The sequence below is a fragment of the Micromonospora sp. NPDC000442 genome (assembly GCF_042898635.1).
Classification (GTDB): Bacteria; Actinomycetota; Actinomycetes; order Mycobacteriales; family Micromonosporaceae; genus Micromonospora.
The window spans coordinates 1-57,671 of sequence record NZ_JBIAYZ010000026.1; the positions used below are offsets into that span (position 1 = coordinate 1).

Here is a 57,671-nt window from a genome sequence, read left to right on the forward strand (position 1 = left end):
ACCATCGACCCCTGCAACCTGCAACTGCTCTACCAAGGCCGCTCCCCCAACTCCGGCGGCGACTACGGCCTCCTGCCCTACCGCCCAGGAGTACTAACCCTGCAACGCTGACGGCGTGCAGATCCGGCTCGAAGGTGCCTGATCGCCGCGGATGAGGTCGCTCGCCGAATCGGATGAGCGACGGCACGCCCCGCGAGCGATCGGGTGAAGCCGGAACGGGCGGGCTCGGTGCAGACCGAGCCCGCCCGGTCGGTTTGTCGGTGCCGTTTGCCGCAGCCATGGCGGGGAACTCCCGCGAGTGCGGCGGCGGTGACCGTCGCCGGCAGGAGGGGATGCCGACGATGAGGAACCACCCGTCCACCGCACCAACCCTGAGTGCCGTGGACGCCCCAGCGCGCCTGACCCTCGGTGTGGAGGAGGAGTTCCTGCTGCTGGACCCGGAAACGGGGGAAAGCCTGCCGGTCGCCGACCGGGTGCTGACGGCCCTGCTCGGTACCGCCCGGAAGCAGAGTCGGCAGGAGTTTCGGCACAGCATGGTGGAGATGGTCACCCCGGTCTGCGCCGACCTCGCCGATCTCCGGGCGCACCTGATCACCTTGCGACGTGCCGCCGCGGAGGCGGCACGGTCGGCGGGCGCGCAGTTGGTCGCGGTGGGAGCCACTCCGGTGCACGAGTCGCACCGGACGGTGCCGGATGAACCTCGCTACCATGCCATGTCCCGCCGCTTCGGTCCGGTCGCACACGATCCGGCCGTATGTGGCTGCCACGTGCACGTCGGGCTGCCGGACCGGGAACTGGCGGTGCAGGTCAGCAACCACCTGCGCCCGTGGCTGCCGGTGGTGCAGGCGCTCACCGCCAACTCACCGCTGCACGACGGCGCGGACACCGGCCACGCGAGCTGGCGTTCGATGCAACTGGAGCGTTGGCCGAGCATCGGACCCACCCCGTACTTCGCCTCGGTCGCCGACTACGAGGCGACCGTGGCGGAACTGGTCGACGCGGGAATCATGCTCGATGCGGCGATGGTCTACTGGTACGCCCGCCCGTCGGCCAGCTATCCCACGGTGGAGATCCGGGTGGGGGACGTCTGCCCGGGGGTGGACGACACGGTGCTGGTCGCGGCTCTGGTGCGAGCCTTGGTCGCCACCATGGTCGACCAGGTGCGTGCTGGCACTCCGGTGCCCCGACTGCGTAGTTGTCTGCTCGCGGCGGCCCACTGGCGGGCTGCTCATGAGGGGTTGGACGGCCGGCTGATCGATCTGCGTGGCGGCGGTGCGCGTCCGGCGTGGGATCTCGTGGAGGAGTTGGTCACCACGGTGACGCCCGCGCTGATCCGGCACGGGGACCTGTCGTACGTCCTGAAGCAGCTGACCCGGCTGCGCCGCGACGGTACCGGCGCGACCCGGCAGCGGCGGGTCATCGCGCGCACCGGTGGGGATGTGCGAGCGGTCCTCGACCACCTCGCCGCCGAGACCACCGCCGGCTGAACCGGCCGGCACGCTCAGCGGATGTCGTGGGTCTGTAGCCAGAGTTCGAGCAGGCCCAGCTGCCACAGCTTGTTGCTGCCCGCAGCGGCCTGCGCCTGTTCGGGATCGGCGAGCAGCGTGTCCACGTACGCCTGCCGGAACAGTCCGCGCTCGCGCGCTGCCGGCGCCCGCAGCGCCGCCACCACGAGGTCGCGGACCGGGCCGTCGACGTTGCGCAGCGCGGGCACCGGAAAGTAGCCCTTCGGCCGGTCGATCACCTCGGCGGGCAGCACCTCGCGGGCGACCTCCTTGAGCACGCCCTTGCCACCATGGGCGATCTTGTGTTGCGGCGGGCAGGCTGCGGCGAGGGCGACCAGATCCTGGTCGAGAAAAGGGGTACGCACCTCCAACCCCCACGCCATGCTCATGCTGTCCACCCGTTTGACCGGGTCGTCGGGAAGCATCAGGTGGGTGTCCAGGCGCAGCACCGCGTCCAGGGCGGTGTCCGCGCCCGGGGCGTTCAGCTCCGCGACCACCAGATCCCGGCTGGCATCGACATCGAGGGCGTGGGCCGGGCCGACCACCCGCATCAGCTCGGCGTGGTCGCGGTCGAAGAAGGCGGCGGTGAAGGTCTGCGCCGCCTCGGCACGAGGCACCTGGGTCAGGGGCTGGTGGTAGCCGTATCCGGCGAACACCTCGTCGGCGCCCTGCCCGGACTGCGCCACCTTGACGTGGGCCGCGACCTGCTCGGAGAGCAGGTGGAAGGCGACCACGTCGTGGCTGCCCATCGGCTCGGTCATCGCCTCGACCGTCCGGCGGACGGCCGGCACCAGGTCGTCGTTGGAGAGCTGGATGCGGACATGGTCGGTGTCGTACGCCCGGGCGACCAGATCGGAGTAGTGGAACTCGTCGCCGGCCTCGCCGTGCCGGCTGTCGAAGCCGATGCTGAAGGTGCGGAGGTGCTGCTGACCGGCCTCGGCGAGCAGAGCCACGATGAGACTTGAGTCGAGCCCGCCGGAGAGCAGCACGCCGACCGGCACGTCGGCGACGAGCCGTCGTCGTACGGCGGTGCGCAGCGCGTCACCGATCGCGGCCCGCCAGTCCCGGGCGTCCCAGCCCGCGTGGGCCGGATCCCGGACGTAGCCGGGTCGCCAGTAGACGCGATCGCGGCTACGCCCGTCGGACTCGACGACCCGCACGGTCGCCGGTGGCAGCTTCCGGACACCGCGCAGGATGGTGCGGGGCGCCGGCACGATCGAGTGCCATGACAGGTAGTGGTGCAGCGCCACCGGGTCCACGCTGGTGTCCACGTCGCCCGCCCTGAGCAGCGCCGGCAGCGTCGAGGCGAACCGCAGCCGGCCCGGCGTCCCGGCGAGGTAGAGAGGCTTGATGCCAAGTCGGTCCCGGGCCAGCACGAGCCGACGCCGGGTGCGGTCGACCAGGCCCACGGCGAACATGCCGACCAGATGGTCGACGAAGTCCTCGCCCCACTGTGCGTACGCCACCAGGATCACCTCGGTGTCACTGGTCGAGTGGAAGGTGTGCCCGGCGGCGCGTAGCTCCTCGCGCAGCTCGGGGTAGTTGTAGACGCAGCCGTTGAAGACCAGGGCGAGGCCGAGGTCCTCGCGCACCATGGGCTGGCCGCCCGCGTCGGACAGGTCGATGACGGTCAGCCGGCGGTGCCCGAGAGTCACCCAGCCATCACTCCACAGGCCCTCACCGTCCGGGCCCCGGGACCGCATCGCGTCGGTCATCCGGGTCACCGCGTCGGCGTCGGGCGTGGTGCCGTCGAACCGCGCTTCACCGCTGATGCCGCACATCACGCTCCGATGTCATGCCTCGTCCTCACGTCTGTCCGGGCGCGCACGGGTGGCACCCGACCGGGAACCTCCTACGACTGGTGGCCATGGTTGCCGCTCCAACGACCACCGTCGGCGGGGACGTCGGCGCGGATGGAGGTGCCGTTGCCATCCAGGTCGTTGTCGAGTACCCGGCAGTCGGCACAGTTGCCGCGGTCGGTGACCCAGATCCCGTGGGTCTGGGTGGCCGAGCCGCTGTCGCGGATCAGGTTGCCGCGGATCGTGACCGAGTCGGCGGTGGCGTTGACGGTGATGCCGGCCCGGGCGGCGGGGGCTGCGGGCAACTCGTACGGCGTCCCCGGCGGCGGGGTGTCGGCGCTCCAATTGCTGGCGTCGTCGGGTCGGATCGGGGCGAGGGTGAGGGTGGTGGCGTCGTTGGCGGCCACGACGGCGTACCGGTGGCCGACGCGGAGCACCTTGCCGCGGTGACCGTCGGCCGGCCAGTCCGCGCTCTGGTCGATCACGGTGTTCCGGGTGTAGCGGACGGACTCGCCGCCGCCGGAGGCAGCGGGCGTGCACTGGCTGCCGTTGTTGCGGATCCGGTTGTTGATGATGACGGCGTCGCGAAGTGGTCGGTCGAAGCGGATACCGTCGCGGCTGTTGCCCCAGATGTCGTTGCTCTCGATCACGATCTCCTCGGCGGCGGCCCGGTCTCCGTCCCCGAGGTCCTGGTGGTGGTAGCCGTGTCGGCCGTTTCCGGTGATCCGGTTACCGCGCACCGTGTAGGGGCCGACGGTGTTGCCGATGTTCACCCCGTCGCGGAGGTTGCCGTCGATGACGCAGTTGGTGAGCAGGCCGCCCTTGCCGGGTACGCCGGTGGTGCCCTTCGCCGACACCTGGAAGCCGGCCTCCAGGTTTCCTGTCATCGTGCACCCGGTGACGATGAGTCCGTCGGCACCCCAGTCGGAGATGCCGAACCGGTTGCTCTCCGCGTGGCAGTTGGCGATTCTCATGCCCCTCGGCTGGAGACGATCGGGGTAGTGCATCTCCAGGAAGATGCCGATTGTCGCGTTGCCGACCGCGACACAGTTGGTGAACCGGGTGGCGCCCGGTCCTGCGCCCATCAGAGAAACCCCGCTGCGCCAGACGGTGCCGGCGTCGCGGATCGCGTACACCCCGGGCGGGCAGTAGATCACTCGCGCCCGTCCGTCGGCGGCGAACGCGTCGCCGAGCTGGTCCACCAGTGCGGCCAGCGCCGGCTGGTCGTTGGTCGTGCCGTCACCGGTCAGCCCGTGTTCCCGAGCATCGCAGAGCAGTGGTGATCCGGCCACGGCGTACGGCCGCACACCCGAGGCGGTGACGGTCACCTGACCTGACACAGGACATCACCCTCCCCGTGACGGCAGGTCGACCGGTCCTCCGTCCCTCGCCCGACCATCGGGCGTTGTGGGACGCCGGCCTGCCTCGACGGTACGTGGCCGATGTTCCCGGCGAGGACGGATTGCGGAAGGGACCTGGAGGGTTCCCCCGTCAGACGGATCAGGCCTGGCGGGTGGCGGCGAGGCGGGCGGTGTCAGGGCTCCGCGGGCGGGCGGGTGGTGGGGAAGCGTCGCCGGACCGGTGGTCGCGGACGCGCAGCGTGTGGGGGGTGGCGCTGGTCGGCGCCACCCCCCACACGGAGGTTGTTACCGGGCGGTGCAGGAGAGGGTGGGTGTGCCGTTGGTGCCGTTCCAGGAACCGTTGAATCCGAAGGTGGCGCTGCTGTTGGCGCTCAACGAACCGTTGTGGCCGACGTTCGAGGCGGTCACCGAGGAGCCGCTCGATGTGATCGACGCGTTCCAGGAGTTGGTGATGCTCTGGCCGTTGGGCCAGGTCCAGCTCACCGTCCATCCGGAGATGGCGGCGTTGCCGGCGCGGACGGTGACCTCGCCGCCGAAGCCACCGGGCCACTCGCTGGTCGTGCGGTAGGTGGCGGTGCAGGCGCCGTTACCGGTCGGCGGCGGCGTGGTGGGCGGCGGGGTCGTGGGCGGCGGCGTGGTGGGCGGCGGCGTGGTGGGCGGCGGCGTGGTCGGCGGCGGGTTGCTGCCTCCACCGAAGGTCACGTCGCTGCAGATGTAGTACGGCTGGTCGAGGTGGGACGCCTGCCAGATCGTGTAGACGACGTGCCGGCCGGTGCGGTTGCCCGCGTTGACCTGCGCCTCGTAGAGCCCGGTGGTGGGGTACGAGCCGGTGCGGAGCACCAGTTCCAGGCTGTTCCAGGTGAGGGGCTGCGTGGTCGGATCGAAGCCCTGCTTGGTGATGTAGATGAGCATGTAGTCGGCACCGTGCCGGGCACCGTCGGTAAGCGTCAGGGTGAAGTTGTTGGGCATCGGCTTGGCGGTCCAGGCGCCGACCGTGTCGAGCGAGGCGTACAGCCCACCCTGGGTACGGCCGCCGCTGCACAGCTGCCCGTCGGGGATGACGGCCTGGTGGTTGCCGCCGACGTTCTCGCGGTACAGGCCGTTCCAGTTCCACATGGTGTTCGGGTTGGCCTGGAATGCCTGCCAGCACATCGGGTCGCTCTGGGCCATGGCGGGGTTGAGGTGGTCACCACCCCAGCGCTCATAGCAGCCGTAGTTGCGCGACGGTGGGTTCGTGACCGACCCGTGCGCCGAGGCCGGGCCGGGCTGATTGATCACGACCATGGTGAACGCGGCGACGAGGACGGAGGCCGCGCCGAGTCCTAGTCGACGTGCTGTTCGTGCGAGTTTCATTGATGCTCCAGTTGATCCGCCGACGCCGGTGTCACTCGCCGGGGCGCCCAACCCCGGGAGGAATGCGTCGATCGACATGACGATCTCAAGAGGGCAGGCGTGTGACACGCTGCCTGCGATGGCTTGGCGGCTCCCAACCGCGATAGTACTCATCGTATCCACTCGTGTGAATCTTTTCCGGAAGGGGTCGGTGGGTCAGCCGTTGAGCGCGTCCTGGCAGGCCCGGGCGAGCCGGCGCTGGCTGGTCAGCCGTCGCCACAACCCGAGCGGCGGCGCGAGGGCGGTACGCGCCGGTGCCGCCGTCACGGCCAGGACGCCGTCGGTCAGCTCCCCCCGGGTCGTCCATGGCGTCCACCGTTCGAGGTCGGGTGCGGAGAAGTCGTGTCCCAGCAGCACCGCCGGGCCGTTGGCGGGTGGCCGTCCCGCGAGGCTCCGCACCCGGACCGCCCCGCGTCCCTCGTCGTCGGGCCGCATCACCGAGTCCAGGTACAGCTGCTGATCGTCGCGGGCCACCGCGAGCACCTCGCCGGCCCCGCCGACGCGGGCACCGACCGTGGTCGCCGTGACGACGTCCAGCACCACGATCAGTCGGGGCAGGTACCACCAGTGCTCCCGGCGCAGCAGCGGCGAGTCGATCAGCGCGCGTGCCGGCGGGTACTTGCGTAGTTCCTGGTCGAGCAACTGTTCCGCGAACAGCGTGCCGTCGCGATCCTCGGTCAGCCGGGGCCGGCCGGTCACCGCGACCGGCCGCCAGCCACGTCCGGTGAGCCGGTCGTCGGAGACGACAAGCGCCGCGACCGGCGCGGCGGCCAGCCGTCGGGCGAGGGCGACCTCGGCGTACGGGAAGGCGACGGCGGGTCGGTCGTCGAGCAGCAGCGGCGTGACCGGCCGGGCCTGTGGTCGGCCGTCCCGGTCGAGCCAGGCCAGCTCGCCGACGGTGGTGGCCTGGATCGCGCGACGAACATCAGCACCCACGTCCATGTGATCCGAGCCGTTCGGTTGACCTTGGAATGTGATCCCCGTTACATTACCGGCAGGTTTCGGGATCTGCACACGAGCGCCCGCCCCCGCGGGCCGCAAGGAGGCAGCCGTATGCCCGCCATCGTCGTCGTCATCGCGGTCATGGCGATGTTCGCCCTCGGCTACCGGTACTACTCGCGTTACCTCGCCGACCGGGTGTACGGGCTGGACCCGGCCTACGTCACCCCGGCGCACCGGTTCGCGGACGGGGTGGACTTCGTACCCACCAACAAGCATGTGCTCTTCGGCCACCACTTCACCTCGATCGCCGGAGCCGCCCCGATCGTCGGTCCGGCGATCGCGGTGTTCTGGGGGTGGGGACCGGCGTTGGCCTGGGTGGTGCTCGGCACCATCTTCGCGGCCGGCGTACACGACTTCGGGTCGCTCGCGGTCTCGGTACGACACCGGGCGCGCAACATCGGCACCCTCGCCGCGGACGTGATCAGCAAGCGGGCCCGGACGCTCTTCCTGCTGATCATCTTCTTCCTGCTCACGCTTGTGAACGCGGTCTTCGCGGTGGTGATCGGCAACCTGCTCGTGGCTTACCCGGGCGCGGTCATCCCGATCTTCGTGGAGATTCCCCTGGCCATCGCGATCGGCCAGTACATCTACCGCACCCGCAGCGCCGCGCTCGTACCGTCGATCATCGGCGTGATCGCCCTCTATTTCCTGATCTGGGTGGGCAACCTCTACCCGATCGAGATCACCGGGCTGGCCGACGCGCTCGGGTTCGACCAGCCGCGCAATCTGTGGGTGATCATCCTCTTCGCGTACACCTTCATCGCCTCACGCCTGCCGGTGTGGCTGCTGTTGCAGCCTCGCGACTACATCAACTCCCACCAGCTGTTCATCGCGATCGCCATCATCTTCGCCGGCGTGCTGGTCGGGATGGACCGGATCGTGGCACCGATGTTCAACGACGTGCCGGCCGGCTCACCGAGCATCTTCCCGTTCCTGTTCATCACCGTCGCCTGCGGTGCGATATCCGGGTTCCACTCGCTGGTGGCCTCCGGCACCACCTCCAAACAGCTCGACAAGGAGACCGACGCCCGGTACGTCGGCTACGCCGGGGCGATCGGCGAGGGCAGCCTCGCCCTCGGGTCGATCATCGCGGTCACGGCCGGGGTCGCCGCCACGCGCGCCGAGTGGGAGGGGTTGTACGCCAGCTACGCCGAGGCCTCGGGCGGTGCCACCCGCAACTTCGTCAACGGCATCGCCAGCTTCGCCACCAACCTCGGCATCGAGTTCCAACTCGCGACCGTCTTCGCGGCAGTGGTGGTGATCTCGTTCGCGGCCACCACCATGGACACCGGCGTCCGGTTGCAGCGCTACATCGTGCAGGAGATCGCCGAACTGGTCGGGTGGCGGCGGCTGTCGCGTCACCTGACCCTGGCCGGGTTGCTGGCGATCGCCGCACCGCTCACGCTCGCCCTGCTGCCGGGCGGCGGGGACGCCGGCTACACCTTCGGGGTGCTGTGGCGGCTCTTCGGTACCACCAACCAGCTCACCGCCGGGCTGGCGCTGGCCGTCATCGCGGTCTGGGTGCTGCGCCGTCGGCGCAACCCGGTGGCGGTGATCGTGCCGCTGGTCTTCCTGCTGATCATGACGACCTGGGCCCTGATCGTGCAGTTGCGCGAGTTCGTCGAGGCCGACGAGTGGGTGCTGGCGCCGCTGGACGCCATCATCTTCGTCCTGGCGCTCTGGCTGATCGTGGAGGCGGTGCTGGCACTGCGTCGCGCCAGTGGCCAGCCCGCCGAGGCGGACACGGATCCCGGGCCCGGCCCGGACAGCGACGGTGCGGGCGCCATCGAGTCCGAGCCGGCCGACCAGTCGCAGCGGGCGGTCGGCGCCGAGTCGGCGGCCGGTGCCGGTGCCACCGACGATCGTCGCTGATGGCCCGGCACCGGGTTCTGCTGATCCGACCGTGGGACGCCGCCGGGGCCGGCTCCGGCTGCTGCACCGGCGCGGCCGGCATCTGCGTCGAGGGTCGGCACGAGGATCCCGCACTGGCTCGGCAACGGGCCGACCAGCGGCCGTTGGGCGAGGTCTACCAGGTGGTACGCGCCGGTCTGCCAGCCGAGATCGCGGTGGAGATCGTCGACCCACGTAACACGCTGTTCCTGTTGCCGGCGATCGTGCGCGACGGTCGCCGGCACCGGCGACCCTGGCGGAACCTGCTGCGAGACCTGGTCCGGGGTACCGGATATGCGGCGATCATCGTGGACGGCCGGGTGGTCAGCGAGTCCGGCCTACCCCCGGCGAATCAGGCCCTGCACATCGTCCGCCGGGCGCTCGCCTCGTCGGCCGCCGTCAGCTGCCGCAACAGCCGGCGGCCCGGTCGGTAGCCGGCTCGTCGGCCGACCAGGTTCAGCGGTGCGGTGAGCAGCCTACGATCGCGCCCGGTGACGAGAATCCCATCCGGCGCCGACCGGCATCCCGCCACCCGCAGCCTCATCGACGCCACGGGGTGGCTGCCGGTCGTCGTCAGGCGGCTGCGGCGGTGAGATCCAGGTGACCAGCACCACCGAAATGATCATCAAGAGGAACCACGACGTCAGCTTCGTCAGTGACACCGGATGCCAACCGTCCACCTGGCTCGGGTACAGCCACGCGTTCGACCAGGTGGCGATGTTCTCCGCGAGCCAGATGAAGAAGGCGACGAGGACGAAGGCCAGCAGCAGCGGCATGCGCCACCGTGCCCGGAATATGCGGAAGTGCATGACACAGCGACCGAACACGATTGCGACAACCGCGACGAGCAGCCATCGCACGTCCGGCAGGTAGTGGTTGCCGAAGAAGTTGAGGTAGATGGCGATCGCCGCCACGGCCGTCAACCAGCGTGGCGGATAGCGCGTGAAGCGCAGGTCGAACAGCCGGTTCACCCGGACCAGGTAGGAGCCGACCGCGGCGTACATGAAGCCGCTGAACAGGGGCACCCCGCCGAGCCGGAGCACGCCGTCGGGCTCGTACGTCCAGGAGCCGACGTGCGTCTTGAACAGCTCCATCACCGTGCCGACGAGGTGGAACAGGACGATCACCCGTAGTTCGCGCAGAGTCTCCAGCCGCCCGGCGACCATGGCGACCTGGATGGCGACGGCGGCGACGGTGAGGACATCGTTGCGGGCGAACCCGGCGTCGTCCGGGTACCAGAGGTGCGCCGCGCAGATGATCGCCAGCATGGCGGCACCGAACACACACGCCCAGGCCTGCTTGAGCCCGAAGACCACGAACTCGGTCAACCAGCCGGCCGGCCCGTGACGCGGCAGCCGGGCCAGCCCCGCCCGGAAGCGGGCGTCGATCGCGCGTTCGGCCGTGGTGAGCGTGGCCCGTCCGTCGGGGGTGTGCTGCATCGCTCCCAGGTTAGTAGCCGCCGGACGGCGCGGACATTCTGCCCGTGGGCTGGGCGCCCGCGCGCTGACCTCGCTGTTCAGCGCCACTGGCCACCCGCGCGGTCGACGCCAGCGATCGTGACCGACGGCGCGGCCGAGATGGCGTCCGAGAGCGACCGAACGTGCCTGACGGCGAATCCGCGCGGAAGATGAAACCCTTCGGTTGTCCGGAAGCTGGGTTCGCCGTTCGTCATGTCGGTGGAACCACTCCTGACGATTCGACAGAAAGGCACTGACGTGAAGTACATGATGCTGGTCTGCACCGATCCGGAGCCGGACCCGGAGCCGACCAACCACCCCGACGTCGAGGTGTGGGTGGCGGAGAACGACGCGGCCGGCCGACGCCTCCAGGGCGCCCGGCTGGCACCGGCGTCGGCCGCCACCACGGTGCGGGTGCGCGATGGCCAGCTGCTGCTCTCCGACGGGCCGTTCGCCGAGGTCAAGGAAATGATCGTCGGCTTCGACCTGCTGGAGTGCGCCGATCTGGACGAGGCGATCGAGGTGGCCCGGGCACATCCGATGGCCTGGGCCGGGCGGATCGAACTCCGGCCGTTCGACGATTCCGAGCAGTGACGGATCCGGCCGCCGAGATCGCGGTGCCGCGGACGTCGACCGACGACGACGGCGCGGCGGCGCAGCGGCGCGCCGGGAACGGGGGTACGGCGGCCGGTCGGGCCGCGGCGGCGCAAGCCGTCGCGGCCACTGCCGTCGAGGCGTATCCCCGGATCGTGGCGGCCCTGATCCGGATCACCGGTGACTGGACGCTGGCCGAGGACTGCACCCAGGAGGCCCTGGCTCGGGCGCTGGACCGCTGGCCGGTGGACGGGGTGCCGGTCAACCCGGCGGGCTGGCTGATGGCGGTCGCCCGCAACCGGCTCCTCGACGTGGTGCGGCGGGCCTCGGTCGAGCGACGCAAGCTGCGTGACGTGGCGGTGCTGGCGCTCACGGCCGCCACCGCGGAACCGGTACCGGACGAGGAGGTGGTGGACGACCGACTGCGGCTCATCTTCACCTGCTGCCATCCGGCCCTCGCGCCGCAGGCACGGGTCGCGTTGACCCTCCGGACGATCTGCGCGGTGCCCACCGCCGACATCGCCCGGGCCTTCCTGGTCAGCGAGTCCACCATGACCCGGCGGCTCACCCGGGCCAAGGCGAGGATCGCCGACGCGGGTATCCCGTACCAGGTGCCGCGCGGCGACGCCCTGACCGAGCGGCTGCCCGGGGTGCTGGGCGTGCTCTACCTGCTGTTCACCCAGGGCTACGACGCGGACGGCGAGCCGGCCTTCGCCGAGGAGGCGATCCGGTTGGCCCGGCTGCTGGTCCGGCTCATGCCCGAGCATCAGGAGGCGACGGCGTTGCTGGCGCTGTGCCTGTTGCAGCACTCCCGCCGTACCGCCCGGCGGGACACCGACGGCAACCTGATCCCACTCGATCGTCAGGACCGGTCCCGGTGGGACCATGCGGCGATCACCGAGGCCGACCGCCTGCTCGCCGGCCTCACCGAGTCCGGCCCGTACGCGTGGCAGGCCCGAATCGCGGCGTGCCACGCCACCGCGCCCAGCGCCGACGCCACCGACTGGCGTCGGATCGCCGACTGCTATGACCAACTCGCCCAGGTGCAACCCACCCCGGTGGTCGCCCTGAACCGGGCCGTCGCGCACGGGTACGCGTACGGGCCGGGAGCCGGGCTGGCCCTGCTCGCCGAGGCGCGCGCCGGTGGCGGGCTCGACAGTTATCCGTTGACGCTGGCGGTGGAGGCGGATCTCGTCGCCCGACAGGGCGACCCGGAGCGGGCAGTGGCGCTGTTCCGGGCGGCGGCGGACCGGGTGCACGGCGATGCCGAGCGTCGGGCGCTGCTCGACCGGGCGCGTCACACATATGGACCCGCGTCGTAGCAACCGAGCCGGGGCATCCGGCCGGACGGGGCAGCGCGGTTGACGGCACCGGCCGATACTGCGGAGATGGTGCGGTGGGCCTGGGCGTGCGTCGGTGTTCTGCTCGTGGTGAACGTGACGGCCTGTGACGATCCGCCGCCGGACGCCGCGCCGATGTCGCCGGCACCGGCGCCGACGTCCGCCGGATGGACGGCACCACCGCTGCGGTTACCCACCGCCGGGCCCGGCGACGCCTGCCCGGTCGCCGAGCCCCAGCCCTGGTCCGACAGTGACCAGGCGCACCGGGTGCTCGGGCCCGGCCCGCTGTACCCGGTCGCCGACTACTTCGCCGACGGTGCCCTGCAACTGCGCGACGAGGACCGGGAACCGGACGGCACGTACACCAAGAAGGTGCGGTGGATCGGCTCCGGCTACACCGGCCCGGTGCTGGTACGGGCAGCGCGGATCGATGCTCCGGGCAGCGCGACGGCGGCGTTCTCCTACACCGGCGAATCCCGCGACGACGGGCACCACGCCGTGCTTACCACGCCGGAGAGCGACCTGCCGGGCATCACCACCGTGGACGGGCCGGGCTGCTACGCGTACCAGGTGGACGGGAACACGTTCAGCGTGACGATCGTGTTCCGCGCCGCCCCGGCGAACCCGTCCTGATTCCCGGCACGCCGCCGATGGACGCCGGCGGTCAGGCGCTGCGGTTCAGCCGTACGCCGGCCTGCTCGGCGTGGTCGAAGAGGTCGTTGATGAGCACCACGTCACGGCCGGCATTGGCCAGCAGGGAGGCGGCGACGGCGGCCCGGTAGCCGGACCCGCAGTGCACCCAGACGGTGCCGGGCGGGATGTCGGCAGTCCGGCGGGGCAACTCGGGCAGCGGTACGTGCACGGCACCATCGACGTGGCCGTCCCGCCACTCGTTGCCCAGCCGCACGTCGAGGACGACCTGCGGGGCGGGCAGCCCGGCCGGTGGATTCCCGGCCTGCGCGGCGGCCAGCGCCGGGAAGTCCGCGACGAGCAGCTCCCGCAGCTCGGAGGGGTTGTCGACCCACTGCCGGGGAGTGCCGGTCGCCTGGGCGGCGGGCCGGTCGATGCCGATCCGGACCAGCTCGCGCTGGGCGTCGGCGACCTGCTCCGGCGTCTCGGCCAGCAGCGTGACCGGGGTGCCCCAGTCGATCAGCCAGCCGAGCCAGGTCGACATCGGGCCGTCGAGGCCGAGGCTCACCGTGCCGGCCAGGTGCGAGACCGCGTACGCCTTGCGGTGTCGCAGGTCGACCACCCACTCCCCGGCGGCGATGCGCTCCCGCAGCTGCGTGGCGTCGGCCCGCGTCACCGGGGTGAGATCCACCGGCGCCGGGCCGGCGGTGTTGGCCAACCCCATGTGCGCGTAGTACGCCGGGTAGGCGTCCAGACCGGCCAGGGTTTCGGTGACGAAATCGGTCGTGGCCAGCCGGAAGACCGGGTTGACCTGCTTTTCCCGGCCGATCGTCGAGTCCGGGGCGTCGGCCTGGCTGGCCGAGCAGAAGCTGCCGAAGCCGTGGGTGGGCCAGACCTGCGCCCCGTCGGGCAGCAGGTCGGCGAGCCGCTTCGCCGAGGTGTGCTGACGCTGGGCCAACTCGTGTGCGTGCTCCGCACCAAGGAGGTCGGTGCGACCGGTGGTGCCGAACAGCAGCGATCCTCCGGTGAAGACCCCCGCTGGGGTCCAGTCAGCCCCGGTGGCCTCGTCGAGCACGTACGACAGGTGGTGGAAGGTGTGGCCCGGGGTGGCCACGGCCCGGAGCCGCAGCGCCTCCGACACCTCGATGACGTCGCCGTCGCGGACCGGTACCCGGTCGAAACCCACCTCGTCGTCGGCGGCCACCAGGTAACGCGCCCCGGTCAGCCGGGCCAGGTCCAGCCCGCCGGAGACGTAGTCGTTGTGCAGGTGTGTCTCGACCACGTGGGTGATCCGCACGCCGGCCGCACCGGCGAGGTACAGCACCCGGTCGATGTCCCGCTGCGGGTCCACCACGACCGCGACCCGGCCGTCGGTGGCCAGGTAGCTGCGGTCGCCGAGGGACGACGTTGTGATGACCGACACCTGCACCGTCATGCCCAGCTCCTCGATAGTCGTCTCCAGCGGTTGCTTACCCGGCCGGAGTGCGGAGATGCCGCCTCGATCGGGTAGCCGTCTCCGACTATACCCCTGGGGGTATGCATCGCCCACTCGGATGGGCCGACCGCGAACCGGAGGCCGGTCCGCGGTCGGAGCAGCTCCGACCGCGGACCGGCGTTGTCACCTACCGGTCACAGGCGCGCGCACTGACCCGACGCCGGGCCCCGCACCGTGTTCGCCCGACCCTCGTTCACCGGGGCCGGGGTGTTGCCCGAGCAGGCCAGCGGGCCGCTGATGGTGTTGGCGGCGACGACCACCGGCTGGCTGCCGGAGTTGCCCGTCACGCTCACCGGGCCGCTGACGGTGGCCGCGTCGACCCGTACCCCACCGAGGTTGGCCACAAGCGTCACCGGCCCGTTGATCCGGGCCTTGCTGATCTTCAGGTCGCCGGTGGTGCCGGCCACCGTGACCGGACCGGAGACCTTCGTACCCGACAGCTCGAACAGCACCGGCCGGGTGGCGGACACCGGGCCGTTGATGGTGCCGCCGGTCACCCGCAGCGAGGCCCCTGCGGCGATCGACACCGGGCCCGCGATCGTGGCGTTCTCCACACAGGTCAGGCCGGCGGTCACGATCAGCGGCTTGTTGTGCTTGCCGGTGATCGTGGTGGTGCACTCCGGCCCGCCCTGGCCGACCGACGACCGCGGGTCGGTGTCCGCGGTCACCGGCGAGTTGGCGGCGAAGTAGTTCACCAGCATGGTGAGGTCGTTGTCGCCGGTGGTCAGCGGGTCGGTGCCGCCGCCGAGAGTGGTGAAGTTGTCCCCGCCGGCAGCGAGGAACGAGTTCACCGTGACCCGGTAGCTGCCCGCCGGGTCGATCGGCGTGCCGTTCAGCTCCATCGAGGTGATCCGCGAGCCCTGGGCGGCCTGCGGGTCGTAGGTGTAGCTGAAGCCCTCCGACACGCCGAGCCACAGCACCGGGCGGGACGCGCCCGCCGGCTGCCACTGCTGCTCCAACACCTGCTTGATCTCGGCACCGGTGTAGGTCTTGGTGACCACGTCGTTGGCGAAGGGCTGGACGGCGAAGGCCTCGGCATAGGTCACCGTGCCGTCGTCGCCGTACAGCAGGTCGGCCCGCAGACCGCCCGGGTTCATGAACGCGATCTGCGCCCCACCCCGACCGGCGTCACGGGTGCCGGCGAGCTGCACGTCGGCGATGAAGTTGCCAAGCGCCGACTCCTTGCCCCGATCCTCGTTGCCGTCGGTGTAGGCGCGCCGGATGTCGGCGGTGATCTCACCGAGCTTCCGCTGACCCAGCTCCTGCGCCCGCACCTTCGCGGCGGCCACGATCTCCGCCACCGCCGGGTCCTGCGCCGCACCGACGACGTCCACCAGGGACGCGTCGGCGGAGGTGATGGAGCCCGCCTCCGGGTCGAAGGTCAACGTGACCTTGCCGAGACGCTTGCCGTAGTCCTCGGCCTGCACGATCGGCCGCAGCTTGTCGGTGCCGGGAACCGGCACCTCGAAGGCGTACGGCTGGTGGGTGTGCCCGCTGAAGATCACGTCGACGGTGGCGTCGGCGCGGGTGAACTCGCCGAAGACCGGGTCGTTCGTCAACGCCTCGGGAGAGTCGATGTTCTCGGTCGCGGCGCCCTCGTGCGCGAGCAGCACGACCACGTCGGCCTCGCCGTTGTCCGGGTTGCCGTCCTTGAGCTGGCCGGCGACCAGGTTGGCCTCGACCACCGGGTCGCGGAACGTGATGCCGGTGATGCCGTCCGGGCTCACCAGCGAGGCGGTCTGCTCGGTGACCACGCCGATGAAACCGACGCGGACGCCGCCGATGGTGTTCACCGCGTACGCCGGTAGCGCCCGGGTCTCACCGCGGTACACGTTGGCGCCCAGGTGCGGGAAGTCGGCCCGGTCGGTCACCCGGCCGGTCAGGTCCGCCATGCCCTTGTCGAACTCGTGGTTGCCCACCGCCGAGACGAGCAGGCCGGCCTGGTTCAACGCGTCGATCGTCGGGTTGTCGTCGTCGATCGCCGAGATGAAGGTGGAGGCGCCGATGTTGTCACCGGCGGAGACGAAGGCGGTGTTCGGGTTCTCCGCCCGCAACTGGTTCACCAGACCGGCCACCTGAGCCGCACCGCCGACCGGCTGACCATCCACGGTGGCCGGTGACTCCAGCCGGCCGTGGAAGTCGTTGATGCTCAGCAGTTGGAGCTCCACCGGGCCGGCGTCGGCGCCGGTGTCGATGCCCACCACCAGCGGGTTGTGGTCGCTGGCCCGGTACGGGTCCGGTGCGAAGAACGCGGCCAGGCCGTCGTACTGGAAGGCGTACGACTCGACCGCGTTGATCTGCCAGATGTCGACCCCGGTGACCCGCGACGCCAGCGACGGCGAGGCGAGGGCGTGGTCGAGCGAGCCGGACTCACCGTTGAAGACGTAGCTGGTCTTCCCGGTGTCGTTGAGATTGCGGTAGTCCTCGTCGTAGAGGGCCTGCATCGGGTCTTCCTGGGTGTACGCGTTGAAGTCACCCAGCAGCAGTACGTCGTCGGTCTCGCTGTCCGCCTTGACCTGGTCCACGAAGGCGGCCAGCGCCCCGGCCTGCCGGACCCGGTCGCCGTTCCAACCGCCCTGACCGTCACCGGCATCGGCGTTGTCACCGGAGCCGGCACCGCTCTTGGACTTGAAGTGGTTGGCCACCACGATGAAGTCCACCGAGCCGGCGGTGAACGTCTGCGCGATCGGCTCGCGGGCGTTGGACCACACCGTCTCGTCGTTCACCGACCGCGATGGGCCCTTCGGCTGTGCCTTGGCCGGCTTGAAGATGATCGCCGTGGTGATGACGTCCTGCTCGGCCGCGCCGGGCAGCTCGGCCGGCGTACGGACGTAGTCCCAGGTGCCCGCGCCGTCCTCGCTGTTCAGGGCGGCGACCAGGCGCTTGAGTGCCTGCTGCGGGTCCTCGGCGTTGAACCGGACCGAGTTCTCGATCTCCTCCAGCGCCACCACGTCGGCGTTCAACGCGGTGATCGCCGAAACGATCTTTGCTTCCTGCCTGGCCAGCGCCGCCTCGTCGTCGGCACCTCGGGCCTCGCCACCGAAGTGGACGAAGTAGTTCAGCACGTTGAAGCTGGCCACCCGCAGGTCGCCGCCGACGTCGACGGGCCCGGCGGTACGCGGATTGGTGGTCTTGAACGTGGTCCGGGCGGCCGGTGCGGTGTCCGCGTCGACCGGGCGGGTCGGTTGCAGACGCCACTCGTTGAAGCCGTACGACAGCACCGACGCGCCGAACGCCTCCACCGAGTCGCCGACCCGCAGCGGGCTGGCCGGCGAGACGTACGGCGGCGGCAGCCCGGCGGTGGCCAGGTTCGTGGTCCTACCGTCGTCGACAAGCAGGCGACGCCGCTTGTTCTCGGCGGCCAGGGCCTGCGCGGGGTCCGAGCCGGGGCGGGCCACATCGGTAGGCGTCCGGGCCGGCTGGTCACCGGCGGCGAGCACCACCTCGCCGTACCGGTTGGTGTTGTACACCTCGGAGACGGTGTACGCGCCGACCGGCGCCACCAGCATCGACTCGACCGACTCGCGAGCGGCCTCGTCCAGGGGCAGCTCGACCGGCACCGGTGCCGGCAGCGGTGCGCCCTGCTCGCAGACCTGGACGTCGGCCCGGGCCGCGATGGTCAGCTGGGTGAGACCGTTGAACTCGCTCGCCGTGCCGCTGACCCGTACCCGGTCGCCGATCGCGACCGACGGGTGGTTCGCGGTGTTGGTGGTGAGGTACACGAAGATGCCGTCCGAGGCGGTTCCGGCGGCGACCGGGCGCTCGGCACCGCTGCCCGCCGTCTGCACGTACACCCCGTTGTAACCACCGGTGCGGTGGTCGGCGGTGACGATGCCCTCCACGGTCACCCGGCTGCCGGCCAGCGGCGTGGCCGCACCGGAGCCCTGCACCTCGGCGATGGTGTGGTCGACGGTGACGGTGCAGCCGGTCGGATCCGGGTCCGGGTCCGATGCGGCGTTGCGCACCCCGAAGGTGCTCGGCGCGGGTGCCCGCCAGCTGCCCTCGATCTTCTGGAGCGAGTGGCCCGCCGGGGTCGACGCGGTCTCCTGCACGCCGACATCGACGCCGGTCCGGCCGTCCGCCGGCCCGCCGATCGCGGTGAAGGTGCCCTCGTAGGTCAGGAACTCGGCGACGTCACCGCCGGGCGCGACGAGCGCGACGCCGTCGGGTGAGCCGTTCTGGATGCCGTCCGTCGGGTACGACTCGACGACCACACCCCTGGCCGGCACCACGCCGCTCAACGTCCTGGTGCCGTACGCCGAACCGTTGGCGCCGTTGTAGAGGACGATCTGCCAGCCGGTCAGGTCGAAGCCGACCGGTGCCTCGACCTCGATCGCCTCGCCGGTGTCCGCCCCGACGTTGTCGTAGTGGATCTCACTGATGAACGGCGTGGTGGGCGCCGGGTCCGCGAAGGCGGTGGTGCCACCGGAGAGGATGAGCGTGGTGGCGGTGACCAGTACGCCCGGGATTGTGAGTAGTCGTGTACTTCTTGTGCGCTGCATGTATGCGGCCTCCGAAGGGAGTAGACCGTCGGAGGATAAGCGGCGCCGGTGTCCATGCGGGAGCCGCCGGGTGTACCAAAGCGGCAAAGACCGGGTAGCTCAGCCGCCCTGGGCGGCAAGCCCGGGTAGCTCAGCCGCCCTGGGCGGCAAGCCCGGGTAGCTCAGCCGCCCCGGGCGACCGGACCGATCAGCTGACGCTCGGTGCCGGTCATGCTCAGCATCACCCACTGCACCTTGCCCTTGGTGATCAGGCCGACCATCTCCGGATGCAACTGGGTGAACCAGCTCTGCACGCTGGCCAGACCGAGGGCGTTCGCGGCGGTGGCCGCCTCGGCCTCGGTGAGCCGCTGGAGCACCACGATGTCGCTGCGGACCAGAACCTCGACGTCCCAGCCGGCCAGGTCGTCGCGGACCACCAGGGTGGCCCGCCAGGGTGCGCTGAGATTGGTGTCCGGTCCGGTGACCGGACCGGTGTCGATCACCACGAGCTGTGGTTCGGTCGGTGTGGCCGGCACCGGAGGCGCGACGCCCGGCGGCAGGAACGAGGCGATCTCCCGGCCGATGACGCAGCGCCGCAGGAAGGCGTCCCACTCCTGCTCCCGCGCGGTCTGCACGAACAGCCGGGCGCCGAGCGCCAGTGACCGGAAGGCGAGCAGCTCGGCTGCGCGTACCCCGCCGGTGAGCATCAGCCGGGTCGGTTCGGCCCGGAACACCCGCAGCCCCACCGGCTCCTGCTGGCGGTTACGGCCGACGACCAGCCCGCCGCCACCGGCGACCAGCCGTAGGCCGGCGACGGAGGCAGCGTCCGCGACGTGCAGTCCCATCCGACTGCCGGGAAAGGCGACGCCGTTCATCGCAGGAAGCCTCCCAACGGCAGGGTGGCGGCCACGCCGTGGGCGTGCTCGCCGTCGAGTCGCTGCAGGCGACCGCCGTGATCGCGGATCGCCTGGTCGAGTGCGCGATCGGCGGCGGCCAGCGCGGCCGGGTCGGCGCCGATGAGCCGGAACGCCACCTCGACCAGGGCGTCGTCGTCACCAGGGCGGCCATTCTCCCGAGCCACCGAGATGGACACCACGCCGGCCGCGGCGGGCAGTCCGCGCAGCAGTGGGTCCAGTTCCCACGCCCGGCTGGGCCAGGCGAGCAGTCGATAGCAGCTCTGCGGGACACCCTGAACGGACCAGCTCCGCCAGCCTTCCCGGGTCAACGGTGGGTCGGTGCCGGCTGCGCCAGCGGTGAGATGGGTCAACTGGGCGACCGCGGCGAGCACCTCGTCCCGGTTGAGCAGACGGGCCGTTGCCCGTTCCTGCCGCAGCTGACGCCGGGTCCGCCGGATCGCCGCCGTGAGCGCCGGCCGCAGATCCCGGTCGGCGTGGAAATCGGGGGTACGCGGAGCGTGAAGCACCACCCACGCCTGCCGGCTGGCCGGGACGCCACCGTTCGTCAGTTCGCGATACGCACGGTCGACCGCAGCCGCGCGGGCGCGGGGCGCCGGGGTCACCTGGATCAGCACCTGCACCGTCACGAGGGGCGTCTTCGGGTCGGCCGCCGGTAGCAACGCCACCGGAGACGGCAGGGCCTGCGGTGCCCCCATGAGCAGCGCGCCCTCGGTCGGATCGACCTCCAGCACCGCGCTGAGCCCACCCCGGTGGGTCAGCAGCACGGCCGGCTGATCGTCGATCTCGACCTGATCCAGCTCGACGGTGCTCTCCAGGTGGCTCAGCAGCTGCCATGGGCCGTCGGGCCCGGCACCGACCAGCTGCCGGCTCCGTCCCCGGTACGCCCACCACACCGCCAGCCACTGGTGCAGCCATCGGCCCCGGTGGCGCACCATCGTCGGAGCGAGCACCAGCACCGTGGCGGCGGCCACCGCGACGGTCAGCGGCAGGCCGTGCGGCGTGGCCGCCAGCACCGCCGCCGCACCGGCCTGCCAGGCCACGAGTTGGGCTACGTGGATCCCACCGACGCGCGGCTGCCGTCGGTGTGGGCGTACCACCGGAACCGCCGCGGCGTCCCGGGCCGCGCCTTCGGCGACGGGCGGTCCCGCCGGGGCGGCCGTGGCCTGCGGTACGACCCGACTCTCCGGCGTCCGGGCGGCGGGCGCGGCGACGGCGGCCGATCCCGTGGCGGCGGCCCGACTGGTGTACGCGGTGCCGACGGTGGCCCGCCCCTGCCCGCGCTCGGCCGCCCAGGTGTGGCCGGGGCCGGCGCCGCCGAGCGTCGGTGCCGGCGCTGCGCCCTGCTGTTGGGGCGCGCGCTGCTGTGGCGGCGGTGCCGCCGCCCCCGGGTGATGCTGCCAACCCGGCTCGCCCGGCTGAGCCGCACCCGGATGCGTCACCGCACGTCCCTCCCTGACCGGCGCGGCATCGTCATCGCCCGATCGCGGTGCGCACGTCGGCCACGGTCACGGTCCGCAACTCGTCGAGGCTCGGACGTTGCCCGGACTGGCGCAACCGCTGCGCCTGCGCCTTGCGGACCCCCTCGAAGAGCTTGCGTGCCTCTCGGGCGTTGCCGAAATTCTGATCCCGTTCGATGGTGCCGAAGTGCTCGCGGAGCACCTCGGAGACGCCGTCGGCGAGCAGGTACTCGTCGCCGCCGGCCATCCGCTCCACGATTACGACCAACTGCTCCGGGGAGTAGTTGCCGAACTCGACAGTCTTGGCGAAGCGGGAGGCCAGACCGGGGTTGGCGTCGAGGAACTGCAACATCTCGCCGGTGTAGCCGGCCGCGATCACCGCGATCTCGTCGCGGTGATCCTCCATCAGCTTCACCAGCGTGTCGATGGCTTCCTGCCCGAAGTCGCCACCGGTGCCCGACGACCGGGACAGGGTGTACGCCTCATCGATGAAGAGCACGCCGCCGCGCGCCAGTTCGAACGCGGCGGCGGTCTTCTCGGCGGTGTGGCCGATGTACTGGCCGACCAGGTCACGTCGGGAGACCTCGCGGAAGGCGCCACCGGGCAGTGCGCCCAGCGCTGCCAGCAGGTCACCGTAGATGCGCGCCACCGTGGTCTTACCGGTGCCGGGGGCACCCGCGAAGATCAGGTGATGGCTGACCGCGCCGACGGGCAGCCCGGCGCTGCGCCGCCACTCGTTGACCTGGATCTCGTCGATGAGGGCGCGGACCTCCTCCTTCACCGATTCCAGGCCGACCATGGCCGCCAGGTCGGCCAGCAGTTTCTCCACCCGGGCGGCGTCCTGACCGGTGGTCGCGCGGGCGGCGTCGGCGCCGAAGGCGGCCTTCCGGTTGACGGTGCCCTCGACGATTGTCGGGTCGGCTCCCTCGGCGATCTCGATCGCCGGCTGGCCGGTGTTCTCCGTGGTGCACTCCTCGACGCTGCCGCGGCAGCCCCGGGCGAAGGAGACCGCCGGCCCTCGGGTGTCGCGGATCCGGCAGCGACGCAGCACCGGGGCGCTCTGATGAACCACCGCCACGCCGGCCTGCCCGGTCTGGGAGATGTCGCAGGTCTCGATAATGGGCCGGCCGTACTGGTAGATGTAGATGCCCCGGTTGCCGCAGCGGGTCACCGTGCTGGTGCGGATGGTCGGTGCCGCCCCGATCCGCACGATGATGCCGTCCTCGCTGAGATCGGTGAACTCGCACCCCTCGACGCTGCCGTCGGAATCCTCCACCACCAGGCCGTACCGTCCGCCGGTCACCCGGCAGCGGGTGAGCGTGAACTCCGAACGACCCGCCACCTGGATCGCCGCGCCGAAGCCGGCGCTCAGCTCGCACCCGGTCATGGTGAGCCTCGCCCGGTCGGCCACCACGACCTGCGCGTCACCGGCCTTCAGGACCAGGTCGCGCAGCTCCAACCGGCCGGAATTGCAGGACACCGTCGGGTACGCCCCGGAGGACGCGTCGATGGTGACCGTGCCCGGGCCCTCTGCGGCGACCACGCTGACGCCACGGTCGTTGACGAACAGGGCCTCGTGGTAGGTGCCGGGGCTGACCGAGACGACCGTGTCGTCGCTGGCCACCGCCAGTGCCTCCCCGATGGACGGGTAGGCACCGGGCTGATCCGGGGAGACGAGAAGGGTGCGCGTCATGGCTCCGGCTCTGGACGGCGAAGAGGGGGCGGGACCGACGATATCCCAGCCGGTCGAGGTGGTGTGAGCCCCTCGATGCCGGCGGTGCCCACACGTCCCACCCGCCGGCACGGCGACGACGGCTAGGCTCGCGTGCGGGGCGGGCGAAACCTCGCCGGTGATCCCCTTTCGACACCCGGGAGGACGGATGGCGCAGCCGCGGATGCTGCCGCTGGCGGCCGGTGCGCTGCTGGCCGACGGCACCGTCCACACGCACACTTCGGTACGCGGCGATCTGGTCCCTGACCTGCATCCGGTGGTCCGGCGCTTCCTGCACGGGCTGCCGGTCGAGCAGCGCGAGCGCTACGCCGGATGGTGCGCCGAGGCGGTGCTGATCTCCGACCGGCTCTACGCGGCCGAGGCAGGCGGGCCACCACTCGACGCCGCCCGGTCCCGCGCGCTGCTCTGGGGCGCGAAAGTCCGGGTGACCCGGGTACGGGAGGAGGGCGACCCGCGCCACGGCGAGGTTCAGTCGCCCTGCCGCTCCTGCGCCGCCATGCTGGACTGGTTCGGTGTGGAGGCGCTGACATGAGCGAACGCTTTCCGCCCCTGGTGGCGCAGACCCTCGCCGCCGCCGGCTGGTCGCCCGACCGCTCCGACGACAACCGGGGCCGCGAGTGGGGGCTGCGGATCGCCGCCCACGCCACGCCCGGCGGCCGCCAGCACACCGTGACGACCCGGGCGATCGAGGCGTACGCCGAGTTCGGCGGATTGCGGGTGCGCCCGCAAGGGGAGGGTGAGCAGGTCGTACCGAGCGAATTCCACCTCGACCCGTTCCTGGTGCGACACTCGGTGGAAACCCTCGCCGAGCTGGCCGAGGCGATCGGCGCACCACTGAGCCCGCTGGGCGAGGAGGGCGACGGCACCGGGATCCTGGCGCTCGATCAGCAAGGTCGGGTGTTCGTGCTGGACCACACCGGGGACTGGTTCCTCGGCGCGGATCTCGACGAGGCGCTCACCACGCTGGTGCTCGGTCGTCGTCCCCAGCGGGTACGCGCGGACGGCACCTGGTGACCGGCTGGCAGCCCAGCACGGCCGCCGAACGCGCGCTGCTGGCCGCCGCCGAGGCCGACGACCGGGAAGGATTCCTCACCGAACTCGTCGCCGGTCCGCTGCTGCTGCCCGTGTCGCCCGCTGCGGCGGCCGGACGGGAGACGGTGGCGTGGCCGACGGCTCACCACGAGGGTGTCACCCACGTGCTCGCGTACACCTCGCCGGCCGCGATCGCCGCCGGGATGCCCGGTCGGTCGGTGAACTACCGGGTGTCGGGACTGGTCGACATCGCCGTCGACTGGCCCGACGACGGGTGGATGCTGGCGATCGACGCCGGATTGCCGATCGGCGTACGACTGACCGCTGACGAGCTTCGGGCCCTGACCGCACCGGTCGTGGAGGCCGAGCGACCGCTCCGCGAGGCGGTCCGGCGACAGGATCCCAACGCCCTGATGTCCGCCCTGCTCCGGGCGGAACTGGTGCTGCCGGTGGACCCCGAGGGCTCGGCGACGCGAGACCTGTCCGACCCGGACTTTCCGTGGTGGGCCGTCCCCGACGAGCAGGGTCGGCCCAGCCTGCCCGTGTTCAGCTCCGAAGGCCGGCTGCGGCAGGCACTCGGCGAGCGTGACCTGGTGGTGGTCAGCAGCCTTCAGCTCACCGACCACTGGCCGGACCTCTCCTGGCAACTGCTGCTCAACCCGGAGACCCCACTGGCGGCGGCACTGCCCGGCGAGGCGCTGCTGACGTTGCGCGACTGGCTCGGCGAGTTACGACAGGTGATCCAGGAGGCGGCCGACCAGGAGCAGCAACGACGCGACACGGCCCGGTACGCCGACCCGTCGACGGTGGGCGTACCGGTGCCCCGCCCGGCACCGGAATCCACCGCCGACGACGGGCCCGATCCCAGCGCACCGCTGCTGCTGCAACTGGTCATCCCGCACCGCTACCTGACGTCCTACCTCGACGACGGGTACGACCGGGCGGCCGGGCTGGTGCACGCCTGGCACGGACCGGGACGGGACACGCCGATCCGGCTGTACCGACGGTTGGGCCTGCTCGGTGAGGGCTCTCCGTTCGAGGAATCGGACGAGTGGGTGGCAGTGCTGCGCTGGCCGCCCGGCGAGGCGACGCCCGAGGAGTGGGGTCAGGGGCAGCCACGAATGGAGTCGCTTGTCGTACCGGACGGGACCGAGCTGCACTGCCTGCACGCCGACGGCCGAGACGAACTGCTGGCCCGCTTCGACGCCACCGGCCGCCGCTGGTCCCCGGCCTGATCGGTCCCGCCTCCGGTCGGTGGCGCTGCTTGTCGGAGGCCCTCGACGGTGTGCTGCGGTCACGGGCGACGTCGGTGCGGTCGGCTGTGACCACGGTCGCCGGAGCGCTGAACCACCGCGTCGTACCGTCCTACCGTCCGTCAGCGACTGCGGCCGGCGAACCAGGCCCGCGCGGGCGGGCTCTTGATCAGGACGAGCGACACACCGGCCAACCCACCCACGACCAGCGGCGTGACCATCGTCGGGTGATAACTGAGCTTGCCCTGCGCCAGCAGCGTGACGATGACGACGACGAAGAGCCCGAAGGTGAATCCGGCCGGCACGACCAGCCCTGCCGCGTTGTCGCCCGTCCAGGCCATCAGAATCCCCAGTGACGCGAGCAGCACCACCAGCAACGCGATCGCCAGTACGCCCGCACCGATGCCCACCACCAGGAACTTGCCCAGTCCGTCGCCATCGGTACGCAGCATCGCCCGGAAGAAGGCGAACCCGGCGATCAGCCAGACGACGATCGAGGGCACCATCAGCAGGGCGGCGAGGGTGACGACGACCGGTCGCCGGCGTGGCGTCGGCGTGCGCCCGCCGGGAGGCGTACCCGGGGCTGGGCCGAGGTTGGGGGACTCGCCGGCTGGCGCGGCGGACGACATGGATTCCTCCTCGGGAGCGATCGGGTCAGCCGGGCGGGCGCCGCCAGACCGCGTCGTCGGTTCTGTCCGCGGGCTGACCGGCGCTGCCGGTAGGCGTGGCGAGACCCCCTGCCGCCGGCGCGACAGCTCCGGAAGCTGCCGACATCTCCTCCAGCGGATCCTCGTCGGCCGACTCCGCCTCAAGTCGGCGTGCGCGGCCCCGCAGCAGCATGACGGTGCCCACGATCCCGCCGACGATGAGCAGAAGCACGGCGATGATCACGGCCCACACGAAGACCACGATGCCGTCCTCGCGCTCGCGGGGATCGGCCTGCCACGGCTCCAGACCGTAATCGCCCGCTGCAGGATCGGTGGGGCGGGTGCCCCGGCCGTCCGGCTCGCCGGTCAATGCCTGCCGGATGTCGAGTGCGCCCCACCCGTAGTGCAGGTCATGGCCGGGCTCGCCCTCATCACGAGTGGTCTCCAGCAGGCGCTGGAACATCTCGTAGCCGTTCAGGTCCGGATATTCGGCCTTGACCAAAGCCAGCGCGCCGGAGACGAGGGCCGTGCTGTTGCTGCTGCCGAGCCCGACGTGGTACCTGTTGCCGGGGACGGCGTAGACGATGTCCTCGCCCGGTGCGGCGATGTCGACCTGCTCGGCGGGTAGGGCGGCCTCCTCGCTGATCGTGCCGGTGCGGTCGGTGCCGTTGACAGCCATGGCGCTCTGGTGTGAGGCCGGGCTGGCGATGATCGAATCCTTACGATTGCCGACGGCCGCGACCACGATCACGTTTCGCTGGTAGGCCCGCTCGACGGCTCGGTTCAGCTCGTCGTTGAAACTGCTGGACAGTGAGACGTTGATGATGTCGGCGTCGTGGTCGACCGCCCAGTTGATTGCGGCGGCGATGGCGGTCGGCTGGATCAGCGGGCTTCGCTCGCTCATGATGGTGATTGGGAGGATCTTGGCCTTCGGTGCGATGCCGAGCACGCCGTCGCGGTTGCCCGGCCCGTGCCCGTGCCCGGCGATCAACGAGGCCATGGCGGTGCCGTGGCCCGCTCGGTCGACCCGGCCCTTGGCATCGTCGTCGTAGAAGTCGACCCCGGGCAGGACGTTGTCCTTGAGGTCCTGGTGCTTCGCGTCCACCCCGGTGTCGATCACGGCCACCACGACACCCTCGCCCCGAGTGATCTTGTGCATCTCAGGTATCTCCAGGGCCTTCAGATGCCACGAGTCGTCCCTGATGGAATCGGCCATAGCGGGTGCCGCGGGCAGCCACAGGATCGCCAGTACGCTTGCGGCTGCGACCGCCAGGGTCGTTGCCGGTCGGGCGAGGACGCGCATGCCCGTCTGCCTTCCTCTGTGGGCCATAGCCGGACGGCTGGGGTCGAACGGTCACTGCATGGTACGGGCCGGCCACCCAGCGTTGGGTGACCGGCCCGCACGCGGTCAGCTCTGGCCGAGCGTCCTGCCCTGCTCCCGGGGGCGGTGCTCCGTCGGGGCCTCCACGACACCGGCGGCTGACGACTCGGTGACCCACAGCTCGTCGTCGCCGTCGCCGTACTCCCAGGTCTCCTGGTCTCCGTCGCGCGCCGCACCCTTACGCGGAGCCGGGGTGGCCGGCCCGCCGCGTCGGCCACCCAGCGAGGGGGCCGGCCCGGTGGTCGGCGCGGATCGGCCGGTGCCCGCACCGGCGCGTCCGCTCAGATCGGGCCGGGCACCGGCGGTGCTCCCGCCGGCCATCGGCTTGCCGGTCGTGGGTTTGCCGCTGAGTGGCGAACCGGCCCGGGGCGGCCCGCCCGGGGTGGCACCCCGCTGACCGCCGAGGCTCGGCGGAGGTGCGGCGGGACGCCCGGGGGTGGTGCCGCGCTGAGCGGGTCGGGCGGTGGAGCCGGGCAGACGCGGGCTCGACGGCGGTGGGGTGGCCGAAGCGCCCGGCCGACTGCCCAGACCCGACCGGCCCCGGCCACCGCCGGGAGCGCCGGCGCCGGTGTTGCCGGGCAGGGTCGGGCGGTTCGGGGCCGTACCACGCCGGCCACCGCCCGGTGCCCCGGACCCGCTGCCCGGGCCACCGGCACCGGGCAACGTGGGCCGGTTGGGCCCCGGCCCACGGCCACCGGGCGCGCCGGGACCGCCCGCACCCGGCAGGGTGGTCCGTGGTGCGTTCGGTCGCGCTGAATTCGGTGTGGTCAGACCGGGGTTGCCCGGTCTCGGCCCGGGCGGTGCCACCGGCGGCACCACCGGACCGGGCGTCACGGGGGCGGTGGGGGCGGTGGTCACCGGCGGCGCGGTCGGCGGTGGGGCGACGGGTGCGGCGGTGCCACCGGCCAGACCGACGCCCTCCGGAAGGTTCGGTGGCGGCGGTGGCGGCGCACCGGTCGGCGCGTCGCCCCCATCGGGCCGGGTCGGCAGATCCGGCCGGTTGGGCATGGCCGGGCGGTTCGGGGCGGCCCCCTTCGGAGGGGCGCCGGGCGGCGGTGCCCCCGGAGCCCCAGGGCCGGGCACGTTTGACGGACTGGTGATGACCGCGTCCGTCGGGCCCTTGAACTTCCCGCCTCGGGAGATGTTCGAGATGTAGACGTCGATGTAGAGGTCGGCCAGCGGCTTGGCGATGTTCTTGGCGCGCTGGTGGTACTCGCTCTGGACGTCCTCGTACGACTTGGCGTCGTTGCCGGTGACGCCGGGGAGCCAGTCGACCATGTCGGATGCCTGGAAGCCCTCGTCGTTCGAGCGGCGTTCCCCCTGCCGGGTCTGCTCGGCCTGGTACTCCTGCCAGAGGGTCTTCATCTCCCGCTGGGCAGTCTCGATCTTGCTGGCGAGCTGGTCCAGGCCGGTGGCGTTGTCGCTGGCCACGTTCTTCCACTCGTCGAGTGAGTGGAGCGTGGCGCCCACGCGGGACATGAAGACCCGTGCCGCGGGCGACTGCCAGCGGGCGTCCAGGGAGTCGGCGTGACGCTTGAGATTGTCCCGCGTGGTCTGCAGCAGGTTCGCCGCCCGCCGCCACATGTCGGCGAGTGCCGTCGTCCGCTCGTCACTCTCCTTGCGGACGTACTCCCACATATGCTCGATGTTCACCGAATCCCACGCCGTTGGCTCGTACGGCGTGGCCCCGGCGGCCCGCTCGGCCGCGTAGTCGTCCGACACGCCGGCGTACATCGGGTAGCTGACCGGCTGCCAGCCGTAGTAGTCGTCGCTCATCCCCGCTCCTCGGGCCTCGCCTGTGCCACCGTCACCGGAGATCCGACTGATCCAGCCGGAGATCTTCGCCGTGCATGCGTTCGCCGTCGCCGTGAATCACGTACGCGCCGGAGCCCTCACCGACGACCTCCGACTGCGCCCACGCCGGAGACTCCTCGCGCTGCTCACCCGTCGGGCAGGAGTCCAGGCCGTAATAGGGATTCATCGGCGCCGGGTTCAGGGCCGACTCCGGCACCGAGTCCGCCGGGTTCTCCGTGCCCTCCTGCCATCGGCCGCTGAGCGTGTCCTGACCGTCGACGGCGGAGAACGCGTTGTAGACGTCCTCGTTGGTGGCCTGGGCCAGCGCGTCCCCGGTCAGGTACTCGGCCGAGATGGACATGGCGGCCATGCTCAGGGCGGTGAGCCCCTTCATCACGTCGCCCATCAGATGGGAAATCGCCATCCGGCTCTCGTCGTGCCGGCCCCGGAAGAACGCCGCCTCCTTCATCCCGCCGCCGCCGAACGGTGCCTGCACCGTGAGCATGGGACGCAGGCCGTTGTCGAAGCTGGGCTGGAAGTTGGTCTCCATTTCCTTCTGGATCGCCAGCGCGAAATCCTTCAGCTGCTGGATGTCGACGTCGATCTGTTCGTCGACGAGCCACTCGTCGCCCATGTTCCCTCCCCCGTTCGCTCACACGATGCCGGCGCGGCTGCTTCCTTCTCCGACAAGTCGGGGGTCATGCAGCCGCGCACCGTGAGTCCACTCTGGCCGACAGTAGCCTGATCGGGCAACCCCGTACCGGGCTCAAGAGCGTGGCGGAAGGTGCACCAACTGCACCAACCGGGTACCACCACGCCGGGACACCAGCCAGCCCCGGCCCGGTGGCAGCGGCCCGGGCCGGACGGTGCCGAGCAGGACCCCCTCGTCGCGGTTGCCGGACATCACGATGCCCGGCGTGCTGATCTCCCGCAGCCGCATCAGCACCGGCTCGTAGAGCGCCCGACTGGCGCCGCCGGTACGCCGGGCGATGACCACGTGCAGGCCGATGTCCCGAGCCTGGGGCAGGAACTCCAGCAGCGGCGTCAGCGGATTGCTGCCCGCACCGGCCACCAGGTCGTAGTCGTCGACCAGCACGTACAGGTCGGGACCCTTCCACCAGTCGCGTGCCCGCAGCCGTTCGGCATTGATGTCCGGTGGTGGTAGCCGGTCGCGCATCACCGCGGCCACCTCAGCGATGATGCTCTCGGTGACCTGCGCGGTCGAGCCGTACCCGATCAGGTGCGGCGTGTCGATGTCGCCGAGCAAACTGCGTCTGTAGTCGACGATGACGAGCCGAGCCTCGGTCAGCTCGTTGCGGTCGACGATGGTCTGCGCCAGCGCCCGCAGGAAGGTGCTCTTGCCCGACTCGCCGTCACCGAACAGGATGAAGTGCGGGTCGGCGGCGAAGTCCACCTGCACCGGCTGAAGGTCCACCTCGGCGATACCGATGGGGATTCCCGGGCGGCCGGTGTTCGGCAGGCTGCCGTACGGCACCACGGGCGGCAGCAACCGGATTGGCGGTGCGCCCGGCCCCTGCCACGCGGCGGCCAGATCGGTGACCAGCCTCCGCGCGCCCTCGGGCAGAGTCTCCGCCTCCTGCGCGCTGTCCGCTCGTGGTAGCGCCGCCAGGAACTGTTGCCCGTCCGGGGTGATGCCTCGACCCGGTGACTTCTCCGGCACGTTCATCGCCGCCCGCCGGTCCAGGTTGGAGTCACCGGCATCGGCCAGGCGCAACTCCAGCCGGGTGCCGAAGACGTCCCGGACAGCCGGTCGCAGATCCATCCAACGACTCGCGGTCACGACCAGATGGATACCGAAGGACAGCCCCCGATTGGCGATGTCGTTGATCGTCGGTTCCAGGTCCTCGAACTCAGCCCGCAACGTCGCCCAACCGTCGATGACCAGGAACACGTCGCCGAACGGGTCGTCGTCGTGCTGGCCGTGTCGGCGTGCCCGCCGGTACTCGGCCATCGAGTCCACCCCGCGCTCGGCGAACCGCCGCTCCCGCTCACCCATCAGCAGTTGCAGCTCGGCCACGGTACGCCGGACCAGGCCGGAGTCGAGGCGGGTCGCCACCGACCCCACATGCGGCAGGTCACGCAGCGACGACAGGGCACTGCTGCCCAGATCGAGGCAGTAGACCTGGGCCTCGCGCGGAGTGTGCGTCAGCGCCAGGGCGGTGACAACCGTCCGCAGCAGGGTGCTCTTGCCGCTCTGCGGGCCGCCGACGATGACCGCGTGGCCGGCCGAACCGGCCAGGTCGAACCAGAGCACCTCTCGACGCTGGTCGAAGGGCTTGTCGACGATGCCGACCGCCACCTGCAACTCGCCGAGCAGGCCGGCGTGCGCGACGGTGATGCCACGGGCGGGATCCGCGGTCATCGGAGGTAGCAGCTGGTCCAGCGTCGGCGGCTCGGCCAGCGGAGGAAGCCACACCTGGTGCGCGGGCTTGCCTCGCCCGGCGAGTCGACCCACCAGGATGTCCAGCACACTCTCGCCCATACCGTCGGTCGGTTCCGGTGCGGTCTCCTCCTTGGGAGCACGGGTCACCGGCGGGGCGACGTAGGCGGTGGTGTACTCGCGTACCCGATCCTCGCCGTCGCCGGCCGCGACCGCCGCCGCCGTCTTGCTGCGGTAGGTGCCGGAGACGTACGCGGCCTTGAACCGCACCAGCGGCTCGGTGCCGAAACGCAGGTAACCGTGACCCGGCGACCGGGGCAGCTCGTACGCGTCGGTGGCCCCCAGCACCACCCGGGACTCCATCGCCGAGAAGGTCCGCAGACCGATCCGGTACGACAGGTGGGTGTCGAGTCCCCGCAGCCGACCCTCCTCCAGGCGCTGGCTCGCCAACAGCAGGTGCACGCCGAGCGAGCGACCGACCCGGCCGATCTGCACGAACATGTCGATGAAGTCCGGCTTGGCGGTCAGCAGCTCGGAGAACTCGTCACAGATGATGAGCAGGCTCGGCAGCGGAGACAGCGGTGCACCCGCCGCCCGGGCCTTCTCGTAGTCCCGCTGCGAGGCGTAGTTGCCGGCCGCCCGGAGCAACTCCTGCCGACGGACCAGCTCGCCGTTGATGGAGTCGGTCATCCGGTCCACCAGAGGCAGCTCGTCGGCCAGGTTGGTGATCACCGCGCTGGTGTGCGGCAGGCCGTCCAGCCGGGTGAAGGTGGCACCACCCTTGAAGTCGACAAGCACGAAGTTGAGGCTCTCCGAGGAGTGCGTCGCCGCCAGCGCCAGCACCAGGGTGCGCAGCAGCTCCGACTTGCCGGAGCCGGTCGCGCCGATGAGCAGCCCGTGCGGCCCCATGCCGTCCTGCGCCGACTCCTTCAGGTCCAGTTCCACCGGCCCGCCGTCGGCACCCACCCCGATCGGCACCCGCAGCTTGTCGCGGTTGGGCCGCGGCTGCCACGCCCGGTCCACGTCGAACTCGTAGGGATCGCCGATGTCGAGCAGTTCGGCCAGGCCCAGCTCCGTGGTGAGGGGCGTGTCGCCGCTACCCCGAGAGGCGGCGGAGAGGCGGAGCGGGGCCAGTTGCATGGCCAACGCCTCAAGCTCGACCACCCGGCAGTCGTCGGCCCGGCCGATCTCGGCGGGACCATCCACCGTGATGCTGTGCAACCGACGCTCCGCCGACACCTCCAGCACCAGCCGCGCCCGATCGAGCAGGCGAGGTGCCGGAGTGGACAGGTCGAGCAGGGTGACACCCTCCACGCCGCCATCGGTCATCAGGTGATCCGACCCGGCGGTGTCGCCACCGTCGATGACCACCAGCACGTGCGGCCCGGCGACCTGCGGCGTACCGCCGCTGGCGTTGAACCGGGGCCGGCTGGCCAGCACGTCGTCGAGCATCGCCTCCAGACCGGTCACCGAGGGTGCCACCAGGCGCAACTGACCGAGTGCGTCGGTGCGCGACGGGTGCAGGGCATGCGGCAGCCACTTCGTCCACTCCCAGTCGGCCCGTCGGTCCGGTGCCACGCAGATCGCGACGAGCATGTCGTCGGGCGCGTGGAAGGCGGTGGCCTGGGCGAGCACCGCCCGGACCATGCCCCGGGCTGCCGCGGTGTCGCCTCGCAGATGCACCCGGGCGAATCCGTTCAGCGCCATGGTCACCGGCAGATCGGGCACCTCGCCGTAGGTGGTGAGGAACCGGCGCAGCGCGAGCGCGCACATCGGCTCCAGCTTCTCCAACGACGTGGCCGGTGGCGGCACCAGCGGCGTCGCCAACTCCTGCGGCCCGAGGCCGATGCGTACGGCGGCGAAGTCCACGTCGCCGCGCCGACGCTCCCACAGTCGGGGCCCCAGCGGCAGGGACCAGAGGACGTCGGGGTCCGGGTGCCGGTAGAACGCCGCCTCCCGCTGCTTACGGATCGTCTTGAGCACGCGACGCCGTTGACGGGACAGATGCGTCATGTACTCGCGGCGTTTCTGCAGCATCTCCTGCTTGCCCGGTCCGCCGGAGTTGTTGGCCAGCTGCGACCCGAGCATCCCGATGGCGGAGAGTCCGAACAGGCCACCGGTGACGTAGCCGAGGGTCGACCCGCCTCGACCGGCGAACATCAGGGCCATCGCGAACGAGCCGGCGAGCATCGGCAGCAGCATCAGCATCTGCCCCCACGCCTTACCGCTCGGTGCGGGTACCTCGGGCGGCGCATCCAGCAGCACCTCGCCGGAGGGATACTCCGGCTCCGGCTGGCGGGCGGGTCGCTTGACGACCACCGTGCTCACGTGACGGACCTCCGTCGCCTCTCCTGGGTCTGGTGCGCCGCGGTGAACCGCCCCCCGCGTCACCGGCACATGGTAGGTAGCCTTTGCCCGTCAGGACAGCCGCGGGCCGTCGGCCCGCTCCTCGTACCGAGGGGTCGTTAGTGGTCACCCAGGCCGGAACCGGACTCGCGCGCATCGCCGTAGTCGCCCCCAACCGACGGTTGGATCTCGCTCTGCCCGAGCACCTGCCGCTGGTCGGGCTGCTACCCGCCGTGCTTCGACAGGCCGACGAGGAACCGTCGGACGGCACCAGCCACGGAGGCTGGATGCTGCGGCGCAGCGACGGCAACCCGGTCGACCTGACCCGTACGCTGGCCGCACAGAACGTCCGTGACGGCGAGACGCTGCACCTGGTGCCGCGGCGCACCGAGTGGCCGGAGCTGGCGTACGACGACCTGATGGAGGCCGTCGCCGACGGTGCCCGACGACGCGGGGTGGTCTGGAGCCCGTTCGCGACCCGGCTGACCGGTCTGATCGTGGCCGGCGTGCTGCTGCTGCTCGGCCTCGTCGTGATCGTGACATCCGAGGAGCCCGGCTGGCTCGGTGGTGCGGTCGCCCTCGGTGCGGCAGGTCTGCTGCTGGTCTGCGGGATCGTGCTCTCCCGGGCGATGGCCGACTCCCTCGCCGGAGCCGTGGTCGCCGCCGCCGGCCTGCCCTATGCCTTCGTCGGCGGTGTGCTGGTGATCGGCACCGGCGAGTCGGTCTGGGCGCTGGGCGCCCCGCATGTGCTGCTCGGCTCCGCTGTGCTGCTGCTCTCCGGGCTGCTCGGGCTGCTCGGGGTCGGCGATGCGACGAGGGTTTTCGTGGCCGCGGTCTTCGTCGGCTTCTGGGGCATGGTCGGCGGGTTGATCGCTCTCGGTTCGATGGACGCCGCACAGGGCACTGCGATCGTCGTAGGTGCGGTGGCGTTGCTGCTACCGGCCATGCCGCTGCTCTCCGTGCGACTCGGAAAGATGCCGATGCCGGCGTTGCCGCGTACCGCCGCGGACCTGCTGCGCGACGAGCCGCAGCCCAAGCGCGAAGTCATCTACCAGGCCACCGCCCGGGCCGACGAGGTCTTCACCGGCATGGTCTTCGGGGCCTTCGTCGTCACCATCGCCGGCCTGATCGTGCTCACCGCGACCGGCACGCTCGCCGCGCTGCTGCTCGCCGGAATCATCTCGCTGGGCTACCTGCTGCGGGCCCGACTGGTGTCCACGGTCCGGCACCGGGTGCCGATGCTGGCCGTCGGCATGGTGGGTCTGGGTCTGCTGCCTCTGGTCGGTGCGGCCGACGCGTCGACCGGGGCCCGGGTCCTGGCCGTGCTGCCGGTGGCCCTGGTCGCGGCCGGGCTGTCGGCCGCCGCCGGGCTCGCCTACAGCCGGCGTGCTCCGTCGCCCCGACTGGCCCGGCTCGGCGACATGTTCGACATCCTGCTGCAGTTGGCCGTGGTCCCGGTCGCGTGCAGCGTGCTCGGCCTGTACGCGTTCATGCGCGCCATCAACGGCTGACGCCTCCGTCACCAGTCGCGGTCGCTGGCCTCGGACATCTCGTTACCTCGGATCAGGTTGACGATGGCAGTGTCGATGTCGGGGCCGACGAAGAAGTCGTCGGCCCAGTGCAGCATGAAGACCCGCCCCTGCGCGTCGGCGACCAGTTCGGACGGCCCGTCCTCGTTGTTACCGATGGGGAAAACCGGGTTGTCGAACTCCTCGGCGAATCCACGCGCCTTGTCCGTCACGATGCCGCCCAAGGTAGGAAAGAAGTAGCTGGTGAAGCCACCGTCCAGTTCACCGGGAATATCGAGCTGCGGCAGCTCCAGGCCCCCGAACTCGATCAGCGCCGCCCGGACGACTGGTGGACACTCCAGTCCGGCCAGTTCGTCGGCGAAGCGGACCATCCAGTGGTTTACACCGGCGCTGTTGTCGCGGCCGGGAAACCACCCAGCCCGGTCCAGTACCTGTCGCACGTCAGGGGGAAAGCGACCCTCGGCTGCGCGATAGAGTGCGTACTCTTCGGCCACCAGGGGTGCGGACAATGCCGTCCATTGAGAAACTTCACCGGTTTCGCGGTCGATGACCGCTCGGGGATACCCCGTCGACGGTGGCGGCATGGGCACACCGTCGACGACGGCCGTCTCCGGGAGGACGCGCCAGGCGACGTAGCCGAGGTCGAACTCGTACAGATCCACTTCGGGAGCGGGCCCCGGCTTGCCCGCACTTGCCCATTCGCGGGCGATGGCCAGGGCCTCGTCGCGGCTGATCATCGAAGGACTCCTCGGGCTGCCGTCGTCGGTTCCGCCGGCCTACGCCGGATGCGGGCACCGGCCGGCTCGACGCCGTGCCTATGGTAGGCACCGCGGTCCGGAGTTCGTGACCGTGCCGGCGTACGCCAGGGAAGGGGTGCCATGCCGTCGCGGCGGGACCAGGTTCAGTCGTACCAGTTCTTCGTCCAGCGGATGACCTCCGCGCTGGTGGCGCGCGAGCCCGATCCGGAAGCGGCACCGTTCCGCCGGCTGGGTGGTGCCGGCTTCGCCAGCATCATGGTGGCCGTACTCTGCCTGGCCGCGGTGGGGGTGTACGGCCTGCTGCGTCCCGGCGGCGCGACCAAGTGGAAGGAGGGCGGCGCGGTCATCCTGGAAAAGGAGACCGGCACCCGTTACCTGTACCGGGAGGGGCGGCTGCATCCGGTGCTCAACTACGCGTCCGCCCTGCTGGCCATGGAGACTGCGGCACCGACCATCTCGGTTTCCCGCAATTCACTCGTCGGCACCCCGCGTGGCCCGCGCATCGGCATTCCGTTCGCCCCGGATGCGCTGCCCCCGGCCGGCCGCATCCTGGACGGACCCTGGACTCTCTGCACCCAGCCGGCGCGTAACGCGGCCGGCGGTATCGTCGCCACCACCGTGCTCACCGTCGGGCGGGCACCCGGCGGCGGGCGGGAACCGGGCGACAGCGCGCTGCTGGTGCGCGACCGCAAGACAGACCGGCTGCATCTGGTCTGGCACGACCATCGGTACGAGATCCGCAGCGAGAAGGTCGTGTTGGAGGGTCTCACCATGAGCGCCGAGCCGGTGGTGGAGGTGGGTGGGGCGTGGCTGAACGCCTTGCCCGCCGGAGAGCCGATCGCGCCTCGACGGGTGGCCGACCGGGGGACACCCTCGACGGCGTTGCCGGACGCCCGGGTCGGTCAGGTCTTCGTGGTGGAGAGCCAGGGCGGCAGCCGCCAGTACTACCTCGCCGAACGGACGAGGCTGGTGCCGATCACTCCGGTCCAGGCGGACGTGGTGATGGCTGACGGGGAGACCCAGTTGGCGTACCCGGGAGAGGCGAGGCCCTACCCGATCGAACTGGCCGCGGGTACCGCCGCCGCGGCGCCCAAGGCAGCCGCGCCGGCCCAAGGACGGCATCGCGCGCCCGAGCAGCGGCCGGAGATCGCCCGGTTGGCCGGCGACCAGCCGGCGATCTGCGCGGCCTACCAACCGGGCGCCGATGAGCCGACCCTGCTGCTCGACGCGCAGGTGCAACCGGTGCGTGAGCCGGTACGCACCGGCGAACAGACCGGTGACGGGATCCCGCTGGCCGACCGGGTCGTCATCGAGCCGGGTCACGGCGTCCTGGTCGCCGCGGTCTCCTCCCCTGACCAGGAGACGGGCACCCTGAACCTGGTCACCGACCTGGGTCACCGTTACCCGCTGGCGTCCGAGGGCGTACCTGCCATTCTCGGCTACTCGGAGGTGCAACCGGTACGGCTGCCCGCCAGCCTGGTGGTCCGCCTGCCTGCCGGGCCGGTACTGGACCCGACGACGGCGAAACTCGCGCTCGACCCGGAGTGACCTGACCAGCCACAATGGAAATGCGGGTCGAGCAACGGTCTAGCGCGGGCTGGACACGACCCGTTACCGTTCGTACGACGATGGTGCGCGAGCACCGACTGACAGGACGCCCCGGTGAATCGGGGCGATCAATTGAGGACGGGGGTGACTTCCGCCATGTCGATGAACACCGACACCGGCTTGATGCTGAAGACCGAAGGTGACGTCGATGCCGTCGCCGATCGGCTCACCGGCAACCTCAACTCGCTGATGGACCAGCTCGCGCCGCTGTACGACCAGTGGAAGGGCGCTGGCGCCGGTTCCTTCCACCAGGTGCGTGAGCGGTTCGACCAGGACATGGCCCGACTCAACGTCGCGCTGCGGGCGATCGCCGAGGCGGTCGGGTCTGCCGGTAAGGACTACGACGTCAGTGACGAGGAGATCCGTGCCGACATGGACAGCGCGGGTGCCACCGCCGGCCAGATCACCGCGGCGCTGAAGCTCTGACGGGGGAGAAGACTCATGACGGAGATTCGGTACAACTTCGCCGGGCTGAACGCCGCAGCGGACAGTTGCAGTGGTGCGGTCCGGAACATGACCGGGGAGCTGGACGGGCTCAAGTCCGGCATCGCACCGCTGCTGGCCACCTGGGACGGTGACGCCCGCGAGGCGTACTTCCAGCGGCAGAACGAGTGGGAGTCGGCCGCCAACGACCTTCGTGACCTGCTCGGTCGGATCGAGAAGGCGCTACGCGAGTCGGCCGCGAAGATGCAGGCCCGTGAGGCCGCGAACCGCGCGAAGTTCGGCGGCTGAAACCCAGACCGCAGCACCGATGGCCCGGCCCGTGCCGGGCCATCGCCGTCTACGCCGCATGCAGTGCTCGCCGTCCGATCACCGGCGCCGACTTCGCACTCAACCGCGCGGCATCGAACTTGGTACCCGGAAGAAGATTTCCTCGGGCTCATCGATCTCCGGCTCGGTCGGGGGCGGTGCCGACGGGCGGGTGGGTCGCCACCGGGTGCGACGGCCACGCGGCAGCAGCGCGGCCAGCACCGCGACTCCAGTTGCGACCGTCGCCAGCGCGAGGCCGATCCAGAGGGCCAGCCGACCGAAGACCGCCCAGCGCTCCGCGCGAGCCTGCGCCGCTGCGTCGTACGGCACGTCGGGCAGCGGCGGTTGGGTCACCGGTGCTCCGGTGGTAAGTCGTTCGGTGACGGCCCGGTACGGGTTGACCACGCCGCTGCCGTAGCCGCGTGTGGCGTCGCCCCGGGCCGGATCGGCGGTGGCCAGTAGCCGTCTGGTGACTTCCCGGGCCGACAGGTTCGGCTCCGCCGCGCGGATCAGTGCGGCGGTCGCACTCACCATCGGGGCGGCGAAACTCGTGCCGTCGTAGGTGTTGTGCCCGACCAGCCTGGTAGCCGCCACCACCGCGCCGCCCGGCGCGACGATGTCCACGTACGGCCCGATCTGGGACTGCCGGATCCGGGCACCGTACTGGTCGACGGCGCCCACGCCGATCACGCCGTCGTAGGCCGCGGGGTAGGGCACCGGATCGGGACGGGCACCGTCCTGATGCTGGTTGCCGGCGGCGGCGACGAGCACGACGTCCTTCTCCAGCGCGTAGCGGACGGCCTGCTCCACGTCCGGGTCCGGCTGGTACAGCGTCACCGACAGGTTGATCACATCGGCACCATCGTCGACCGCGTGCCGGATGGCCTGCGCGAAGACGGCCCCGGTGACGGTGTCACCGCCAGCGCCCGGGCCCTCGTTGGCGTTGCGTTCACTGACCCGGATCGGCACGATCGTGACATCGGGCGCCAGACCGTGGAAGCCCACTCCGTCCTGGCGGCGAGCGGCGATGATGCTGGCCACCGCAGTGCCGTGGGACACACAGTCCACGTCGCCGCCAGGGGCGTCGCGCAGGGCGTCGAAGCCGGTGGCCACCCGACCGGCCAACTGGGGGTGACTGCTGTCGGTGCCGGAGTCGACGACCGCGACCCGCACTCCCGCGCCAGTGCTGAACGGCCACACCCGCTGCGGGGCGAGCCACCGCTGATGCCAGGGCGTCTCGGTATTGACCTCTCCCGGATCGCTCGGATTATCGCAAATCGCCGGTGCGGCAGCCGCCTGGCTCGCGACGGGAAGTGTCACAGCCGTGGGCAACAGCGTTCCCACCAGCGCGAACGTCGCCAAAGGACGGTTCCGGAACATGTCTGCACGCCTCCCGTCAACCGGTCCCGCTGCATCCTAGCGGCGGGCGGCCTCCAGACCGGGCACGCCGATGTCGTGCCCATTCAGTATGGTCGAGTCGTCACGCTCGGGCGTTGGCGGCGGACGGGACCTGCGCGGGGAGGAACACGCCATGGACGTACAGGCGCTGCGCGCCCGTGCCGACGAGCTGATGGCACAGTTCGAGCGGATGCGCTCCGGCGTCGGCGACCTGCAACAACAGCTCAAGACGGTAAAGGCGACCGTCACCTCCGAAGACGGCCTGGTCACCGTGACGGTCGGTCCTCGTGGCCAGGTGACGAAGGTCGAGTTCGATCCGCGGATCTACCGCCGGCCCAACTCGAAGGAGCTTTCCGCCACGGTCACCGAGACGATCCGGCGGGCGACCGAGCAGGCGATGGCCGAGGTCGAGAAGCTGGTCCGACCGTTCGTACCGGACAGCCAGTTCCAGGCCTACATCGATCACGATCTCGACGGCATCTTCCGTCAGTTGGACAGCGATCTGCCCGGGGAGGAGAGACGATGAGCGAGCTGCGCGAGACCTTCGTCAAGCCCGACGCTGCCCTGGAGGGCGCCAACGAACTCGGCGCGGCCGGTGCTCGGCTCGCCACAACCTGGCAGAACCTCGCGGCGACCATCGGGACCCTGAACGGAGACCGGCCCTGGGGCGACGACGAGCCGGGCAACGAGTTCAACAAGAACTACCTCGGCGGCGACGATCAGCCGGCGCAACGGGTCCTCGACCTCGCCGCGGATCTGGTGCCGCTGGTCGAGGTGCTGGGCCCCACGGTCAAGGGGGCGGTCGAGGGGACCGTCGACACCGACGACATGGTCAAGACGCTGTTCGGCGGAGACGACAAGTAGCAGTTCGCCCGCTACGGGTCGACATCGAACAGAGGGGCGTTCGGGGTGGCGATACCCAATCCCAGGAACTCGCTGGGCGAGTACGCGTGGGTCTGGGACGCCATCTGCTGGGTGAGCGCCGGAGAGGCGTGGCCCAGCGGCGACGAGGACCGGATGCGGGAGTTGGCCGACGCGTGGCAGGCGTTGGCCGATGCGGTCAGCGAATCGCTCGGCCAGGCCGATCCGGCGGTCATGAAGATCCTGCAGAGCTGGGGCGGCGGTGCCGGCGAGGCGTTCGGCGGGCTGTGGAATCAGATCGGTGTGGATCCGAACACCGGCCTGCCGCTGATCCAGGAGATCTCCGCAGCGTACGCCGCCGGCTGTGACCAGGCTGCTCTCGAAATCGAGTACGCGAAGCTGACCGTGCTGATCGCGGTCATCATCACCGTCATCGCGGTCTTCGTCGCGCTCCTGATGGCCTGGTTGGGTGGGGTGTCCGCCGGGGCCATCCCGGGCATCCTGGCTGGCGGCCGGCAGGCGGTGACGATCGCCTTCCGACGGTTGATCGCTCAGCTGGGTCGGCAACTGCTGACCCGGGCGGGAATGCGGGCCGCGCTGCGGCTGGCTGGCACCCGGATCGGCCAGATGGCCACGAGCCAGGGCTTCCGGCAGGGCCTCAATCGCCTCGGCCGTGAGTTGGTGGAGGAGATCGGCGAGGAACTGATCATCGACGTCGGTGCCCAGGCGTACCAGATGCACACCGGCGAGCGGCGACAGTGGGACGGCAACCGGACCCTCACCGCTGGCGTGGGTGGTGCGTACGGTGCGGTGCTCGGCACCGGCATGAGTTGGGCCGGCCGGCGGGCGGCACCCCGCATGCCGTTCTCGTTCAGCCCGTCCCAGCTCTCCTTCCGGGGCAGCGGCATGGTTCGCTGGGGCAGCACGAGTCTCGCCTCCGGTGCCCAGAACGCCGTCATCTCGCCGGCAGCCAGTGTGCTCGCCAACGGCACGATCAACGGGCAGTGGGCCATGCCGGGTGCGGACGCGTTCCTTGGCGGCTTCGCCAGCGGTGCCGGTCGTACCGGGGCGACGATTGCCGGCGGCGCCGCCGGCAATTTGGGTGCTCGGGTCACCAACTGGGGTCTCGGCGGGATCGGCGTCGCTCCCGGCGCTGGCCCCGCCGCGGGCGGGATCGATCCGGGCCTGGGTGTCGGAGGTGCGAACAGGCTCGGTGATCTCGGCGGCGGCACCAACGGCGCTGGTGCCGGCTCGACCGGCGGTGGCTCCACGTCGGGTGCCGGTGCGACCGGTGGCGGCACGGGCTCGGCATCGGACGGCGGCTCGGCCGCCTCCGGTGGTAACTCCGGGGCGAGCGTCGGTGGATCCGGTTCGGACGGTGCCGGCAGTTCCAACGGAGCGGGCGGTACCTCCGGGGCCGGGACGACCGACTCAGGCGGCGGCGCGACGCAGAACGGCACCGGCACGGTCCCCGACAGCGGAGCGGGTTCGATCAGCCTCGCGCCTCCCTCGGCGGACGGTTCGGTGGCGCCGACGAACGATGGTTCTGGTGCACCGGCAGTGGATGGCGGTGCGGCGACCGGGGACGCGGCCACGGCCGCCGACCCGTCGCGCGTCGACGGCTCCACCGGGATCCCGGTCGGAGTGCCCGGCGAAGTAGCGGCCACGGCGCCGGACGGCACCCCGGCCGCCAGCGACGGCGTCGGGGATGGTGGCACCGCCACCAACGACCAGAAAGGCGGGCCGGAAGGCCGGAGTGCGCCGGTCGCCGAATCACCTGGCACCGACCGGACCAGCACGAGTACCAACACCGACACCAGCGTCAGCGACCGGACGACGAGCGAGGCGACGGCTCAGACCGACGGTCGGCTGGCCGCGGGCCCACCGGTGGACGTCACCGCCGCACCACCCGCCGACGGCTCGACCGGGTCCGGTGCAACGGTGGCCGACAGCCCGCCAGCTGACGTCACCGACGGAGGGCCGGTCGACACCGCCGGCCCGTCCGTCTCCACGGATGCGCCACCCACCGTCCTACCGGGTACGACAGCCCCGGTGACGACGCCACCAACCGCCCCGGCGGTAGGGACGCCTCCCGGCACGGCCGCGCCCGCGGGACCGACCACCGCAACGAACCCGACGCCCACCACCGGTACACCCGCCACGACCGGCCCGCAGGTGGCGAACACTCCGAACACCTCGACGCCGACCACGACCGGCACACCGAGCACGGGCACGAACACCCAGCAGCCCTCCGGCAACACCACCACGCAACCGACACCCGGCCGGGGCACGCCGGTCGGACCGGCGGTCAATCCGACAGCGGCGAACACGGCAGGCTCGATCTCCCTCGCGCCCGCTGCGGGCCCGACCACGACGAACCCTGCCCAGCCCGCCGGTCCCACCCAGCAGGCCGGTCCCACCCAGCAGCCGGGTACGCCCGCCCAGCAGGCCACCCCGGCCCAACCGGCGCAGTCCATGGCTCGGCCGGACGCGACACCTGCGCCAGCAGACCCACTCACCCCGACGGTGCCGGCACAGACGGCGGGCATCGAGCCGACGACGCCCTCCCTCGACACCACTCCCACTGCCGACCCGACCACGGATCAGAACCCCGAAAGCACCGATCCGGCTCAGCGGACCACCGACGGGCCGGTCGTGATCCCGGTGCCAACCAGCAGCGGCACCCTCCACGGCGGGCCGACAAACCCCGGCCCTGAGACAGCGACCGGCCCGGTCGACCCGCAGACCCTCAAACGGTCTGAGGGACCAACCGGACGCGGTACCCACAGCTGGCAACTGGATCCGACGTCGGTTGACGGTGACCCGAACGGCCCCGAAGCGGAGCGCGCGCTGATCGAGGCGTCACGGACGCTGGCCGAGACCGTCCGACGGGAGGTGAAGGCAGGGACGATATCCAAGAGCAAGCAGCCCGGCATGGCCGGTGCGTTGCTGATGCCTGACGGCAGCATCACCACGCACACCAGCATGACCGCCGACAAGAGCACCAATCCGGCCACCCAACCGGCAGTGCATCCGCTCCTGCAGGCAGCGCTTGACCGTGCTGCGGCGAAGCTTGGTACGCGTAAGGGCGGCGGACATGGCAAATGCGCCGAGGTTGCCTTGGTCTCCGACCAGCTCTACCTACTTGAACAGCAATGGCGAAACGCGGGGGAGCCGGGCAACTTCGAGCAGTACGCTCTGGACTCTTTGCAGGGCGCCAAGATTGTGACACATCAGATCGCCACTGCTCGGTCTGGCGGCGTCACGTATGAGCTTGGGCGATACCGACCGCCGTGTCGATCGTGCGCGCATGTCCTGCCAGAGTTCAACATCGACCCGATCACCGACCCGGATCGTGACGTCACTGTCTACCAGCCGCCTGTACCCGGTGTGGTGGGCAACGGGCCCCCGCTGAGCGCCGGCCGACCGTACGGACAGCCAGAGGGTCTGGTGCCGCCGGACCAAGCCGACCAGGATGCACTCGACGCGGCCCTGCCTCGGGACCCAGCCACAGGACGACCAGCGGTCCACCCGGATCCGCGTGTCGGCTCATGGGCCGGGCGGCTCAACGATGGTGGGCCGACCGCCCCGGGACGCAGCACGAACTGCGCCGATGTTGGGCTGTCCGTCCTGTCGGCCTGGTACGGCCGTCCCGAGGTAGCGGCGCCGACGGTCCCGTCAGCCGCGTCGGAGCGGGGCAGCACGGCCCGGCAGGAACAGGCGTTGCGGTCCAGCTTCGGGCATCAGGGCAGCGGTGCTCCCGCCTTGGACACCGTCGCTGAAGCTCTCCGAGCGGCTGGGCCCGGTGCTGCGGCAATCATCATCGGGAGTTCGCCGGATGGTAGTGGTCGGCCGCACACGTGGAACGCGGTGAACCACGAGGGCACGGTCATCTGGGTGGACGGCCAGCGTCGGAGCATCTCTGACGGCGACCCGCTGTACGCCGACCAGGTGGGCGATGTCTGGTCGATCGTGCTGGATGCCGAAGGTGATCCGATTGGCCAGGCGGTGCCCGAAGCCAACACACCGGCTCCGGTCCCACCGGCCTCGACCGCGGACGTGCCGGCGGGAGGTCGGGACCAGAACTCTCCGACCGGCCGGCCCGGCGCAGTAGCCGACCCGAACAACCCCGACCGTACGCCGAGCGACCCGACCAGTCCCGACGGGACACCGGCCGACCCGAACAACCCGGAAGGACCGCCGGCCGATCCGAACAGTTCCGACGGGACGCCGGCAGCCCCGAGTGACTCGGACGTGACGCCGGGCAGCTCGAACCCCGAGGGTGATCCCCGCCCGAGCCGCGAGGGCGAGCCGAGTCCGAACGCAGACGGGAACTCCGCACCGGGGGCCTGGCCGGACATGCGGGGCTGGCCGATGCCGGACACGCGCCAGTTCGGGCCGGAGCAGTTGGCGCCGCTGGAGGATCCGCGGTACCAGGAGGATGTCGAGGACAGCCTCCGAAACCCGGAGGGGTATGAGGTCTTCGCGGACCCGTCGACCCATCCGTACGGTCAACTGATCAACGACGGCGGGCCGGATCAGCCCGGCCGGGCCAACAACTGTGTCGACACCATCCTCGCGGCGCTGGCCAGCTTCTACGGCGATCCGCAGGTCTCGCATCCGCGTTGGCCGGACCGGGTCGACGGCGGGACCGTCGACACGACGCTCGGCGAATTGAACGGCTTCGGCCGGATCGAGAGTTGGATCGGTGGCGAGTGGACCGGCGACAACGACGTCCTACCGGGTACGCCCGCCGAGCGGTCGGCCGCGTTGGCTGACCAGTTCGAGCAGCTCTACCAACGTGTTCGTGACGCCGGCCCGGGCGCGGCCGCGGTCGTCGCCGTCGACTGGGTCCAGTTCGACGAGAACACCGGCGACCCTCTGCTCGACGCCGAGGGCAACACGCAGCCGGCCGGTGAGCATGTCTTCCTGCTCGTCTACCCGGAGGGCGCGGACGGGCCGGTGTGGTGGGACCCGCAGTTCGGTAGCACCACCACTGATCCGCTGCCGGGCGACTATGTTGAACTGACGCACAACCTGTGGTCGATGGAGGTGCAGCCCGCCCATGCCGATGAGCAGGGAGGAAGCCCGGCAACTGATGACCACGCTGCTGGGGACGGACAACCCGGTGGCGGTGTTCCCGTTCGAATTCGGCTGGGCAGCCCAGGAGACGCTCTCCCCGCAGCAGCGGACGCAGGGCCGGCAACTGGGCCAAGGGGTCTTCATCATCGACCAGACGGGAGTAGTGACCGTGCATCCCGGCCTGCCACCACCGTTGATCATGAAACGGTACGCGGCGGCCCGCCGGGCGGGCCGGATCACCGGCCGGCAGGTCTGGCCGATCCTGGATCCGGCGGACTGAGTGACGCTGGCGCCGCACCGGACGGCGATCCTGCCGCAAGTCCATACCTGGACGGGCTGCCGGACACCGACCGGGCCACCCTGCTGGACGCCCTGACCGAGGCGCGGACCGAGGCCGACCAGATCCTGGCCGACCTGCACAGCGTCAACGCCGAGGTGAACGCGCAGCTCGGACTGACCGGCACGGACGCGCTCAGCACGCTCGGCGAGCAGCACCGCGTCAAGGGCGCCGAGTCCCTGGCCCGCAAGTACCGCACCGAGCTGGAGCCCCTCGGGTACGACATCGGTTCGGCGCTGGACACCGTCAACGACGTGGTGCGGTTCTCGGTGCGGGGACCGGAGTCCGAGGCGTACGGGCCGGCGGTGGACGCGCTGCTCGCCTCGTTGGAGGCCCAGGGCTACCAGGTCACCGACCTGAAGAACTTCTGGCACCCTGGAAACCGCTTCTTCGGTCTGAACTGCACGCTCACGGCACCGTCCGGGCGGACCTTCGAGCTGCAGTTCCCGACCGACACCAGCTACAACGTCGGCAAGCAGACCCATGACCAGTACGAGGTGATGCGCGACCCGGCGCAGTCGCCGGCCGCCCGCGTACACGCGTTCCTCGACATCCTGGCGGTCAACAAGGCCAACGGCATCGCGGCGAGCATGCCGGGGGGCATGGACAGCGCCCGGTTCGACACGCCGAAGGACACCAGCTTCGCGAAGTGGATGGCTTCGGCACGGCAGGCGAGTATCCGGGAGTCGTACCTCGACTGGCTCGGGCAGCAGGGCCTGACGTTCGCCGACGTGCTCGCCGCGCGAGGATTGGCCGCGTCCGACCTGCCGGGTCTGGACCCTGACCTGATGGGGAGCGTGCATGGCACCGCTGACGTTCGGCTACTTCCTCCTCCGGAAACCGGAGGATCCGGACGGCCCGCCGGTAAACCTGATCGCGGAGGCGGACAGCACCGGGCCGACCCAGGCGGTGATCTGGGACCGACCGAAGCAGGCGTGGACGTTCCGTCCGGACGTGGCGGCGGCGATCCTGTGGGCGAATCCGGAACGTCACGAGATTCAGCAGGTCGACCGGGCGACGGCGGAGCGCCAGGTGGCGCACTTCACGACGGTGCCGTTGCCGACGGAGGACGAGCTGACGGAGATCTGCCGCTCGGCGGTCTGACCGCAGACGTCCCAGGTGCTCAAAACCACCCGGGGGAGCAGAGCGACGTCGGTCCGGGTTCGCCGGATGGGCCTGGTATCCCGTCGTCGGTGCCGCTCGACACCGACCACGGGTTGGCGCAGACCCGGCGGCTCGGGCCGGGTGAGCTGGCACCGTTGGAGGATCCGGGTCACCAGTGGGACGTCGAGCAGAGCCTGCGTACGCCGGACGGGTACCTCCTGTTCGCGGACCCGTCCACCCACCCGTACGGACAGTTGGTCAACGACGGTGGCCCAAGCCAGCCAGGGCGCGCCAACAACTGCCTGGACTCCGCGCTCTCGGCGCTGTCCAGCTTCTTCGGAGACCCCCGGGTGTCCTTCCCCCGGTGGCCGGACACCCGTCCGGACGGCTCGATCGAAACCGTCACCGGCGAGGCGAGTGGGCTCGACCGAGCCGAGGAATGGCTCGGCGTGGACTGGTCCGGCGGGTCGGAGGGGCTGCCCACGACCCCGGCCGAGCACGCGGCGGCGGTGGCCGACCAGTACGCGCAGCTTCATCAGCGTGTCGCGGCGGCCGGTCCGGGTTCGGCGGCCCTCGTCGTGGCGGAATGGGTCAGGACGGATCCCCGCACCGGTGAACTCGTCCTCGACCGGGGACAGGTGCAGGTTCAGGACTCGCACGCCTTCGTCGTGGTGTTTCCGGAGGGCGCCGACGGGCCGGTCTGGTGGGATCCGCAACGAGGGACGACGTGGCCGCAGCCCCCGGCCGCGTACCTGTCGCAGACGTATGCGCTGTGGTCGATGGAGACCATGGCGGAAAGGGTTTCGAATGACGGAGGACGAGGCGCTGACGCTGATCAGACGCCTGCTGGGCACGGCGAACGAGATCGAGCTGCATCCGTTCGAGTTCGGCTGGCTGGCGAAGGAGCAGCTGTCACCACAGGAACGGACGGAGGGCAGGCAACTGGGCCACGGGAGCTACATCATCGACCGGACGGGAGTGATCACAGTCCAGATGAGTCTGCCGGTACCGCTGCTGATCACGGAGTACACGCAGGCCCGCCGGGAGGGCCGGATGACGGGTCGGCAGGTCTGGCCGACGGAGGAACCGACGGCCTGACGCCGCCGGTCGAAACGGCCGGGGAGGTCGCGCCATCGGGCGTCGACGGCCCACCACCGCCTGGCGATTCCAGGCCCGCGGCCGACCCGGACGGCCCCGACCTACGGCAGGCGGCAGCCGGTACGACCTTCGGTGGCGCGCTGCTCGACGCCGACCCTGGGCGGACCTCGAGCGCCGTCGAGGCGGCCCTTACCGCAGGGCCACTGCCTGACGGAGCAAGTGCCGATCCGGCCACCGCCACGGTCACCCTGACCACCCCCGACGGCCCCTATCCGGTACGCGTCGAGTTGACCCCGGTCGCGGCCGACGCGTCGGCCGCGCCGGTGGCCGCCATCCGCTACACCACCGACGGGGCCGTCGTACAGGTGTCAACGAGCGCCCACCCGGACCACGTCCGGCGGGCGGTGGCGGCGGCCCTGGCCGAAGTGGACACGATCGCCCAGCAACGGGCCGAGGGGCTGCGGTTCGACGCCACCACCGCACTCGCTGAGGGTGCCCGACCGGAGGGTGACGGCACCCGCGTGCTGACCGCGCGCGACATCGGCCAGCTGGCCGAGCTGCGGGTGGTGCTCGCCGACAGCGCGACGGCCACCGACCCGGGAACCTCCGGTCAACTACGCGCCGAGGCGCTGAGCCTGCTCGTCGCCTCCGGCCTCCTCGAACAGGAACCGGCGCACCTCGTGCACGGGCTCGGCAGCAACACGCCGGTCGTCGGGCCGGAGGCGGCCCGCGCCCGCCTCGACCTGATCCACCATCACCTGGGCCCGCTCGCCGCCGAGGTGGAAAGCCTGATCGGGCTCGCGCAAAGCGACGGGCAGCAGCTCGTGGCGGACATTCGGGTGGCCCAATCGGCTGTCCGCGCCGAGGCGCGGGCCTGGGCTCAACAGGCCACCGAACTGCGTGATCAGGCCGACCTCGCGCTGACCGCCAGGGTGGACGCCACCCTGGGCGTGGCGCCCGACCACGTCTTCGACCGCCTCGTCATCGGTGGTGGCTGGGCCGCGACCGCCGACTTCGTCACCATGGGGGCCGCGGCGGACGCCGGCCACGGCCTGCCGCCGGTGCTCTGCATCTCGCAGGGACACGACCCGTGGGCGGAACGCCAGGCCCTGTTGATGGGACAGATCCCGTCGGAACTGGAGCTGCCCGGCCTGCCGTTCCAGCCGGGCGACCTGGCCGAGGAGGGCACCCAGTTCACCCCGTCCGACGTCTTCGCCGACGCGGTGGGCGCGGCGCGGGCGCTCTCCGGCATGCCGACCTACCAGGGCACCGCCACCTCGATCACGCCCCGACCGGCCGACGCCACGGGCTGGCCCGACGGCGCCAACTTCCGAGTGACAGTCAACGGCCGGGACATCTACACCACCTCCGTCGACATCGCCAGCGGGCCGGGACCGTCCCGGGTGCCGAGCGTGCCAACCGACGCCACCGGCACGTACGTCGACCCGACCACCGGCTACCGGGTCGACCGCTCCGGCAGCACATCCGTGTTCCAGGACCCGGCCGGCAACCTGATCGCACCGGAGAGCGTGCCGCCGCCCGTACGGGCCGTCCTCGGTGGCCCCGGCACCGGCCGGTCGGATCTGCCGCTGCTCGCGGACCTGACCGGGCGACCCACCGATCCGCTGGTGGTCGACCCGACGTCCGGGTACGCCGTGGACGTCACGACCGGTCAGGTTCTCGACCCCGCCGGCACGCCGGTGGACGCCGATGCCGTGCCGGCCGAGGTCGGAGCCCGGCTGGGCTTCGCTCCGGACGGGTCCTTCCGCGATCCCCGGCCGTCCGCGCCGCCGGTCGACTTCGGCGGGCAGAACCTCGCCGACGCCTACCGCCCCGGTGACCGGGTGTTGGTCTTCGGCGCGGGCGCCTCTGGCGCGTGGGACATCGAACAGGCGGTGGCGTCGGCCGCCGCGAGCGTCGACTGGTCGGCGCGGGCGACGGACCCGCCGCCCGACCAGCTCACCGGTGATCCGGCCCAGGACGCGGAGGCACGCCTGCGGCACAGCTTCGGAGGTGGCTACAACCGGCGGAACACGCTGCCCGATGTCGGTGCCTACGCCGACTCGGTGCAGAGTCAGGTCGAACGCTCACTGCGGGAGATCGTCAGCCTCCGGCACACCGTCGACGGTGGCTTCCTGGTGGAGTTCACCGACGGCAGTCGACAGACGTACGACCGGGTGGTGCTCTCGATCGGCCAGGCGGCCGAGTTCCCGGGCGGTGTCGCCAACCTGGTCTCCGGGCTCGGTCTGGAGCCGTTGGACGGACCGGTGGCCGTTCCGGATGCCGAAACCGACGTGCTCGGCCTTCGGGACGCCTCGGGGCGGCTCCGTGTCCTGGGCGCGGCCAGTGTCGCCCCGGGTGTGGTCGCCGAGACGTCCACCCCGTCGGAGGTTCGTGCCCTCCTGACCGCTCAGGCCAACGCGCTACCTGACGACTCCCGGGGCATCGCGCCCAGCATCCGGTTCCATGCTCAACGGATCGCCGAGGCCAACCGGCCGGCACCGCCGGCCGCACCAGGTGACGGCCCGACCGTACCCGGTCCCCCGTCCGGTCCGGACGCCTCAGACGTCGTGGTATCTCGGGGGACCCTCCCAGGCCCAGCGGACGTCGAGCCAGGGCAGCGGTCCGTACCTGTCGATGAGACGCTGCCCGAGAGCGGGCACCTCGACCCCGATCGGTCTGCCGTCGATGTCCTGGCCGATGCCGTACGGCAGGATCTCGACCCGGTTGCGGTCGAACTGGACGTAGCGCAGGCGGGGGAGGTTGCGGCTGGCGGCCAGCGCCTCGGCCCCCTCGGCACCGACGTCGCAACGGGACAGACCGAGCCAGCGCAGTCGGCCCAGACGACCGGAACCGGCGAGGTGCCGCACGCCGGCGTCACCGATGGGGTTTCCGCCCAGGTCCAGTCCGACCAGGCTCCCCAGCAGGGGCGAGTCGGCGATGTCGGCGGCGTGTCCGGCGGCATCGGTCAGCACCAGGTGACGGACGGGAACGGCACGCCAGACCTCGATCCCGTGGTCGAGGAGGGCGTCGGCGCGCATGGTGACAGACTCGACAAAACCGCGCCGCAGCCGCCAGGCGTCGACCAGCTGCGCGACCGGCCGGGCGAGCCGTGGTCCGACCCTTCGCCCGAGCAGCAGACGTCGTGGGGTGCTCCCACCGTCGAGGTCGAGGCGGATCAGCTCGGCGTGCTCGGGATCGACGGTTTCGATGGCGTCGGCGTAGCGTCGCCGCAGGTCGAGGTCGTCGGGGTCGGCGAGGATGGCGGCGTAGAGGTCGGCGGGCGTGGCCATGACGGCAGCGTATCGACGGACGGCGCGGTCACCACCACCCCCGCCCCGTCGTTACCGGAGAGCCGACGGTTCGGCCCGGGCGAGCTGGCACCGCTGGAGGACCCACGCTTCCAGGACGATCTCGCGGCGAGCCTGGAGACCCCACAGGGGTACGCGGTCTTCGCGGATCCGTCGACCCACCCGTACGGGCAACTGGTCAACGACGGCGGACCGGAGCAGCCCGGCCGCTCCAACAACTGCCTCGACTCGTCGCTTGCGGCACTGGCCAGCTTCCACGGCGATCCGCAGGTGTCCGTGCCGCGCTGGGCGGACCGGTTCGACGACGGCTCGATCGACCGCGTCTCCGGCGAGCGGGGCGGACTGGAACGCGCCGAAGCGTGGCTCGGTGGGCAGTGGCTCGGTGGTACCGCCAACCTGCCGACGGACCTGTCCGCCCGCACCGACGCGGTGGCCGGCCAGTACGCGGACCTCTATCGGCAGGTCGCGGACGCCGGCCCGGGAGCGTCCGCGCTGGTGGTGGCGGACTGGCTGTTCCTGGACGCGGCCGGGAACGTGGTCCTTGACGAAACCGGCCAACCCGAGGTCGACGGCTCACACGCCTTCGTGATCGTTTTCCCGGCGGGCACCGACGCGCCGGTGTGGTGGGATCCGCAGACCGGGACGACGTCGGCGGAGATGCCGGCCGCCGATGTGCGGGAAACCCACGCCCTGTGGGCGATGATGGTGCCTGACGGAGAGGGGCGAGTTGACCGAGGACGAGGCGCTGACGCTGATCAGCCGACTGCTGCGGACCGGGAATCCGATCGTGCTTCGGGAGTTCGAGTTCGGCTGGCTGGCCCGGGAGAGACTTTCGGAGCAGGAGCGGGCCTCGGGGATGCACGTGGGCCAGGGGAGCTACATCATCGACCGGTCGGGAGTGATCACAGCACACACCAGCCTGCCGCCGCGTCGGGTGATGGAGGAGTACGCGCAGGCACGACGCGAGGGCAGGATCAAGGGCCGGCAGGTGTGGCCCGAGGCGGACCCGACGGCCTGACCCGAAACGGCGGCTCGACGCCGTCGGACGAAGCGACCGGGGACACCGGGTCCACCGGCCCCGGTGACCCGCCAGGGCCCGGCGCCGACCCCACGACCGACGCCGACGGGCCCGATCTCCGGCGGGCCGCCGCCGGTACGACCTTCGGCGGCGCGCTGCTCGACGCCGACCCCGTGCGGACCGGAGAAGCCATCCAGGCCGCCGTGGACGGCGGGGCGCTGCCCGACGGCGCGCACGTCGACCCGGCCACCGGTACCGTCACCCTGGACACGATCGACGGCCCTTATCGGGTACGCATCGAACTGGCCGCCCCTGTTCTTGACGTGCCGCTCGTACCCGTCGCCACCGTTCAGTACCACGCCGACGGTGCGGTGGTGCGGGTGTCGACCGGGGCGCACCCGGACCACGTCCGCCGCGCGGTGGCCGCGGCCCTGGCCGAGGTGGACACCGTCGCTCAGGAACGGTCCGTGGGGCTGCGCGTCGACGCCACCACGGCGCTCGCCGAGGGTGCTCAGCCGGAGGGCAACGGTCGCCGGACCCTCACCGCGCGGGACATCGGCCGCCTCGCCGAACTGCGGGTGGTGCTCACTGACAGCTCTGCCACCTCCGATCCGGCTCGGGCTGGTCAACTACGAGCCGAGGCGTTGAGCCTGCTCGTCTCCTCCGGCCTGCTGGAGCAGGAACCCGCAGCCACCGTGCACGGACACGGCGACAACGTGCCGATGGTCGGGCCGGAGGCAGCCCGGGCACGCCTGGATCTGATCCGGAACCACCTCGGTGCCCTCGCCCCGGAGGTCGACAGCCTGGTCGGGCTCGCGCAGAGCGACGGGCGACAGTTCGTCGCGGAGCTGCGGGCCGCGCAGTCGGCCGTCCGCGCCGAAGCCCGGGTCTGGGCCCAGCAGGCCACCGCCCTGCGCGACGAGGCTGACCTCGCGCTGACCGCCAGGGTGGACTCCGCGCTGGACGCGGCACCCGACCACGTCTTCGGTCGGCTGGTGATCGGTGGAGGTTGGGCCGCCACCGCCGACTTCGTCACCTTGGCGGCCCCCGCCGACCCCGGGACCGGCCTCCCGCCCGTGCTCTGCGTCTCGCAGGGACACGACCCGTGGGCGGAGCGGCAGACGCTGCTGATGGGGCAGGTCCCCTCGGAGCTGGAGCTTCCCGGGCTGCCGTTCCAACCGTCCGACCTCGCCGAGGAAGGCACCGGGTTCACCCCCTCCGACGTCTTCGCCGACGCGGTGGGTGCGGCCCGGGCACTCAGCGGCATGCCCACCTACCAGGGCCTGGCGACCTCGATCACGCCTCGCCCGGCCGACGCCGCCGGGTGGCCCGCCGGCGCGAACTTCCGGGTGACCATCGGCGGGCGGGAGGTCTTCACCGCATCGCTCGACATCGCGACCGGCCCCGGCCCTTCCCGAGTGCCGAGCGCACCGACCACCACCGACGGCCAGTACGTCGACCCGACCACCGGCTACCGCGTGGACCGGTCCGGGAACGGGCCGGTGTTCCATGACCCCGCCGGTGCGGTCGTCGACCCGGACGGACTCCCCCCGACCGTCCGGGCCGTCCTCGGTGGCACCGGTACGGGTGCCTCGGACCTGCCGCTGCTTACCGATCTCGGTGGTCGGCCGACGGATCCGCTTGTCACCGACCCGTCCTCCGGCCTCGCCGTCAACATCCTGACCGGGCAGGTCCAGGGCCCGGCGGGGGACCCGGTGGATCCACGGACGCTGCCCGAGGAGGTGGCCGCCCGGCTCGGCCATGCCCCGGACGGCTCGTTCTCCGACCCCCGCCCGGCCGCGCCGCCTGTCGACTTCGGTGGGCAGAACCTGGCCGACACCTACCAGCCGGGCGATCGGGTGCTGGTCTACGGCGCAGGCCCGTCCGGCGCGTGGGACATCGAGCAGGCCGCAGCCTCCACGGCCGAGCGTATCGATTGGTCGGCCCAGGCCAGGCCGCTACCGGCCGATCGGGTGACGGGTGATCCCGCCGTTGACGCCCGAGCGCAACTGGAGTTCAGCTTCAGCGGCGGTGACAATCGGCGTAACAACCTGCCCGGCCTCGGTGCGTATTCAGACGCTGCCCGGGCCCGAGTGTCGGACATGTCGCTGCGCAGCGTCGTCGGCATCCGGCACACCGTTGACGGAGCGTTCGTCGTCGGGTTCAGCGACGGCACCGAGCAGGTCTACGACCGGGTGGTGCTCTCGATCGGGCAGGAACCCCGGCTGCCCGGTGGCGTCCACAGCCTGCTCTCCGAGGTGGAGTTGGCGGCTCTTGAGGGACCGGCGATCCGGACGACGAACCCTGTCCCTGACGTGCTCGGGCTACAGGACCCCAGTGGCCAGCTCAGAGTCCTCGGCGGTGCCGGGGTGGCCGGGGCGCTCCTGGCCAGGGTCGACGAGGGCATGATGGATGTGGTCCTGCGTCAGGCAGCGGGGCTGCCAGCCGACTCGCGGGGCATCCCGCCCAGCATCCGCTTCCACGCCCAGCGGATCGCTGAGGCGAACCGTGGCATCCCGCCCGTGCCGCCGCCCGCTGGTGGCGGCTCCGCACCGCTGGACTCGCCTTCAGACCTCGTCCCAGAGGGCCGTGCTGTACAACCTCCAGCCCCATTGGACATCGAGCCAGGGCAGCGGGCCGTACCGGGCCACCAACTCCCGACCGAGCGGGGGCAACTCGACCTCGGTGGGCCGCCCGTCGATACCCTGCCCGTGCCCCTGGGCGGTGACCTCGACGGGATTACGCCGGAGATCGACGAAACGCAGACCGGGCAGGTTGCGGCTGGCGGCGAGGGCCTCCGCCCCGGCCGGACCGATGCCGCAGCGCGCCAGACCCAGCCACCGCAGCCGACCCAGATGAGGGGAGTCGACGAGCGCGGCGAGCCCGTCGTCACCGATCGGGTTGCCACGCAGGTCGAGGGCGACCAGACGGTTGAGGCAGGCGACCTGGGCGACCTCCGCCGTCAGCCCGGCAGCCTCGACCAGCACCAGGTGGCGGACGGGATGGTTGGCCCAGACCTCCTCGCCCCGGTCGATGAAGGTACGGGCGGTCATGGTGACCGACTCGACCAGACCGTTGCGGATTCTCCAGTCGACGAGCAGGTGAGCGACGGGAGCGGCGAGGCGCTGGTGGATCCGCCGGTGCAGGAACAGCATCTCCCTGCTGCCGTCGGCACCCGCCACGTCGAGACGGATCAGCTCGGCGCGCTCGGGGTCGGTGGCCTCGATGGCGTCGGCGTAGTGTCGCCGCAGGTCGAGGTCGTCGGGGTCGGCGAGGATGGCGGCGTAGAGGTCGGCGGGCGTGGCCATGACGCCAGCGTATCGACGGCTGACTCGATAACTGCCGGTGCCGTTCCGGGCTCCACCTTCCACGGTCTGGGCAGGCCGGTGGCCGACCCGACGGCGGTGCTGGATCTTGCCCGGTCCGCGCTGCCACAGGTGGCGCAGTACGCCCAGGTGGACGCGGTGGTCGCGGTCGGACCGGATCTCTTCGAGATCCGGTCTGCCGGACAACACCCGTTGACCGTACGGCTGACCAGTGGTCCGTTGAGTGACGGCCTGGTGGCCCGGTCGCACCGCGACCCGGACGGCGCCTTCACCGTCACCGTTTCCGACCGGGCCGCCGACCCGGTGGTGGCCCGATCGCTCGCGCACGAGGTGGCCGAGCTGACGGCGCTGCACGAGTCCGGTCGGGCGCTTGTCGGCCCGCTGGATCCGGGCAACGTGCAGGGCCCGATCGATCCGGCTGGGCTGACCGCACACGACCAGGGGCGGATGGCGGAGATCCGGCTGCTCGCCGCCACGTACGCCGCCGCCGACCCGGCCGCCCGACCGGCCGTGCGTGCCGAGATCGACGCCCTCGCCGGCCACCTCGGCCTACGTGTCGGTGACCCGGACGTCCGGTCGCGGTGGGCGCTCCTACCCCGGGACGTGCTGGCGCACCTGATGCAGCTCAGCGTGCCGTCGATCACGCCCGACGCGGTCTCCACGGTGCTGGCCGGAGCCGCCACCCTCACCGAGGTCGAGCGAATCCGCATGATCGACTACCGGGCCCGGCTGGCGCCGGACTTCCAGGTGCCGCTCCAGGCGGACCTGGTTGCCCGGCTGCGGGAACTGGCGACCGAGGCCGAGCATGCACAGTCCGGCATGCCGCGGATGCCCGCCTTCGCCGGGCAGATCGTCGGCATCCCGCAGGCACAGCTCGGCCGGATCCGGGCGGTGGATCCGCAACTCGCCGACCGACTCGCCACCGAGGGCATCTACGTCGACCTGACCGGCCGCTACGACCTGCGCCCGTACATGGCGCCGAGCGTGCCCGCCGTCGACCTCGGCGCCGCACGCCCGGCGTTCGACCTGACCAGCGAATCCGGGCGCCGCGCCCAACTGCACGAGGATCGGCAGCGGGCCCGGGCCTCGCTGCGCGGGCTCCGCGGCGACCAGGCCGCCGCCCTGCTCACCGGACACGACTTCCACTACCAGGGCACCGCCAGGTGGATGGGGCTGGTGCCGGACGTCCTGACCGAGGCACTGCGCAGCATCACCCCGGCGGCGACCACCGTCGCCGCCACCGTGGAAAACTCCGCGACGCAGGAGGCGTCCGGAGAGATCCGGGTCGTAGCCGACCGGGTGACCCTGCCACCGGAGTCGGCAAGCCAGCCGGGTCCGGTCTACGGGCCGGCATTGGATGCCCGTACCGGACAACCGCCGCCGTTGTTCGACGGACCGCCGAAGCGGGAGGACGTGCAGCAGGGGGCGCTCGGCGACTGCGGCATGATCGCCGTGATCGGCTCGGTTGCCGGTCAACTGCCGGACACCGTCGCGCAGATGTTCCACCCGAACCCGGACGGCTCGGTCGACGTGCTGCTGCACGAGACCAGCGGACCCGACCGCGCGATCACACCGACCGGCCGAC

The 57,671-nt window shown here is 71.3% G+C and carries 33 protein-coding genes and 2 pseudogenes (1 of these 35 running past the window's edge); 17 read left to right on the plus strand and 18 right to left on the minus strand.

The annotated features are described in order from the left end of the window. Positions 1 to 341: 341 nt before the first annotated feature. Positions 342 to 1,487, plus strand: coding sequence for a glutamate--cysteine ligase (locus tag ACFY2A_RS27580; RefSeq protein ID WP_387175846.1), 1,146 nt, complete (start codon positions 342 to 344; stop codon positions 1,485 to 1,487). Between the two features lie 14 nt (positions 1,488 to 1,501). Here the strand turns inward: ACFY2A_RS27580 and ACFY2A_RS27585 are convergent, their stop codons facing one another. From ACFY2A_RS27585 to ACFY2A_RS27600, 4 genes are all read right to left on the minus strand, one after another. Beyond that, positions 1,502 to 3,286, minus strand: coding sequence for an N-acetylglutaminylglutamine amidotransferase (locus ACFY2A_RS27585; RefSeq protein WP_387175848.1), 1,785 nt, complete (start codon positions 3,284 to 3,286; stop codon positions 1,502 to 1,504). Positions 3,287 to 3,357: 71 nt separating this feature from the next. Further along, a complete protein-coding gene (locus ACFY2A_RS27590; RefSeq protein WP_387175850.1) occupies positions 3,358 to 4,644 on the minus strand; it encodes a right-handed parallel beta-helix repeat-containing protein in 1,287 nt (428 codons plus the stop codon). A gap of 306 nt (positions 4,645 to 4,950) precedes the next feature. After that, positions 4,951 to 6,018: a lytic polysaccharide monooxygenase gene (locus tag ACFY2A_RS27595; RefSeq protein ID WP_387175852.1), complete on the minus strand. Its 1,068-nt coding sequence runs from the start codon at positions 6,016 to 6,018 to the stop codon at positions 4,951 to 4,953. 195 nt (positions 6,019 to 6,213) lie between these two features. Continuing rightward, positions 6,214 to 6,999: a pyridoxamine 5'-phosphate oxidase family protein gene (locus ACFY2A_RS27600; RefSeq protein WP_387175854.1), complete on the minus strand. Its 786-nt coding sequence runs from the start codon at positions 6,997 to 6,999 to the stop codon at positions 6,214 to 6,216. Positions 7,000 to 7,110: 111 nt separating this feature from the next. On the opposite strand from ACFY2A_RS27600, the gene ACFY2A_RS27605 reads away from it, so the two are divergent. Both ACFY2A_RS27605 and ACFY2A_RS27610 read left to right on the plus strand, forming a co-directional pair. After that, positions 7,111 to 8,931, plus strand: coding sequence for a carbon starvation protein A (locus ACFY2A_RS27605; protein ID WP_387175856.1), 1,821 nt, complete (start codon positions 7,111 to 7,113; stop codon positions 8,929 to 8,931). Then, the gene (locus tag ACFY2A_RS27610) at positions 8,931 to 9,383 is read left to right on the plus strand and encodes a hypothetical protein (protein ID WP_387175858.1); all 453 of its coding nucleotides are present in this window, start codon (positions 8,931 to 8,933) and stop codon (positions 9,381 to 9,383) included. Before ACFY2A_RS27605 ends, ACFY2A_RS27610 begins: the two co-directional genes overlap by 1 nt. A gap of 42 nt (positions 9,384 to 9,425) precedes the next feature. Here the strand turns inward: ACFY2A_RS27610 and ACFY2A_RS27615 are convergent, their stop codons facing one another. Then, positions 9,426 to 10,388: a DUF817 domain-containing protein gene (locus tag ACFY2A_RS27615; RefSeq protein ID WP_387175860.1), complete on the minus strand. Its 963-nt coding sequence runs from the start codon at positions 10,386 to 10,388 to the stop codon at positions 9,426 to 9,428. Positions 10,389 to 10,664: 276 nt separating this feature from the next. Here ACFY2A_RS27615 and ACFY2A_RS27620 point away from each other — a divergent pair, with 276 nt between their 5' ends. The 3 genes from ACFY2A_RS27620 (at position 10,665) to ACFY2A_RS27630 (ending at position 12,973) form a co-directional block, all read left to right on the plus strand. Beyond that, positions 10,665 to 11,000 (plus strand): YciI family protein, encoded by a 336-nt coding sequence (locus ACFY2A_RS27620; protein ID WP_363925414.1) that lies wholly within the window; start codon positions 10,665 to 10,667, stop codon positions 10,998 to 11,000. Continuing rightward, positions 10,997 to 12,322, plus strand: a complete 1,326-nt coding sequence (locus ACFY2A_RS27625) for an RNA polymerase sigma factor (protein ID WP_387175862.1) — start codon at positions 10,997 to 10,999, stop codon at positions 12,320 to 12,322. Before ACFY2A_RS27620 ends, ACFY2A_RS27625 begins: the two co-directional genes overlap by 4 nt. A gap of 66 nt (positions 12,323 to 12,388) precedes the next feature. Further along, entirely contained in the window at positions 12,389 to 12,973 is a 585-nt protein-coding gene (locus tag ACFY2A_RS27630; protein WP_387175865.1) for a hypothetical protein, read from the plus strand. A gap of 31 nt (positions 12,974 to 13,004) precedes the next feature. Here the strand turns inward: ACFY2A_RS27630 and ACFY2A_RS27635 are convergent, their stop codons facing one another. From ACFY2A_RS27635 to ACFY2A_RS27655, 5 genes are all read right to left on the minus strand, one after another. Further along, positions 13,005 to 14,405, minus strand: coding sequence for a rhodanese-like domain-containing protein (locus ACFY2A_RS27635; RefSeq protein WP_387175867.1), 1,401 nt, complete (start codon positions 14,403 to 14,405; stop codon positions 13,005 to 13,007). Between the two features lie 194 nt (positions 14,406 to 14,599). After that, the gene (locus tag ACFY2A_RS27640) at positions 14,600 to 18,967 is read right to left on the minus strand and encodes an ExeM/NucH family extracellular endonuclease (RefSeq protein ID WP_387175869.1); all 4,368 of its coding nucleotides are present in this window, start codon (positions 18,965 to 18,967) and stop codon (positions 14,600 to 14,602) included. Between the two features lie 161 nt (positions 18,968 to 19,128). Next, positions 19,129 to 19,821 (minus strand): hypothetical protein, encoded by a 693-nt coding sequence (locus ACFY2A_RS27645; RefSeq protein ID WP_093411163.1) that lies wholly within the window; start codon positions 19,819 to 19,821, stop codon positions 19,129 to 19,131. Beyond that, positions 19,818 to 21,302 carry a type VII secretion protein EccE gene (gene eccE, locus ACFY2A_RS27650; protein ID WP_387175871.1) on the minus strand — a complete coding sequence of 495 codons (1,485 nt, stop codon included), beginning with the start codon at positions 21,300 to 21,302 and terminating at the stop codon, positions 19,818 to 19,820. Before eccE ends, ACFY2A_RS27645 begins: the two co-directional genes overlap by 4 nt. A 31-nt stretch (positions 21,303 to 21,333) precedes the next feature. Further along, complete coding sequence (locus tag ACFY2A_RS27655; protein WP_387175874.1) at positions 21,334 to 23,013, minus strand: right-handed parallel beta-helix repeat-containing protein; 1,680 nt, start codon at positions 23,011 to 23,013, stop codon at positions 21,334 to 21,336. Between the two features lie 187 nt (positions 23,014 to 23,200). On the opposite strand from ACFY2A_RS27655, the gene ACFY2A_RS27660 reads away from it, so the two are divergent. Genes ACFY2A_RS27660 through ACFY2A_RS27670 form a run of 3 tightly spaced genes read left to right on the plus strand, consistent with a single transcriptional unit; the run spans position 23,201 to position 25,319 of the window. Next, the gene (locus tag ACFY2A_RS27660) at positions 23,201 to 23,584 is read left to right on the plus strand and encodes a YwqJ-related putative deaminase (protein WP_387175876.1); all 384 of its coding nucleotides are present in this window, start codon (positions 23,201 to 23,203) and stop codon (positions 23,582 to 23,584) included. Beyond that, positions 23,581 to 24,066 (plus strand): SUKH-3 domain-containing protein, encoded by a 486-nt coding sequence (locus ACFY2A_RS27665; protein WP_363925421.1) that lies wholly within the window; start codon positions 23,581 to 23,583, stop codon positions 24,064 to 24,066. The genes ACFY2A_RS27660 and ACFY2A_RS27665 overlap by 4 nt, the downstream gene beginning before the upstream one ends. Next, a complete protein-coding gene (locus ACFY2A_RS27670) occupies positions 24,060 to 25,319 on the plus strand; it encodes an SseB family protein (protein ID WP_387175902.1) in 1,260 nt (419 codons plus the stop codon). The genes ACFY2A_RS27665 and ACFY2A_RS27670 overlap by 7 nt, the downstream gene beginning before the upstream one ends. Before the next feature lie 140 nt (positions 25,320 to 25,459). Here ACFY2A_RS27670 and ACFY2A_RS27675 read toward each other — a convergent pair whose 3' ends face one another. The 5 genes from ACFY2A_RS27675 to eccCa form a co-directional block, all read right to left on the minus strand. After that, positions 25,460 to 25,966: a hypothetical protein gene (locus ACFY2A_RS27675; RefSeq protein WP_363925422.1), complete on the minus strand. Its 507-nt coding sequence runs from the start codon at positions 25,964 to 25,966 to the stop codon at positions 25,460 to 25,462. Between the two features lie 25 nt (positions 25,967 to 25,991). After that, positions 25,992 to 27,287 carry a type VII secretion-associated serine protease mycosin gene (mycP, locus tag ACFY2A_RS27680; RefSeq protein ID WP_387175878.1) on the minus strand — a complete coding sequence of 432 codons (1,296 nt, stop codon included), beginning with the start codon at positions 27,285 to 27,287 and terminating at the stop codon, positions 25,992 to 25,994. Between the two features lie 105 nt (positions 27,288 to 27,392). Then, entirely contained in the window at positions 27,393 to 29,141 is a 1,749-nt protein-coding gene (locus ACFY2A_RS27685; protein WP_387175880.1) for a hypothetical protein, read from the minus strand. A gap of 31 nt (positions 29,142 to 29,172) precedes the next feature. Then, entirely contained in the window at positions 29,173 to 29,793 is a 621-nt protein-coding gene (locus tag ACFY2A_RS27690; protein WP_387175882.1) for a hypothetical protein, read from the minus strand. Positions 29,794 to 29,925: 132 nt separating this feature from the next. After that, complete coding sequence (eccCa, locus tag ACFY2A_RS27695) at positions 29,926 to 33,888, minus strand: type VII secretion protein EccCa (protein WP_387175884.1); 3,963 nt, start codon at positions 33,886 to 33,888, stop codon at positions 29,926 to 29,928. 140 nt (positions 33,889 to 34,028) lie between these two features. Between eccCa and eccD the strand changes: the two genes are divergently transcribed. Further along, a complete protein-coding gene (gene eccD / locus ACFY2A_RS27700; protein ID WP_387175886.1) occupies positions 34,029 to 35,417 on the plus strand; it encodes a type VII secretion integral membrane protein EccD in 1,389 nt (462 codons plus the stop codon). Between the two features lie 8 nt (positions 35,418 to 35,425). Here the strand turns inward: eccD and ACFY2A_RS27705 are convergent, their stop codons facing one another. After that, positions 35,426 to 36,172 (minus strand): SUKH-3 domain-containing protein, encoded by a 747-nt coding sequence (locus ACFY2A_RS27705; protein WP_387175888.1) that lies wholly within the window; start codon positions 36,170 to 36,172, stop codon positions 35,426 to 35,428. 141 nt (positions 36,173 to 36,313) lie between these two features. Between ACFY2A_RS27705 and eccB the strand changes: the two genes are divergently transcribed. From eccB to ACFY2A_RS27720, 3 genes are all read left to right on the plus strand, one after another. After that, the gene (eccB, locus tag ACFY2A_RS27710) at positions 36,314 to 37,741 is read left to right on the plus strand and encodes a type VII secretion protein EccB (RefSeq protein WP_387175890.1); all 1,428 of its coding nucleotides are present in this window, start codon (positions 36,314 to 36,316) and stop codon (positions 37,739 to 37,741) included. Positions 37,742 to 37,897: 156 nt separating this feature from the next. Further along, the gene (locus tag ACFY2A_RS27715) at positions 37,898 to 38,227 is read left to right on the plus strand and encodes a WXG100 family type VII secretion target (protein WP_155221728.1); all 330 of its coding nucleotides are present in this window, start codon (positions 37,898 to 37,900) and stop codon (positions 38,225 to 38,227) included. 15 nt (positions 38,228 to 38,242) lie between these two features. Beyond that, positions 38,243 to 38,533 (plus strand): WXG100 family type VII secretion target, encoded by a 291-nt coding sequence (locus tag ACFY2A_RS27720; protein ID WP_363925431.1) that lies wholly within the window; start codon positions 38,243 to 38,245, stop codon positions 38,531 to 38,533. 99 nt (positions 38,534 to 38,632) lie between these two features. On the opposite strand, the gene mycP (ACFY2A_RS27725) is transcribed toward ACFY2A_RS27720, so the two are convergent. After that, complete coding sequence (mycP, locus tag ACFY2A_RS27725; RefSeq protein ID WP_387175893.1) at positions 38,633 to 39,931, minus strand: type VII secretion-associated serine protease mycosin; 1,299 nt, start codon at positions 39,929 to 39,931, stop codon at positions 38,633 to 38,635. A 151-nt stretch (positions 39,932 to 40,082) separates the two neighbouring features. On the opposite strand from mycP (ACFY2A_RS27725), the gene ACFY2A_RS27730 reads away from it, so the two are divergent. The 3 genes and pseudogenes from ACFY2A_RS27730 to ACFY2A_RS27740 form a co-directional block, all read left to right on the plus strand. Then, a complete protein-coding gene (locus ACFY2A_RS27730; protein ID WP_387175894.1) occupies positions 40,083 to 40,475 on the plus strand; it encodes a YbaB/EbfC family nucleoid-associated protein in 393 nt (130 codons plus the stop codon). Next, positions 40,472 to 40,813: a hypothetical protein gene (locus ACFY2A_RS27735; RefSeq protein ID WP_357589290.1), complete on the plus strand. Its 342-nt coding sequence runs from the start codon at positions 40,472 to 40,474 to the stop codon at positions 40,811 to 40,813. Before ACFY2A_RS27730 ends, ACFY2A_RS27735 begins: the two co-directional genes overlap by 4 nt. Before the next feature lie 2,472 nt (positions 40,814 to 43,285). Then, positions 43,286 to 52,372: pseudogene (locus ACFY2A_RS27740) on the plus strand (toxin glutamine deamidase domain-containing protein); the annotation flags it as partial. Between the two features lie 2,955 nt (positions 52,373 to 55,327). Here the strand turns inward: ACFY2A_RS27740 and ACFY2A_RS27745 are convergent. Further along, positions 55,328 to 56,068, minus strand: coding sequence for a hypothetical protein (locus ACFY2A_RS27745; RefSeq protein ID WP_387175904.1), 741 nt, complete (start codon positions 56,066 to 56,068; stop codon positions 55,328 to 55,330). A gap of 1,416 nt (positions 56,069 to 57,484) precedes the next feature. Between ACFY2A_RS27745 and ACFY2A_RS27750 the strand changes: the two are divergent. Beyond that, a pseudogene (locus tag ACFY2A_RS27750) lies at positions 57,485 to 57,671 on the plus strand (C2 family cysteine protease) (its annotated part continues 3,170 nt past the right edge of the window); the annotation flags it as partial.

Coding starts and splice junctions, on each gene's coding strand:
- ACFY2A_RS27640 (WP_387175869.1), bottom strand. CDS start 18,967: ATGCAGCGCACAAGAAGTACACGACTACTCACAATCCCGGGCGTACTG.
- ACFY2A_RS27635 (WP_387175867.1), bottom strand. CDS start 14,405: ATGACGGTGCAGGTGTCGGTCATCACAACGTCGTCCCTCGGCGACCGC.
- eccB (WP_387175890.1), top strand. CDS start 36,314: ATGCCGTCGCGGCGGGACCAGGTTCAGTCGTACCAGTTCTTCGTCCAG.
- mycP (WP_387175878.1), bottom strand. CDS start 27,287: ATGCGCGTCCTCGCCCGACCGGCAACGACCCTGGCGGTCGCAGCCGCA.
- ACFY2A_RS27630 (WP_387175865.1), top strand. CDS start 12,389: ATGGTGCGGTGGGCCTGGGCGTGCGTCGGTGTTCTGCTCGTGGTGAAC.
- ACFY2A_RS27735 (WP_357589290.1), top strand. CDS start 40,472: ATGAGCGAGCTGCGCGAGACCTTCGTCAAGCCCGACGCTGCCCTGGAG.
- ACFY2A_RS27645 (WP_093411163.1), bottom strand. CDS start 19,821: ATGAACGGCGTCGCCTTTCCCGGCAGTCGGATGGGACTGCACGTCGCG.
- ACFY2A_RS27660 (WP_387175876.1), top strand. CDS start 23,201: ATGGCGCAGCCGCGGATGCTGCCGCTGGCGGCCGGTGCGCTGCTGGCC.
- ACFY2A_RS27675 (WP_363925422.1), bottom strand. CDS start 25,966: ATGTCGTCCGCCGCGCCAGCCGGCGAGTCCCCCAACCTCGGCCCAGCC.
- ACFY2A_RS27745 (WP_387175904.1), bottom strand. CDS start 56,068: ATGGCCACGCCCGCCGACCTCTACGCCGCCATCCTCGCCGACCCCGAC.
- ACFY2A_RS27610 (WP_387175858.1), top strand. CDS start 8,931: ATGGCCCGGCACCGGGTTCTGCTGATCCGACCGTGGGACGCCGCCGGG.
- ACFY2A_RS27715 (WP_155221728.1), top strand. CDS start 37,898: ATGTCGATGAACACCGACACCGGCTTGATGCTGAAGACCGAAGGTGAC.
- ACFY2A_RS27600 (WP_387175854.1), bottom strand. CDS start 6,999: ATGGACGTGGGTGCTGATGTTCGTCGCGCGATCCAGGCCACCACCGTC.
- ACFY2A_RS27585 (WP_387175848.1), bottom strand. CDS start 3,286: ATGTGCGGCATCAGCGGTGAAGCGCGGTTCGACGGCACCACGCCCGAC.
- ACFY2A_RS27705 (WP_387175888.1), bottom strand. CDS start 36,172: ATGATCAGCCGCGACGAGGCCCTGGCCATCGCCCGCGAATGGGCAAGT.
- ACFY2A_RS27605 (WP_387175856.1), top strand. CDS start 7,111: ATGCCCGCCATCGTCGTCGTCATCGCGGTCATGGCGATGTTCGCCCTC.
- ACFY2A_RS27655 (WP_387175874.1), bottom strand. CDS start 23,013: ATGACGCGCACCCTTCTCGTCTCCCCGGATCAGCCCGGTGCCTACCCG.
- ACFY2A_RS27690 (WP_387175882.1), bottom strand. CDS start 29,793: ATGGGCGACGAGTGGCTCGTCGACGAACAGATCGACGTCGACATCCAG.
- ACFY2A_RS27615 (WP_387175860.1), bottom strand. CDS start 10,388: ATGCAGCACACCCCCGACGGACGGGCCACGCTCACCACGGCCGAACGC.
- ACFY2A_RS27685 (WP_387175880.1), bottom strand. CDS start 29,141: ATGAGCGACGACTACTACGGCTGGCAGCCGGTCAGCTACCCGATGTAC.
- mycP (WP_387175893.1), bottom strand. CDS start 39,931: ATGTTCCGGAACCGTCCTTTGGCGACGTTCGCGCTGGTGGGAACGCTG.
- ACFY2A_RS27730 (WP_387175894.1), top strand. CDS start 40,083: ATGGACGTACAGGCGCTGCGCGCCCGTGCCGACGAGCTGATGGCACAG.
- ACFY2A_RS27720 (WP_363925431.1), top strand. CDS start 38,243: ATGACGGAGATTCGGTACAACTTCGCCGGGCTGAACGCCGCAGCGGAC.
- ACFY2A_RS27580 (WP_387175846.1), top strand. CDS start 342: ATGAGGAACCACCCGTCCACCGCACCAACCCTGAGTGCCGTGGACGCC.
- ACFY2A_RS27665 (WP_363925421.1), top strand. CDS start 23,581: ATGAGCGAACGCTTTCCGCCCCTGGTGGCGCAGACCCTCGCCGCCGCC.
- ACFY2A_RS27595 (WP_387175852.1), bottom strand. CDS start 6,018: ATGAAACTCGCACGAACAGCACGTCGACTAGGACTCGGCGCGGCCTCC.